The 57,671-nt window shown below is 58.8% G+C and carries 51 protein-coding genes (2 of these 51 only partly in view); 18 read left to right on the plus strand and 33 right to left on the minus strand.

Features of this window, described 5'->3' with window-relative positions; translation table 11 throughout:
* The 6 genes from HU731_RS01145 to dctM all read left to right on the plus strand — a co-directional run.
* On the plus strand, window positions 1-676 hold the 3' portion of the coding sequence (locus tag HU731_RS01145) for an MmgE/PrpD family protein (protein WP_186606673.1). Its footprint begins 674 nt before the window's first position; only the last 676 of its 1,350 coding nucleotides appear in the window; its start codon lies off the left edge, out of view; it ends in the stop codon at window positions 674-676.
* 10 nt (window positions 677-686) lie between these two features.
* Entirely contained in the window at window positions 687-1,880 is a 1,194-nt protein-coding gene (locus HU731_RS01150) for a CaiB/BaiF CoA transferase family protein (protein WP_186606674.1), read from the plus strand.
* A gap of 14 nt (window positions 1,881-1,894) precedes the next feature.
* Entirely contained in the window at window positions 1,895-2,710 is an 816-nt protein-coding gene (locus HU731_RS01155) for an HpcH/HpaI aldolase/citrate lyase family protein (protein WP_186606675.1), read from the plus strand.
* A gap of 219 nt (window positions 2,711-2,929) precedes the next feature.
* Window positions 2,930-3,913, plus strand: a complete 984-nt coding sequence (locus HU731_RS01160; RefSeq protein ID WP_186606676.1) for a TRAP transporter substrate-binding protein — start codon at window positions 2,930-2,932, stop codon at window positions 3,911-3,913.
* A gap of 134 nt (window positions 3,914-4,047) precedes the next feature.
* Window positions 4,048-4,680 (plus strand): TRAP transporter small permease, encoded by a 633-nt coding sequence (locus tag HU731_RS01165; protein WP_186606677.1) that lies wholly within the window; start codon window positions 4,048-4,050, stop codon window positions 4,678-4,680.
* On the plus strand, window positions 4,680-5,960 hold the full coding sequence (dctM, locus tag HU731_RS01170; RefSeq protein WP_186606678.1) for a C4-dicarboxylate TRAP transporter large permease protein DctM: 1,281 nt from the start codon (window positions 4,680-4,682) through the stop codon (window positions 5,958-5,960). Before HU731_RS01165 ends, dctM begins: the two co-directional genes overlap by 1 nt.
* A 47-nt stretch (window positions 5,961-6,007) precedes the next feature.
* On the opposite strand, the gene HU731_RS01175 is transcribed toward dctM, so the two are convergent.
* Window positions 6,008-7,642, minus strand: a complete 1,635-nt coding sequence (locus HU731_RS01175) for a methyl-accepting chemotaxis protein (protein WP_003191044.1) — start codon at window positions 7,640-7,642, stop codon at window positions 6,008-6,010.
* A gap of 226 nt (window positions 7,643-7,868) precedes the next feature.
* On the opposite strand from HU731_RS01175, the gene HU731_RS01180 reads away from it, so the two are divergent.
* Entirely contained in the window at window positions 7,869-8,699 is an 831-nt protein-coding gene (locus HU731_RS01180) for an undecaprenyl-diphosphate phosphatase (RefSeq protein ID WP_034127341.1), read from the plus strand.
* Complete coding sequence (locus tag HU731_RS01185) at window positions 8,696-9,079, plus strand: DUF1294 domain-containing protein (protein ID WP_186606679.1); 384 nt, start codon at window positions 8,696-8,698, stop codon at window positions 9,077-9,079. Before HU731_RS01180 ends, HU731_RS01185 begins: the two co-directional genes overlap by 4 nt.
* Here HU731_RS01185 and HU731_RS01190 read toward each other — a convergent pair.
* Together HU731_RS01190 and HU731_RS01195 are read right to left on the minus strand one after the other, a co-directional pair.
* On the minus strand, window positions 9,068-9,424 hold the full coding sequence (locus HU731_RS01190) for an MmcQ/YjbR family DNA-binding protein (protein ID WP_003191047.1): 357 nt from the start codon (window positions 9,422-9,424) through the stop codon (window positions 9,068-9,070). The two genes, HU731_RS01185 and HU731_RS01190, sit on opposite strands and share 12 nt — an antisense overlap.
* On the minus strand, window positions 9,421-10,329 hold the full coding sequence (locus HU731_RS01195; protein WP_186606680.1) for a LysR substrate-binding domain-containing protein: 909 nt from the start codon (window positions 10,327-10,329) through the stop codon (window positions 9,421-9,423). The genes HU731_RS01190 and HU731_RS01195 overlap by 4 nt, the downstream gene beginning before the upstream one ends.
* Before the next feature lie 125 nt (window positions 10,330-10,454).
* On the opposite strand from HU731_RS01195, the gene HU731_RS01200 reads away from it, so the two are divergent.
* Together HU731_RS01200 and HU731_RS01205 are read left to right on the plus strand one after the other, a co-directional pair.
* Window positions 10,455-11,066, plus strand: coding sequence for an FMN-dependent NADH-azoreductase (locus HU731_RS01200; RefSeq protein ID WP_003191051.1), 612 nt, complete (start codon window positions 10,455-10,457; stop codon window positions 11,064-11,066).
* Window positions 11,067-11,257: 191 nt separating this feature from the next.
* Window positions 11,258-12,295, plus strand: a complete 1,038-nt coding sequence (locus HU731_RS01205) for an alpha/beta hydrolase family protein (RefSeq protein WP_044273645.1) — start codon at window positions 11,258-11,260, stop codon at window positions 12,293-12,295.
* Here HU731_RS01205 and HU731_RS01210 read toward each other — a convergent pair.
* The 3 genes from HU731_RS01210 to HU731_RS01220 form a co-directional block, all read right to left on the minus strand.
* A complete protein-coding gene (locus HU731_RS01210; protein WP_186606681.1) occupies window positions 12,289-13,461 on the minus strand; it encodes an MFS transporter in 1,173 nt (390 codons plus the stop codon). The two genes, HU731_RS01205 and HU731_RS01210, sit on opposite strands and share 7 nt — an antisense overlap.
* A gap of 220 nt (window positions 13,462-13,681) precedes the next feature.
* Window positions 13,682-15,268, minus strand: coding sequence for an ABC-F family ATPase (locus HU731_RS01215; RefSeq protein ID WP_003191057.1), 1,587 nt, complete (start codon window positions 15,266-15,268; stop codon window positions 13,682-13,684).
* A gap of 142 nt (window positions 15,269-15,410) precedes the next feature.
* Window positions 15,411-16,649 carry an MFS transporter gene (locus tag HU731_RS01220; RefSeq protein ID WP_186606682.1) on the minus strand — a complete coding sequence of 413 codons (1,239 nt, stop codon included), beginning with the start codon at window positions 16,647-16,649 and terminating at the stop codon, window positions 15,411-15,413.
* A gap of 154 nt (window positions 16,650-16,803) precedes the next feature.
* Between HU731_RS01220 and HU731_RS01225 the strand changes: the two genes are divergently transcribed.
* Window positions 16,804-17,616, plus strand: a complete 813-nt coding sequence (locus HU731_RS01225) for a class I SAM-dependent methyltransferase (RefSeq protein ID WP_186606683.1) — start codon at window positions 16,804-16,806, stop codon at window positions 17,614-17,616.
* Between the two features lie 259 nt (window positions 17,617-17,875).
* On the opposite strand, the gene HU731_RS01230 is transcribed toward HU731_RS01225, so the two are convergent.
* The gene (locus HU731_RS01230) at window positions 17,876-18,262 is read right to left on the minus strand and encodes a TIGR03067 domain-containing protein (RefSeq protein WP_186606684.1); all 387 of its coding nucleotides are present in this window, start codon (window positions 18,260-18,262) and stop codon (window positions 17,876-17,878) included.
* Between the two features lie 340 nt (window positions 18,263-18,602).
* Here HU731_RS01230 and HU731_RS01235 point away from each other — a divergent pair, with 340 nt between their 5' ends.
* Both HU731_RS01235 and lpxO read left to right on the plus strand, forming a co-directional pair.
* On the plus strand, window positions 18,603-19,928 hold the full coding sequence (locus HU731_RS01235; protein ID WP_186606685.1) for a Wzz/FepE/Etk N-terminal domain-containing protein: 1,326 nt from the start codon (window positions 18,603-18,605) through the stop codon (window positions 19,926-19,928).
* A gap of 264 nt (window positions 19,929-20,192) precedes the next feature.
* Entirely contained in the window at window positions 20,193-21,092 is a 900-nt protein-coding gene (gene lpxO, locus HU731_RS01240) for a lipid A hydroxylase LpxO (RefSeq protein WP_003191066.1), read from the plus strand.
* Between the two features lie 18 nt (window positions 21,093-21,110).
* Here the strand turns inward: lpxO and ligD are convergent, their stop codons facing one another.
* Complete coding sequence (gene ligD, locus HU731_RS01245) at window positions 21,111-23,621, minus strand: DNA ligase D (RefSeq protein WP_186606686.1); 2,511 nt, start codon at window positions 23,619-23,621, stop codon at window positions 21,111-21,113.
* 24 nt (window positions 23,622-23,645) lie between these two features.
* Window positions 23,646-24,485: a non-homologous end joining protein Ku gene (gene ku / locus HU731_RS01250; protein WP_047710785.1), complete on the minus strand. Its 840-nt coding sequence runs from the start codon at window positions 24,483-24,485 to the stop codon at window positions 23,646-23,648.
* A gap of 185 nt (window positions 24,486-24,670) precedes the next feature.
* On the opposite strand from ku, the gene HU731_RS01255 reads away from it, so the two are divergent.
* Both HU731_RS01255 and HU731_RS01260 read left to right on the plus strand, forming a co-directional pair.
* The gene (locus tag HU731_RS01255; RefSeq protein ID WP_044273653.1) at window positions 24,671-24,982 is read left to right on the plus strand and encodes a hypothetical protein; all 312 of its coding nucleotides are present in this window, start codon (window positions 24,671-24,673) and stop codon (window positions 24,980-24,982) included.
* Between the two features lie 12 nt (window positions 24,983-24,994).
* A complete protein-coding gene (locus HU731_RS01260; protein WP_186606687.1) occupies window positions 24,995-26,152 on the plus strand; it encodes a PQQ-dependent sugar dehydrogenase in 1,158 nt (385 codons plus the stop codon).
* Window positions 26,153-26,260: 108 nt separating this feature from the next.
* Here HU731_RS01260 and HU731_RS01265 read toward each other — a convergent pair whose 3' ends face one another.
* Both HU731_RS01265 and HU731_RS01270 read right to left on the minus strand, forming a co-directional pair.
* Window positions 26,261-26,740, minus strand: a complete 480-nt coding sequence (locus HU731_RS01265; protein WP_186606688.1) for a nuclear transport factor 2 family protein — start codon at window positions 26,738-26,740, stop codon at window positions 26,261-26,263.
* Window positions 26,741-26,794: 54 nt separating this feature from the next.
* On the minus strand, window positions 26,795-27,358 hold the full coding sequence (locus HU731_RS01270) for a TetR/AcrR family transcriptional regulator (protein WP_186606689.1): 564 nt from the start codon (window positions 27,356-27,358) through the stop codon (window positions 26,795-26,797).
* A gap of 125 nt (window positions 27,359-27,483) precedes the next feature.
* On the opposite strand from HU731_RS01270, the gene pssA reads away from it, so the two are divergent.
* Entirely contained in the window at window positions 27,484-28,827 is a 1,344-nt protein-coding gene (gene pssA, locus HU731_RS01275; RefSeq protein WP_186606690.1) for a CDP-diacylglycerol--serine O-phosphatidyltransferase, read from the plus strand.
* Window positions 28,828-28,898: 71 nt separating this feature from the next.
* Here pssA and efeO (HU731_RS01280) read toward each other — a convergent pair whose 3' ends face one another.
* The 4 genes from efeO (HU731_RS01280) to efeU are packed head-to-tail and all read right to left on the minus strand — an operon-like array spanning window position 28,899 to window position 33,117.
* On the minus strand, window positions 28,899-29,714 hold the full coding sequence (efeO, locus tag HU731_RS01280) for an iron uptake system protein EfeO (protein ID WP_034135556.1): 816 nt from the start codon (window positions 29,712-29,714) through the stop codon (window positions 28,899-28,901).
* 25 nt (window positions 29,715-29,739) lie between these two features.
* Window positions 29,740-31,044, minus strand: a complete 1,305-nt coding sequence (gene efeB / locus HU731_RS01285) for an iron uptake transporter deferrochelatase/peroxidase subunit (protein WP_186606691.1) — start codon at window positions 31,042-31,044, stop codon at window positions 29,740-29,742.
* Between the two features lie 14 nt (window positions 31,045-31,058).
* Window positions 31,059-32,261 (minus strand): iron uptake system protein EfeO, encoded by a 1,203-nt coding sequence (gene efeO / locus HU731_RS01290; RefSeq protein WP_186606692.1) that lies wholly within the window; start codon window positions 32,259-32,261, stop codon window positions 31,059-31,061.
* Between the two features lie 10 nt (window positions 32,262-32,271).
* Complete coding sequence (efeU, locus tag HU731_RS01295) at window positions 32,272-33,117, minus strand: iron uptake transporter permease EfeU (protein ID WP_186606693.1); 846 nt, start codon at window positions 33,115-33,117, stop codon at window positions 32,272-32,274.
* 168 nt (window positions 33,118-33,285) lie between these two features.
* Here efeU and HU731_RS01300 point away from each other — a divergent pair, with 168 nt between their 5' ends.
* The gene (locus tag HU731_RS01300; RefSeq protein ID WP_186606694.1) at window positions 33,286-34,314 is read left to right on the plus strand and encodes an AraC family transcriptional regulator; all 1,029 of its coding nucleotides are present in this window, start codon (window positions 33,286-33,288) and stop codon (window positions 34,312-34,314) included.
* 166 nt (window positions 34,315-34,480) lie between these two features.
* On the opposite strand, the gene HU731_RS01305 is transcribed toward HU731_RS01300, so the two are convergent.
* The 10 genes from HU731_RS01305 to HU731_RS01350 form a co-directional block, all read right to left on the minus strand.
* The gene (locus HU731_RS01305; RefSeq protein WP_044273662.1) at window positions 34,481-35,710 is read right to left on the minus strand and encodes an MFS transporter; all 1,230 of its coding nucleotides are present in this window, start codon (window positions 35,708-35,710) and stop codon (window positions 34,481-34,483) included.
* 1 nt (window position 35,711) lies between these two features.
* Complete coding sequence (locus HU731_RS01310; protein ID WP_186606695.1) at window positions 35,712-36,446, minus strand: HesA/MoeB/ThiF family protein; 735 nt, start codon at window positions 36,444-36,446, stop codon at window positions 35,712-35,714.
* Window positions 36,447-36,811: 365 nt separating this feature from the next.
* Window positions 36,812-38,011, minus strand: coding sequence for a hypothetical protein (locus HU731_RS01315; protein WP_186606696.1), 1,200 nt, complete (start codon window positions 38,009-38,011; stop codon window positions 36,812-36,814).
* Between the two features lie 124 nt (window positions 38,012-38,135).
* Window positions 38,136-39,368, minus strand: a complete 1,233-nt coding sequence (locus HU731_RS01320) for a hypothetical protein (protein ID WP_143480622.1) — start codon at window positions 39,366-39,368, stop codon at window positions 38,136-38,138.
* Between the two features lie 125 nt (window positions 39,369-39,493).
* A complete protein-coding gene (locus HU731_RS01325; RefSeq protein ID WP_186606697.1) occupies window positions 39,494-40,477 on the minus strand; it encodes a cupin-like domain-containing protein in 984 nt (327 codons plus the stop codon).
* Window positions 40,478-40,561: 84 nt separating this feature from the next.
* Window positions 40,562-40,702, minus strand: a complete 141-nt coding sequence (locus HU731_RS01330; RefSeq protein ID WP_161794322.1) for a hypothetical protein — start codon at window positions 40,700-40,702, stop codon at window positions 40,562-40,564.
* 430 nt (window positions 40,703-41,132) lie between these two features.
* On the minus strand, window positions 41,133-42,548 hold the full coding sequence (locus tag HU731_RS01335) for an efflux transporter outer membrane subunit (RefSeq protein ID WP_069558350.1): 1,416 nt from the start codon (window positions 42,546-42,548) through the stop codon (window positions 41,133-41,135).
* Window positions 42,545-45,724, minus strand: a complete 3,180-nt coding sequence (locus HU731_RS01340; protein WP_044273664.1) for an efflux RND transporter permease subunit — start codon at window positions 45,722-45,724, stop codon at window positions 42,545-42,547. The genes HU731_RS01335 and HU731_RS01340 overlap by 4 nt, the downstream gene beginning before the upstream one ends.
* Window positions 45,725-45,736: 12 nt before the next feature.
* Window positions 45,737-46,978, minus strand: a complete 1,242-nt coding sequence (gene mexE, locus HU731_RS01345; protein WP_186606698.1) for a multidrug efflux RND transporter periplasmic adaptor subunit MexE — start codon at window positions 46,976-46,978, stop codon at window positions 45,737-45,739.
* A 217-nt stretch (window positions 46,979-47,195) separates the two neighbouring features.
* Entirely contained in the window at window positions 47,196-48,092 is an 897-nt protein-coding gene (locus tag HU731_RS01350) for a LysR substrate-binding domain-containing protein (protein WP_186606699.1), read from the minus strand.
* Window positions 48,093-48,195: 103 nt separating this feature from the next.
* Between HU731_RS01350 and HU731_RS01355 the strand changes: the two genes are divergently transcribed.
* Entirely contained in the window at window positions 48,196-49,473 is a 1,278-nt protein-coding gene (locus HU731_RS01355; protein ID WP_072448588.1) for a DUF2254 domain-containing protein, read from the plus strand.
* A 99-nt stretch (window positions 49,474-49,572) separates the two neighbouring features.
* On the opposite strand, the gene HU731_RS01360 is transcribed toward HU731_RS01355, so the two are convergent.
* The 8 genes from HU731_RS01360 to HU731_RS01395 form a co-directional block, all read right to left on the minus strand.
* Window positions 49,573-50,154 (minus strand): TetR/AcrR family transcriptional regulator, encoded by a 582-nt coding sequence (locus HU731_RS01360; protein WP_186606700.1) that lies wholly within the window; start codon window positions 50,152-50,154, stop codon window positions 49,573-49,575.
* Window positions 50,151-51,791 carry an AMP-binding protein gene (locus HU731_RS01365; RefSeq protein ID WP_186606701.1) on the minus strand — a complete coding sequence of 547 codons (1,641 nt, stop codon included), beginning with the start codon at window positions 51,789-51,791 and terminating at the stop codon, window positions 50,151-50,153. Before HU731_RS01365 ends, HU731_RS01360 begins: the two co-directional genes overlap by 4 nt.
* A 69-nt stretch (window positions 51,792-51,860) precedes the next feature.
* Window positions 51,861-53,153 carry a methyl-accepting chemotaxis protein gene (locus HU731_RS28780; RefSeq protein WP_186606702.1) on the minus strand — a complete coding sequence of 431 codons (1,293 nt, stop codon included), beginning with the start codon at window positions 53,151-53,153 and terminating at the stop codon, window positions 51,861-51,863.
* An 18-nt stretch (window positions 53,154-53,171) separates the two neighbouring features.
* Complete coding sequence (locus tag HU731_RS01375) at window positions 53,172-54,416, minus strand: GTP-binding protein (protein WP_186606703.1); 1,245 nt, start codon at window positions 54,414-54,416, stop codon at window positions 53,172-53,174.
* Complete coding sequence (gene nthB, locus HU731_RS01380; RefSeq protein ID WP_186606704.1) at window positions 54,413-55,069, minus strand: nitrile hydratase subunit beta; 657 nt, start codon at window positions 55,067-55,069, stop codon at window positions 54,413-54,415. Before nthB ends, HU731_RS01375 begins: the two co-directional genes overlap by 4 nt.
* 41 nt (window positions 55,070-55,110) lie before the next feature.
* Window positions 55,111-55,704, minus strand: a complete 594-nt coding sequence (gene nthA / locus HU731_RS01385; protein ID WP_186606705.1) for a nitrile hydratase subunit alpha — start codon at window positions 55,702-55,704, stop codon at window positions 55,111-55,113.
* Between the two features lie 75 nt (window positions 55,705-55,779).
* Window positions 55,780-57,294 (minus strand): amidase, encoded by a 1,515-nt coding sequence (locus HU731_RS01390; RefSeq protein WP_186606706.1) that lies wholly within the window; start codon window positions 57,292-57,294, stop codon window positions 55,780-55,782.
* Between the two features lie 169 nt (window positions 57,295-57,463).
* Window positions 57,464-57,671 carry the end of a transporter gene (locus tag HU731_RS01395; RefSeq protein ID WP_186606707.1) on the minus strand. It continues 659 nt past the right edge of the window, so 208 of the gene's 867 nt are visible here — the last part of the coding sequence; its start codon lies off the right edge, out of view; it ends in the stop codon at window positions 57,464-57,466.

The following is a 57,671-nucleotide window of genomic DNA, read 5'->3' on the forward strand; positions in this document are numbered from 1 at the left end:
CGCGCGCAATATCCTTGAAGGTGACCAGGGTTTGGCGGCCGGTATGTCCAGTGATGCCGAGCCGGGCAAATTGTCTGCCGGCCTGGGCAGGCGTTGGGCGCTGGTGGAAACCTCGTTCAAATTCCACGCCTCCTGCCGTCACACCCATCCCGCTGCTGATGCGTTATTGGACGTGATGCAGCGCGAGGGTTTGAGCGCTGCGCAGATCTCCCAGGTGCAAACCCACGTGCACCAAGGCGCCATTGACGTACTCGGCCGAGTGACGGTGCCGGCCACCGTGCACCAGGCCAAATTTTCCATGGGCACGGTGCTCGGCCTGATCGCCGTGCATGGCAAGGCCGGGTTGCCTGAATTCCATGACCTGGCGTTGACCGATCCTGCGGTCGCGGCGTTTCGCGACAAGGTCAGCATGAGCCTGGACCCCGAAGTCGACAGCGCCTACCCGCAACGCTGGCTGGGCCGCGTCACCGTCACCACCACCGATGGCCGCACGCTGCACGGTGCGATTGATGAACCCAAGGGCGACCCGGGTAACACCCTGAGCCGCGCCGAGCTGGCGGACAAGTTCCAGCGCCTGGCCCACTTCAGCGGCGCCCGCACCCCAGCCCAGGCCAACCGCCTGATCGAGCAGGTATGGAACCTGCGCACTACCGCGTCCATGGCCCATTGGCTTTGAGGAATTTGTGATGACTGAACAACGACCGCTGGACGGCATCACCGTCGTCAGCCTGGAACACGCGATTGCGGCGCCATTTTGCACACGCCAACTGGCTGACCTGGGTGCCCGGGTCATCAAGGTGGAGCGCCCCGGCACCGGCGACTTCGCCCGTGGCTATGACGAGCGGGTGCGGGGCCTGGCGTCGCATTTCGTCTGGACCAACCGCTCCAAGGAAAGCCTGACCCTGGACCTCAAGCAGGACGAGGCGGGCGCCATTCTGGATGCGCTGCTGGCCGACGCCGATGTGCTGGTGCAGAACCTTGCCCCCGGCGCGGCGGCGCGCATGGGCTTGTCGTTCGAGGCGCTGCACGCGCGCTTTCCACGGCTGATCGTCTGCGATATTTCCGGCTACGGCGAAGGCGGGCCCTACGAGAAAAAGAAAGCCTACGACCTGTTGATCCAGAGCGAAGGCGGCTTCCTCTCGGTGACCGGCGGCCCAGGTGAAGAACAGATGGCCAAGGCCGGTTGCTCCATCGCGGATATCTCCGCCGGCATGTACGCCTACAGCGGCATTCTGTCGGCGCTGCTGCTGCGCGGCAAAACCGGCCAGGGCAGCCGCATCGATGTGAGCATGCTCGAAAGCCTGGTGGAGTGGATGGGCTACCCGATGTACTACGCCTTCGACGGTGCGCCACCGCCACCGCGTGCGGGTGCCGCGCATTCGACGATTTACCCCTACGGGCCGTTTCCCACCGGGGGCGGCGGCACCGTGATGCTCGGCTTGCAGAACGAGCGCGAATGGGCGGCGTTCTGCGACAAGGTGCTGCTCACCCCAGCGCTGGCCACGGACGAGCGCTTCAGCGCCAACTTCAAGCGCTCGGCCAACCGCGAGGTGCTGCGCCAGATCATCGTCGAGCGCTTTGCCCCACTGGACGTCGAGGCGGTGATCCAGCGCCTGGAAGACGCGCAGATTGCCAGTGCCCGGGTCAACGACATGCAAGGCGTGTGGGACCACCCGCAACTCAAGGCCCGCGACCGCTGGCGCGAAGTCGACAGCCCGGCGGGGCCGTTGCCGTCGCTGCTGCCACCGGCGCGTAACGCCGCGTTTACCCCGCGCATGGACGGCGTGCCGGCGCTGGGGCAACACAGCCAAGGCATCCTCGACCAGTTGGGTTACTCCGTTGAGGCCATTAACAGCCTGCGCGAGCGCGGCGTTATCTAATCAGGAATCAAACGATGCGAAAGCCTTTAGTACGTTCTGCGCTGTTTGTGCCGGGCAGCCGCCCGGAGCGGTTTGCCAAGGCCCTGGCCAGCGGCGCCGACGCAGTGATTGTGGATTTTGAAGACGCGGTGGAAGAACCGCTCAAACGTCAGGCCCGGGATCATCTGGGGGCATTCCTGCACGCCCATCCCGAGGCTCACGTGTGGGTGCGCATCAACGCCCCGCAACATGCCGAGCATTTTGAGGACGTGGCGTTCTGCAAGGCCCATGCAAATGTGGCGGGGGTGTTGCTGCCCAAGGTCGAAAGTGCGGCCCAGGTGGCGGTGGTGGCCGCGACCGGCAAAGGTATCTGGCCGATTATCGAAAGCGCACGGGGTTTGCTGGCACTGGCAGAGATTGCCCAGGCGCCCCAGGTGGAGCGCCTGTCGTTCGGCGGCTTGGACCTGGCGCTGGACCTGAACCTGAGCAGTCACTCCCGTGCCGCCGAATTGGCCCTCGACCAGGCGCGCCTGGCGCTGATCGTGCATTCGCGCGCCGCGGGCCTGGCGGCGCCGCTGGACGGCGTGCACCCGGCCATCGACGACCCCGAGGGCTTGCACCGCTCGATCCGGCATGCTTATGAAATGGGCTTTGCCGGGGCGTTGTGCATTCATCCCAAGCAAGTGGCGGTGATCCACGCCGCGCTGGCGCCGAGCGCCGAAGAGCTGGCCTGGGCCAGGCGCGTGGTGGAGGCGGGCGCCCACGGGGCAGGGGCTTATCAGATTGACGGGCAGATGGTGGATGCGCCGGTACTGCTGCGCGCGCAACGGCTGCTGGCCGCGCAACTGTAACTGACAAAACCGGGAACAAAAGGTGGGAGCTGGCTTGCCTGCGATAGCGGTAGAACAGTCAATGTTTGTGTTGCCTGACACACCGCTATCGCAGGCAAGCCAGCTCCCACACTGGACGCGTTCGTCCTGGCCGAACGCAGGTATCTAAAATTCGAAATTCACGACACGCGTTACATCAGGCACCTTGCCTTACAACACAACAATAAGAAGGTGATTCCCATGCTCAAGCTTTCCCGGGCGCTGCTGTGCGCCGCCACCTTGTTTACCGCTGGCCTGGCCCAGGCGGCAGACCCGATTGTGATCAAGTTCGCCCACGTGGTTGCCGAAAACACCCCTAAAGGCCAGGGCGCATTGTTGTTCAAAAAACTCGCGCAAGAGCGCCTGCCTGGCAAGGTCAAGGTCGAGGTGTACCCCAACTCCTCGCTGTTTGGCGATGGCAAGGAAATGGAAGCGCTGCTGCTGGGCGACGTGCAAATGCTCGCGCCGTCCCTGGCCAAGTTCGAGCATTACACTAAGCAAGTGCAGATCTACGACTTGCCGTTCCTGTTCAACGACCTGGCCGCCGTCGACCGTTTCCAGGCCGCTGAGGGCAAGCAACTGCTGACCTCGATGCAAGATAAGAACATCCTCGGCCTGGCCTATTGGCACAACGGTCTCAAGCAACTGTCTGCCAACAAGGCCCTGCATGAACCCAAGGACGCCCGTGGCCTGAAGTTCCGCGTGCAGGCTTCCAGTGTGCTCGAAGAACAGTTCAAGGCGATCCGCGCCAACCCACGCAAGATGAGCTTTGCCGAGGTTTACCAGGGCCTGCAGACCGGCACCGTGAATGGCACCGAGAACACCTGGTCGAATTATGAAAGCCAGAAGGTCAACGAAGTGCAGAAGTACTTCACCGAGTCCAACCATGGCCTGATCGACTACATGGTGATCACCAACGCAAAATTCTGGAACGGCCTGGCGCCGGATGTGCGCAGCACCCTGGAGCAGATCATGGCCGAGGTCACCGTGGAGGTGAACAAGCAGGCCGAGGCGCTGAACCAGTCGGCCAAGCAAAAGATCGTCGACGCCAAGACCAGCGAAATCATCGAACTGACCCCCGCGCAACGTGCGCTGTGGCGCGAAGCCATGCGCCCGGTGTGGCAGAAGTTCGAGGGCGAGATTGGGGCTGACCTGATCAAGGCGGCGGACGCTTCCAACCAGTAATCCTGTTCACTCCTCTGTAGGAGCGAGCTTGCTCGCGAAAAACGCGTAGGCAACGCGTTTACTCAGGATGCCAGCGTTATCGTTGACGTCCTTCGCGAGCGAGCTCGCTCCTACACAGTTCGCGAGGTTTTGCCATGCAAACGCTAAGGCGCGTCTGGGAGCATCTGGAGGAAGGCTTCATTGCGTTCCTGCTGGCCGCCATGACCCTGGTGACATTCGTCTACGTCATGCTCAACAACGTCTACACCCTGTTTTTTACCCTGGCCGACAAATGGGCCTGGAGCAGCCCCTTCTTCAATGCCCTGGGCGACGGCACCATGACCTGGGCCCAAGAGATGACCTGGAGCGTGGCGCTGACCAAGGCCATGTTCGGCTGGTTGATTTTCTTCGGCATTTCCTACGGCGTGCGCACCGCAGGCCACCTGGGCGTGGACGCGCTGGTGCGGCTCACCCGGCGCCCGGTGCAACGCCTGCTCGGCATGCTCGCATGCCTGTGCTGCCTGGCCTATGCCGGGCTGTTCATGGTGGCCAGCTACAAGTGGGTGAGTGCGGTGATGACCGCGCATATCGGCGCCGAAGACCTCGACCAGTTCGGCATCGATGTCGGCGACATCGTGGTGATCGTGCCCATTGGTTTTGCCTTGGTCTTGATCCGTTACCTGGAAATTTTCTACCGCATCTTTACCCACCGCCAGGTCGGGTTGGGGTTGGCCGACGAGGCCGGTGAGGCCAGCAAGTTGGCCGGCAGCCATGAGGAGCGTCACTGATGGCCGTGCTCTGTCTGTTTCTGCTGTTGTTCGTGTTCATGTTCCTGGGCGTGCCGATTGCGATTGCCCTGGGGCTCTCCGGTGCGGTGTCGATCCTGATGTTCAGCCAGGACTCGGTGAGTTCCCTGGCGATCAAGCTGTTTGAAACCAGCGACGCCTACACCTTCCTGGCGATTCCGTTTTTCCTGTTGTCCGGTGCCTTTATGACCACCGGCGGCGTGGCCCAGCGGCTGATCGACTTTGCCAACGCCTGTGTCGGGCATATCCGCGGTGGCCTGGCGATTGCGGCGGTGCTGGCGTGCATGCTGTTTGCGGCGCTGTCCGGCTCGTCACCCGCCACGGTGGCGGCGGTGGGCTCGATTGCCGTGGCGGGCATGGTGCGTTCCGGTTACCCCAAGGAATTTGGTGCGGGCATCATCTGCAACGCCGGGACCTTGGGCATCCTGATCCCGCCGTCGATCGTGATGGTGGTGTATTCGGCGGCGACCGAAACCTCGGTGGGCAAGCTGTTTATGGCCGGGGTGATTCCAGGCTTGTTACTGGGCCTGATGTTGATGATTGCGATCTACATCGTCGCCCGCATCAAGAAGCTGCCGGCGCAACCCCGGGCGACGTTCCGTGAGTGGCTGGGCTGTGCACGCAGGGCGTTCTGGGGGCTGTTGCTGCTGGTGATCATCCTTGGGGGCATTTACAGCGGCATGTTCACCCCGACCGAAGCGGCGGCGGTGGCGGCGGTGTATTCGGCGTTTGTCGCGCTGTTCGTCTACAAGGACATGAAGCTGCGCGACTGCCCCAAAGTGCTGCTGGAATCCGGGCGGTTGTCGATCATGCTGATGTTTATCATCGCCAACGCCATGTTGTTTGCCCACGTGCTGACCACCGAGCAGATCCCCCAGCAAATTACTGCCTGGGTGATCTCCGAAGGGCTGACGCCGATTGGCTTTTTGATCATGGTCAACGTGGTGTTGCTGATTGCCGGCAGCTTTATGGAGCCTTCGGCCATTGTGCTGATCCTGGCGCCGATCTTTTTCCCGATTGCGATGAAGCTCGGGATTGACCCGATTCATCTGGGGATCGTGATGGTGGTGAACATGGAAATCGGCCTAGTGCACCCACCGGTGGGGCTGAACCTGTTCGTGACCTCGGCGGTGACGGGGCTGACCCTGGGGCAGACTATTCGCGCCGCGATGCCGTGGCTGATGATTCTGTTGGTGTTCCTGATCATGGTCACCTACCTGCCGTTCATTTCCCTCGCGTTGCCGCAGTGGCTGGGGATGTGAGGCCGCTGGACGGTGGGAGAGGGCAGCCCTCCCACCGTTGAGGGGCGTCAGACCTTGAACTGACGCAAAAGCCCATCCAGCTGTTCACTCAAGCCACGCAACTGCGCACTCGCCACGCTCGATTGCTCCGCCGCCAGCGCGGTGCTGTGGGACAGCCCGGCGGCTTGGGTGACGTTCTGGTTGATGTCTTCCACCACATGGGCCTGTTGCAGGGTGGCGCTGGCAATCGAGGCGTTCAGGCCGTTGAGGTTGTGCAGCGCCTGGCCGATGGCGGTGAGGCTTGCGCCCGCCTGGCCGGCTTGTTCAATAGTCAGTTGCGAGGCGCTGTGGCTGTCGCTGATCACCTTGACCGCCGCTTCCGAGTGGCCTTGCAGGCGCTCGATCATTACCTGGATCTCGGCGGTGGATTTCTGCGTGCGCTGGGCCAGCAGGCGCACCTCATCGGCGACCACCGCAAACCCACGGCCTTGCTCACCGGCGCGGGCGGCTTCGATGGCGGCGTTGAGGGCGAGCAGGTTGGTCTGGTCGGCGATGGAGCGGATCACTTCCAATACGCCGCCGATCTGCGTGCTTTCGCTGGAGAGCGTGCGGATCACCTCAACAGCCTGGCTGATGGTGGTGGAGAGCTGGTCGATCTGCTGCAAGCTGCCGTCGATATTGACCTGGCCTTGCTGTGCCTGGGCCTGGGCATCGCGCATTTCGCTGGCGGCGTGCTCGGCATTCTTGGCCACGTCTTGCACGCCGTAGGTGACTTCGTTGATGGCGGTGGCCACCAGTTCCATCTGCTGCGACTGCTGCTGGCTGCGGTCATGGGCCTGGCTGGCGTTGTGGCCCAGCTCGGTGGACGACTGGCCCAGGGCGTTCGCGCACACCTGCAACTGGCCGACCACCTGGCGCAGCTTGGCGGTGAAGCTGTTGAAGTGCTGGGCCAGTTGCGTTAATTCGTCACGGCCGTGGGTGTCGAGGCTGTGGGTCAGGTCGCTTTCGCCGCTGGCGATATTGCCCATGGCATTCACCGCCGCCTGCAACGGCTGCACGATGCTGCGGGCAATCAGCACCACCAGCACGGCCATCATCAACGCAATGCCCAGGCCAATGGCCGAGGCTTTCCACACCTGGCCCCTGAATTCGGCCTGCACATCGTCCACGTAGACGCCGGAGCCGATAATCCAGCCCCAGGGTTCGAACAGTTGGATGTACGAGGTTTTCTCTACCGGCGCTTCGGCGCCGGGCTTCGGCCAGCGGTAGTTGACGATGCCGGCGCCCTTGGCCTTGGCCAGGCTCACGAATTCGTTGAACACGGCAAAACCGTCCGGGTCGCGAATCGCCGAAAGGTTCTGGCCGTCGAGCTTGGGGTTGGCCGCGTGCATGATCATCACGGGGGTGAGGTCGTTGATCCAGAAGTAATCATCGTGGTCATAACGCAGGCCGCGCACCGCGCTCAAGGCCTGTTGTTGCGCGGCGTCGCGGGTCAGTACACCGGTTTTCTCCAGGTTCTGGTAATAGCTGAGTACGCCACTGGCGGTCTGTACCACATGCTGGGTTTGCTGGCGCTTGGCCTGGTAGAGGTCGCCGTGGATCTGGTTGAGCATCAACAGCCCCAAGGCCAGCAGCATCAACACGGCGACTATCAGGATCAGCCAAAGGCGGCGGCTGATCGACATGCTGCGCAAACTGTTCATCGTCCTGTCACTCCCTGCTCTTTATAATTGTGGTGCTGCTTCGAGATTTCCGGCGTGTCTGATAGGCTTTCGGCCCGGAATCGAAAAACCTGAGTACTGCCTGATTTTTCACGGATTTTTTGCAGACCGGCGTTGAGAATCAACCGCGGGCGCTTGTGTGCGCTCGTCGTCAGTGAACTTAAAAAAGACTAAGAGGCATGCCACGCGCATGACCTTTGGAGACAGCATGGATTTTTGGACCGCCATACAGGCATTGATTCTCGGCATCGTCGAGGGGCTTACGGAGTTCTTGCCGATCTCCAGCACCGGCCACCAGATCATCGTCGCCGACCTGATCAATTTTGGCGGCGAGCGTTTCGAAGCCTTCAATATCATCATCCAGCTGGGCGCGATCCTGGCGGTAGTCTGGGAGTTTCGCCGCAAGATCTTTGACGTGGTCATCGGCCTGCCGACCCAGCCCCAAGCCCGGCGCTTCACGGTCAACCTGATCATTGCCGTATTGCCGGCGGTGGTACTCGGGGTGATCTTCGCCGACTTGATCAAGCACTACCTGTTCAACCCGATCACCGTGGCCACGGCGCTGGTGGTGGGGGGCGTGATCATGTTGTGGGCTGAACGCCGCCAACATGCGGTGCGGGCTGAGACCGTCGATGACATCACCTGGAAAGACGCCCTGAAGGTCGGCCTGGCTCAGTGCCTGGCCATGATCCCCGGCACCTCGCGCTCTGGTGCGACGATCATCGGCGGGCTGTTGTTCGGCCTGTCACGCAAGACCGCCACCGAGTTCTCGTTCTTTCTGGCGATGCCGACCATGGTCGGTGCGGCGGTGTACTCGGGCTATAAATACCGTGACCTGTTCCAGCCCGCAGACCTGCCGGTGTTCGCCATTGGCTTTGTCACCTCGTTCATCTTCGCGATGATCGCGGTCAAGGCCCTGCTCAAGTTCATCGCCAGCCACAGCTATGCGGCGTTTGCCTGGTACCGGATTGCCTTCGGCCTGGTGATCCTGGCGACCTGGCAATTCGGCTGGATCGACTGGACTGCGGTCAAGCCATGAGCATCCAGCATCCACGCCTGAAGGCGCTGATCTTTGTGCTGCTGTGTGCCGCGCCGCTGCTGGGCTCGGCCTTGCTGTGGTATCGCGGCGAAACGGTCATCCCATTGATGGCTTACGGCGTGGTCAGTGTGGTGGCGTTCTTCCTGTACTGGAGCGATAAGCGCAAAGCACAGACTGAAGGCTGGCGCACCCCGGAAAACATCCTGCATGCGGTGGAGCTGGCCGGCGGTTGGCCGGGGGCGTTGATCGGCCAGCAGGTGTTCCGGCACAAGACGCGCAAGGTGTCTTACCAGGTGCTGTTCTGGGTGATTGTGCTGTTGCACCAGGTGTTCTGGCTGGACCAGTTGTTCTTGGGCGGCACCTTGCTGTCAATCCTCTAGCCGCAAGCCAATCTGCGTGCGCTTGGGCAGCTTGCTCACCACTAACTGGTGGGAGCGCTGCAACAAGCCACGCAGTTCCTCAGCGCCCAAAGGGTAGGGCGTGTTCATGATGACCCACTGCGCCCTCGCCAGGTAAGGCGCCGGGTGAATGCCCGGCCGGTCGACGTGGCCCAGGAACAGCTCCTTGTCGACCTTGAAGGCCAGCGATTCACCGCGCAGGTTCTGCAAGGCGAACATCTTGTTGCCGGCAATCGAAAACACCCGCACGCCGCCCCATTTATAGTCTTCCCGTGCGCCTGGCAGGCTCAGGCAGAAACCTGCGACTTGTTCTTCTGTCATGCTCATAACAGCCGATCTCCACAGCCTTTGAAGCCTTCTTCCAGGTAGTCGATCCAGGCCCGGATGGCCGGCAGCACGCCGCGCCGGTGCGGGTAGACCGCCTGCAGCCAGCCGCCTGGCAATGACCACTCCGGTAGCAATTGCACCAGCCGGCCGCTGGCCAGTTCTTCTTCGCAGTACATCATCGGCAGTATCGTAAAGCCCACCCCCATGATGGCGCTGGCCTTGCGCACGATGAAGTCCTCGATGCCCAGGCGCGCTTCCATCACCAACTCATGGGTATTGCCCTGGGGGTCGATGATGCGTTGATGCACCATTCGGTCTGCCTCAAGTGCGCCGAGTATGGGCAGTTGCTTGAGGTCTTCCAGGGTTTCGACCTGCCGCTCACGCATGAGCGCGGGGCTGGCCACCAGCACGGTATGCGCCCGGCGCAGGCGTTTGGTCACCAGCAACGGGTCCTCATCGCCGTGTTCGCGCACGCGCAGTGCCACGTCAATGCCTTCGGCTACCAGGTCGACGCGGCGGTTTACCAGGGTCATGTCCAACTGCACCAACGGGTGGGCGGCCAGAAAACCTGCGACCAACTCCGGCAGGATGTGTTGGGCCAGCCCCACCGGGCAACTGACCCGCAGCCGCCCACGCGGCTCGCTGGACATGCTGGCCACGGCCTCGTCAGCCATTTCCGCTTCCAGCAGCATGGCCTGGCAATGGCGCAAGTAGCGCTCGCCCACGGCGGTGAGGGTCAGTTGCCGGGTGGTGCGTTGCAGCAGGCGTGCGCCCAGGCGGTCTTCCAGTTCGGCAATGCGCCGTGACAGCCTGGATTTGGGAATCCCGAGTAGCCGGCCAGCCGCAGCAAAACCGCCGGCTTCGACGACTTTGGCGAAATAGTAGAGGTCGTTGAGGTCTTGCATGGTGGGCCTATTGTCCTGTCAGTGGGACAAACTATCGCATTTAAGCTGGCTTATCGACCATTGGTTTCATGCGTAGCATCACCACCATCTGATCGCCACTGTCGATCCCACCTCGGAGATCCATCATGAAACTGTTGCACATCGATTCCAGCATCCTCGGCGACAACTCGGCCTCCCGTCAGCTCAGCGCCGGTGTGGTCAAGGCATGGCAAGCCGCGCAGCCGGGTGTGGAAGTGACCTACCGCGACCTCGCCAGCGAAGGCATCAACCATTTCTCCGGCGCTACCTTGGGCGCATTGGGTACTGCTGCCGAACTGCGCGATGCGGCGCAAAAGCACGAGGCTGAACTGAGTGCATCGTCGCTGGCTGAATTCCTCGCCGCCGATGCTGTGGTAGTCGGTGCGCCGATGTACAACTTCACCATTCCCACCCAACTGAAAGCCTGGATCGACCGCATCGCGGTAGCCGGCCAGACCTTCCGTTACACCGAAGCCGGCCCTGAAGGCCTGTGCGGCAACAAGAAGGTCATTATTGTCTCCACTGCCGGTGGCCTGCATGCCGACCAGGCTTCGGGCGCTGCCCACGAAGGCTACTTGAAGCTGCTGTTCGGTTTCCTCGGCATCACCGACATCGAGATTGTCCGCGCCGAAGGCCTGGCCTATGGTGATGAAGTGCGCAGCAAGGCCATGAGCGACGCCAACGTGCGCATCAACGAGCAACTGTTCGCCGCTGCGTAAGGCTTATGTAAATTTGCTCTGTCCTCGGTTTCATTCTGAAACCGAGCGCCTAAACTCTGTATTCTGATCGCCTGAGCGCGAGCGGAGTACGGAGTTTTTTCGTTGTGGCCCAGGTTATGCAGACATCCATTCGATACCCTGGACTTTTTATTCGACAGGCCGGTTCTTGTGCAGCAAAGGTGGACATCCCCATGATGCGTCTTTGTGCTGTTTTGGTTCTTTCCCTGATTGGCGGCCTGGTTTCAGTGCACGCCGCGCCGGCACCGCACCCCCATTGGAGCGTGGGGTTTCATCGCATGAGTTTTCTCGACCCGCTGGATGCGCAGCCGATGAAAGCCATCGCGTTCTACCCCTCTACCGATGCCGAGCGCTCCACTGCGCTGGGCGCCTACCATGTGGCGGCCAGCGAAGATGCCAAGGTGGCGATCGGGCGATTCCCAATGCTGATGTTGTCCCATGGCAACACCGGCACGCCGCTGGCCCTGCATGACCTGGCCACCGCCTTGGCACGCAAGGGCTTTGTGGTGGTGGCGGTGCTGCATCCCGGGGACAACTACAAAGACCACAGCCGCCTGGGCACCGTGAGCAATTTGTATGGTCGGCCGATCCAGATCTCCCAGGCGATCACCGCCGCCCTGGCCGAGCCGATGCTGTCGCCCTTTGTGGATATCGATCAGATCGGCGTCATCGGTTATTCCGCCGGTGGCGAGACGGCATTGATCCTGGCCGGCGCCAAGCCTGATTTCGAACGTCTGCGCCGCTACTGCCAAGAGCGCCCCGAAGATCGCGACGCGTGCACCACCAAGGGCGAACTGGTGGTCGACCGCGACGATTTGCAACCCCAGGCGGACCCGCGCATCCATGCCTTGATGCTGATGGCGCCGCTGAGCTTGATGTTTGGCCGCCACACCCTGGCCGACGTGCATGTGCCGGTGCTGCTCTACAGTGGCGATGGCGACCAGTTGGTGGCCGTGGACAAGAACGCCGCCGCCCTGGCGCGCAAGTTGCCGCAGCCACCGGATTTCAAACTGTTGGCCGGGGCCGGGCACTTCGTGTTCATGGCGCCGTGTGACAGTGACCAACTGGCGAGCATGCCGGCCATTTGCACAGATGCCGATGGCGTCGATCGCGAAGGTATCCACCGTGATCTGGTCTCCGAGGCCGGGCGTTTTTTCAGCCATACCCTGGGTGAGGCGACCCGCGCCGGCTTGCAGACCGCTGATCAGTAGGCACGGCGTCTGAGCAGTACGGTCAGGCCGAGCGCGCTGACCGACAGCAACGCCGCGCAGAAGAAGATCCAGCCATAGCCGAGGTTCAACGCCACGGCGCCCATCAACGGCCCGGCAATCGCCAGGGCCAGGTCGAAAAACACCGCATAGGCACTCAGCCCCGCGCCGCGGCTGCTGTCTGGCACTTGCTTGATGGCTTCCACGCCGAGCGCCGGGTACACCAGTGACAAGCCAAAGCCGGTCAACCCGGCGCCGATCAAGGCCACGCCGGTAGACGGCGCCAGCCACAACAGCGTCAGGCCCAGGGTTTCGATGAGCATGCAGGCGATGGCGGCGGTGAACCCGCCAAACCGGCTGATGGCTGAGATAAACACCAGGCGCGAGAGAATAAAGCACACGCCAAACACCGTCAGGCAATACGCCGCGCCGGCCCAACCACGATTGAGGTAATACAGGGTGATAAAGGTCGTCAGCGTGCCGTAGCCAATCGAAGCCAGGCACAGGCTGGCGCCGAACGGCGCGATACGCCCGAACACCGCCCAGAACGGCAGCCGCTCGCCACGCACCACTGGCACCGAGGGTTTATTGCGGATCAGCACCAGGCCCAACGCCGCCAGCACCGCGAGGGCAATACCGAGGCTGGTGTAGCCGTAGTCAGCCACCATCACCACGCCAAGGGGCGCACCAATGGCAATGGCGCCATAGGAGGCGATGCCATTCCAGGAAATCGAGCGAGCGGTGTGCTCAGCGCCCACGGCGCCCATGCACCAACTGATGGTCCCCACGCCAATCAGGCCCTGGGCCACGCCGAGCAGCAGGCGACCGGCGATCAGAATGCCCAGGCTCACGCTCGGCAGGCTTTCGACCAGCGTGGCAATAAAGGTCAGTACACCGCTGATCAGAATGCCGGCCAGGCCCAGCACGATCGCGCGCTTGGTACCGACGTTATCCGACATCCGCCCAGCCATCGGGCGGCTGAGCAGCGTGGCCAGGTACTGCGAACCGATGGTCACCCCGGCCACCACGGCGCTGAAGCCCAGTTGTTCATGCACATAGCCTGGAATCACCGCAATCGGCAGGCCGATGCAGATGAAGGCAATGAAGGTATAGAAGACGATGGAAACGATCTGCAGGGTGATCGACAGGGAGGAGGGGGCGGCAGGCATGAATACTCAATCGCTGGCGGGCGGTAAAGCATCATTGCATATCCCGCATTACTGTAGGAGCGAGCTTGCTCGCGAAGAACGTCAACGATAACGCGGGTTGCCTGATTCTGGGCGGCGTCCTCAGGTTTTTCGCGAGCAAGCTCGCTCCTACAGTAGTAGAGCGTATGCAAAAAAGCCCTGTCACAGGGACAGGGCTTTTGCTTGCAGCTCAGTGCTGTTCTTAGAACACCACACCCTGGCTGCGCAGGTAGTCGTCATAGGTGCCGCTGAAGTCGATCACGCCGCTAGGGCTCAACTCGATAATGCGGGTGGCCAGGGACGATACGAACTCACGGTCGTGGCTGACGAAGATCAGCGTGCCCGGGTAGTTCTCCAGCGCCAGGTTCAGCGCTTCGATGGATTCCATGTCCAAGTGGTTGGTCGGTTCGTCCATGATCAGCACGTTCGGCTTTTGCAGGATCAGCTTGCCGAACAGCATGCGCCCTTGTTCACCACCGGAGATCACTTTGACCGACTTCTGGATTTCGTCGTTGGAGAACAACATACGGCCCAGGGTGCCGCGAATCATTTGCTCGCCTTGGGTCCATTGGCCCATCCAGTCGAACAGGCTCACGTCGTCTTCGAAGTCGTGGGCGTGGTCCTGGGCGTAGTAGCCCAGCTCGGCGGCGTCGGTCCACTTGATGCTGCCAGCGTCCGGGGTCAGTTCGTTGACCAGGGTGCGCAGCAGGGTGGTCTTGCCGATACCGTTCGGGCCGATGATCGCCACGCGCTCGCCGGCTTCAACCTGGAAGCTGAAGTCCTTGAACAGCGGCTTGCCGTCGAAACCCTTGGCCATCTTCTCGACCATGACCGCCTGGCGGTGCAGCTTTTTGTTCTGCTCGAAACGGATGAACGGGCTCACACGGCTCGACGGCTTGACTTCGGCCAGCTGGATCTTGTCGATCGCCTTGGCACGGGACGTGGCCTGCTTGGCTTTCGAGGCGTTGGCCGAGAAGCGGCTGACGAAGGATTGCAGTTCGGAGATCTGCGCTTTCTTCTTGGCGTTGTCCGACAGCAATTGCTCGCGGGACTGGGTCGCCACGGTCATGTACTCGTCGTAGTTGCCCGGGAACAGGCGCAGCTCGCCGTAGTCCAGGTCAGCCATGTGGGTGCACACGCTGTTCAGGAAGTGACGGTCGTGAGAGATGATGATCATCAGGCTGGAGCGCTGGGTCAGGATGTTTTCCAGCCAGCGGATGGTGTTGATGTCCAAGTGGTTGGTCGGTTCGTCGAGCAACAGCACTTCAGGATCCGAGAACAGCGCCTGGGCCAGCAATACGCGCAGCTTCCAGCCTGGGGACACTTCGCTCATCGGGCCGAAATGCTGTTCCAGGGGAATGCCCAGGCCCAGCAGCAGCTCACCGGCGCGGGATTCGGCGGTGTAGCCGTCCATCTCGGCGAACTCGGTTTCCAGCTCGGCCACGGCCATGCCGTCTTCTTCGCTCATTTCCGGCAGCGAGTAGATGCGGTCGCGCTCTGCCTTGACCTTCCACAGCTCTTCGTGGCCCATGATCACGGTGTCGAGCACGGTGAATTCTTCGTAGGCGAACTGGTCCTGGCGCAGTTTACCCAGGCGCACATTCGGCTCGAGCATGACCTGGCCGCCGGACGGGTCGAGGTCGCCACCGAGGATTTTCATGAAGGTCGACTTGCCGCAACCGTTGGCACCGATCAAACCATAGCGGTTGCCGGCGCCGAACTTGACCGAGACGTTCTCGAAGAGCGGCTTGGCGCCGAACTGCATGGTGATGTTAGCTGTGGAGATCAATTACTTTACCTATCAATGGGTTGCGAGCGTGACGGCAGGTGCCTTCAGGCATGCGTCAACAGCGACATCAAGGCGCGAAACCCGGTCGCTGAACACAAAATTTGGGATGTGTGTTGGAATTTGGCGCGCATTGTCGCATATGTCAGGCGACAGTTGTATGGCGAGCGAAGGATGGTTTTGCCAAGGTCTCCGGCATGGCCAGCCACAACAGCATCAAGGCAGCGGCTGCAACCGCCGCCAACGTCAGGAACGCCGCGTTGTAGCCAGCCTGCTGCACCACGAAACCGGCCAGGCTGCTACTGAGCGCCGCGCCGAGGCCAAATACGGTGGAGAGGGCGCCCAGGCTGACGTTGAAGCGCCCGGTGCCTTGGGTCAGGTCTTTGACGATCACCGGGAACAGAGCACCGAAAATGCCGGCGCCGATACCGTCGAGCATCTGCACGGCCACCAGCCAGTAGGGGTCGCTGGACAAGGTATAGAGCACGCCACGCAGCGGCAGTATCAGGAAACCTGCAAGCAACAGCGGCTTGCGCCCCCAGATATCGGCCTTGAGACCGACCAGCCAGGCCATCGGCACCATCACCAATTGGGCGGCGACGATGCAGGCCGAAGTCAGCGGGGTGGCCATCTGCAGATTGATTTGCGCCAGTTTCTGGCTGACCAGCGGCAACATTGCAGCGTTGGCCAAGTGAAACAGTGCGCAGCAGATGGCGAACAATAACAGCGGCTGGTTGGTCAGCAATGCTTTCAGGCCCGAGGGCTGTTCATGGTCGGTGTGATGGGCCGGATCGAAACCCCGGGCGACCTCATGATCAATCGCCTTGGCCGGCACGCAACTGACCGCAATGACACTGGCAACCGCCATAAACGCCATCAGGTAGAACACCACCACCGGCCCGAACAGGTACGCCAACCCGCCGGCCAGCAACGCGGCCACGGCATTGCCAGCGTGGTTGAAGGTCTCGTTGCGCCCGGTACGCCGGGTGAAGGCGCGCGGCCCGGTGATCCCCAGCGAGATGGCGGAAATTGCCGGGGCAAAGACAGAGGCAGCTACGGCGCTGGCGGCCTGGGTCAACGCCACCCAGCCAAATGAACTGACGAAGGGCAGCATCAGGCAACTGCCCGTCACCAGCAACGCGGCGATGGCAACCACCGCGCGTTTGCTGCGGGTGCGGTCGATCAACGCTCCGGCGGGGCCTTGGGTCAGCAAGGCAGCGATGCCTGCCAGGGTCATGACCACGCCAATGCTGGCCGGCTCCCATTGATGCACGGCCAGCAGATAGATTGCCAGGTACGGTCCGAGACCGTCGCGCACATCGGCGAGAAAGAAGTTCAGGCTGTCCAGGGATAAAGCGATGCGCAGGTCTGAATGACGGGCCACGGTGCGGACCTTCAAGAGCGGCGTTCAGGGGCTGAACGCACGTTGGGTTAGTGACCTGTGGGCTGGGTGATAAGTTCGCGGTCGGGGAGGCTTTCCTCCTGCGTGCATTTAACTTACTTTCCAGAGCCCACTGTAATGAGTTTCTGGAGAAGCAATGGACATGCCCTCAGCGCAAGAGGCGATTACCAGCAACAAAAATGCCTGGGATGAATCTGCCGGGTTGCACAAAGATACTCCGACCTGGACGGCACTGCTGGCCTCGGTCGCCGAGCCTGATTTTTCCTGCCTTGACCCGACCATCACCACCTTGCTGCAAGAAGTGGGCGTGGTGGGCAAGGACGTGGTGCAGTTGTGCTGCAACAACGGGCGCGAAAGCCTATCGCTGTATGGCTTGGGCGCGCGTTCGGTGGTGGGGGTCGATCAATCCCGGGCGTTTCTTGAACAGGCGCGGGAATTGGCCGAGGTCTCGCCGCATAGCCCAGAGTTCATTGAGACCGATATCCACCATTTGCCCGAGCGTTTGCAGGCACGGTTCGATATTGCCCTGGTGACCATTGGCGTGCTGGGCTGGATGCCGGATGTGGCGTTGTTCATGCGCCAGGTTGCCAGTGTGCTGAAGCCCGGCGGCACGCTGGTCATATACGAAACCCATCCCTTTCTCGAGGTGTTTGACCCCTGTGGGGCCAACCCGATGCTGCCTGCCAGCTCTTACTTTCAGCGCGAACCCTTTGTGCTGCAGGAGGCAATTGTCTATGAAGGGAAGGATGAACGTCCCGGGCCGACGTCCTATTGGTACGTACATACCCTGGGCAGCGTGGTCAGCGGGGCTATCGCTGCGCAGTTGCAGATCGCTCATTTGCAGGAATACCCGCATTGCAACCGGGAAGAACTCTACGATCAATATGAGCATCAGGCTGCGCAACTGCCGCTGTGTTTTACCCTGACAGCGACCAAGCGTGATGGCTGATCAAGGTTTGGGCACGCAAAAAAAAGCCCGCGAGGAGAGGGCGGGCCAAGTGATTCACTGGAGTAGGTAGGCTTCACCCTATAGATTGAAAAGTGAAGGCCTTGTGAAAATGCCGTGATCAAATCGGATGACCATGTCTAATGCCTTCCGTGTAGGAGCGAGCTTGCTCGCGAAGAACGTTAACGATTACGCGTTTTGCCTGAATGAACGCGGCGTCTGTGAGTTTTTCGCGAGCAAGCTCGCTCCTACAGAGGGGTATTCATGACCGCCGTACGAAGGTGCGCATGGTTTGCCCAGGGCCGGTGCTGAATACGGTGGGTCTGGGCATGCCTTCATCCGCTGCGATAAACACGAAATCATCGCCGTCGAGCCGGTAACTGGCGGGGAGCTGCTTGCCTGCGTCTTCGCCAATGGCATCTGTCCAGGTGATGCTTTTTGGCGTGGTACTGGCGTCCAACTCGAACCGTCCTGCCAATAATAGTTCGCCACTGACCGTGGTCACTTCAAAGCGATCCCCTGCAATTGTCGTTATCGCCCCTGGCGCGCTGTGGGCATCGGCGGGGTTGAGCACGCCACTGTCTTCAAGGGCTGTTTGTTCCCAAGTGCCTTGCAATGCGTGAAAGTCCGAGGCTGAAAGCGGTGACATGCAAACTCCTTATTGCTGTTCAAAAAAATGTTCAATTGTATTGAGGCTGACACTGTCCCACAGGTAGGCGAAATTTTTTTCTTTATAAGACAGGTATTTGACAGCTTTTTCATGTTGTATTGACTACGCTTGCAACCAGATCAGTCTGACATGGCTGTGTCATTTGTCTTACTCACCGAAATGAAACAGAAATAATCCCTAAGTCTGTGGGATATTTCAGGGGACTGAGTGGTCACATCGCCACTGGTCTGCCGTATCCAGGGCGTTGTCCCTGATTTTTGAAGTCATTCAGACTTCTGAGAATGATGGCCTTTTAGTATTATTTTAAGGTGTTCTTATTTTGAATCGTACTTCCCCGCTTCCGCCTTCCGCAGCGTCTGATGAAATTGATTTGTTTGAATTGTTTCACGCCATCTGGCGACAAAAAAAGCTGGTGGTCGGGTGTACGCTTCTGGCCGGGGTATTAGGCGCGGGTTATGCCTTCCTGGCACCCAAGACCTATGAAGTCAGTAGTGTGTTGCGGCCTGCTGCAATCAACGAGCTAGACGCCTTGAACCGTTCGGAAGTGTATAAGTTGCCGCCTGCCGATGCGTTGCTCAAAGTGGGCGCACAGCTGGACTCTTATGATGCGCGCCTGGGGTTCTTCAAGGACCATGAGGAGTTGTTCAAGGCGTTCAAGAAACCGGGGCAAACCCTTGAGCAGAGCTTTGAGGCGTTCAACCGCAATTCGGTCAATCTGATTTTGCCCGATCCGAAGAAATCCGATTCGTTGAGCAGCTATATTCGTCTGGAGCTGCAATACCCGACCGACGTCGACGGTGTTGCGATTCTCAACGGTTTTGTGGACTACGCCATTGCCGCCGAGCGTCAGCAGGTGGGTGCTGACCTGAAGGTGATCGTCAATAACCGTTTGAGCGAGCTCAAGGGCAAGATCGACGCCGCCCGCGCCAACTACGATACCGATAAAGAATCCAAGATCGCCAAGCTGCTGGAAGCCGACCGGCTCAAGCGTGCTCAACTGCAGGATGAACTGAGCGCTTTGCGCCTGCAGATGAAGATGGAGCGCACCAACCGCCTGGCCGAGTTGGCCGAAGCCATCAGCATTGCCAAGTCCATGGGCATCCGTACACCGACAACGCCGTCCTCTATGGCCGACTCCACCCGCACGGGTTCGAGCCAGGTCATGCGTACCGAGGTGAACAACCAGAAGATCCCGCTGTATTTCATGGGGACCGAGGCGTTGGAAGCCGAGCGCGCCGCATTGCAACAGCGTACCAGTGATGACTTCACCAACCCGCGCATTGCCGAGATCGGCAAAGAGCTGCAACTGCTGGAAAGCAACCGTGAGGTTGAAGTGTTGCGCAAGCGTGGCAACGAAGACATCTTCTTGCAGGACGTCGAGCCGCTTCGTGCTGAAGTCGCCAGGTTGCGTGGTTTGAACATCGACATGAGCAACCTCAAGCTGGTGACGATTGACCGTCGAGCCCAGGAGCCTCTTTCGCCGATCAAGCCGAAGAAGCCGCTGGTCATCGCGTTGAGCCTCGTCGGCGGCCTGTTGCTGGGCCTGATGATTGCGCTGATCCGCTACTTCGTTCGCAGCCGCGCTCAAGCCGTACCCTATACGGCATTAGGCGATCGCCGCGAGGGTAAAGACGCGCCGCTGTAACCCTGCAAACGCCCTCAAACAGGCAGGCTCAAGGGCCTGCCTGCTCCTACCCCCAGCACACTCAATAGACAGCTTTTCACAATTCTTAGTTAACCTTTGGTTACAAAGTGTGGCTAAATAACTGCCAATGGTGGCACGCAGACGGTTATCCCGCCGGCCGTGTCGCCTGTATGTGAATTGTGATTTCAGGTGCTGCTTATCCATCCTCGGCCGTTGTGAGCCCGCAGGAGCAGCCTGTTCTCTCCCTGACGTGTGACGAATCCCTTGAAACTCATCATTGTTGCTCTCTACGTTGCTTCCATTGCGTATGTACACCTGCGCGGTCGGGTGCGACACAAGCTGGGTCGCCAGCTTAGCGATCACTCGACGTTCCTGGCGCCGATCAACTGTTTCCTCTACCTGTTCTCCAAGCAGCCCAGCCGTCCCTATCTCTCACCCAGCGACTTTCCGGACCTGAGCCCGTTGCAGGAGCACTGGGAAGAGATCCGCGAAGAAGGCCAGAACCTGATGCGAGCGGGGGAGATCAAGCGCTCGGAGCAATACAACGACGTAGGTTTCAATTCGTTCTTCAAGACCGGCTGGAAGCGTTTCTACCTCAAGTGGTACGGCGACAGCCACCCGTCGGCGATGAAGCTGTGCCCCCGCACCACCGAACTGGTGCAGAGCATCGGCTCGATCAAGGCGGCGATGTTCGCCGAGCTGCCACCGGGCTCCAAGCTGGTGCGCCACCGTGACCCGTACGCGGGCTCGTACCGTTATCACCTGGGGCTGGATACGCCTAATGACCCAGGCTGCTATATCAACGTGGATGGTGAAAACTATTACTGGCGCGACGGCGAGCCGGTGATGTTTGACGAGACCTACATCCACTACGCGGAAAACACCACGCAACAGAACCGCATCATTCTGTTCTGCGACATCGAACGGCCGATGAAGTACCGTTGGGCGGCGGCGTTCAACCGTTGGTTCAGCCGCAATGTGATGGCGGCCGCGGGGTCGCCCAACGATGAGGGCGACAAGACCGGCGGCCTCAACCGGGCCTTCACCCGCCTTTACAAGATTCGCCTGCGTGGCAAAGAGCTCAAAAAGCGTAATCGCACGCGCTACTACCTGGAAAAGTGGGCGATCTTTGCCGGTCTGGCGCTGATCTTCATTCTTATCTGATCTGGTTCAGGGCGCGGATCACCCAGGTGGCTCCGCGCCCAGCTTGTCCCACATCTTTTTGCTGATCTTCTGCCGATTGGCATACCCCGCCCACGGGTCGTCCTTCAACGTTTGTAGCCGCTGATGCAGGTTCGCCACGGTCCACTGTTGGGCGCCGCGCAACCCTTTCAACTCCTCTCGACTCACCGGCACCGACACTGGCAAGCCTGGGCGTGCCCGCACTGAATACGCCGCCACGGTACTGGCGCCACGGGCGTTGCGCAGGTAATCGATAAAGATCTTGCCCACGCGGTTCTTGGGGCCGCTGGTGGCGGTAAAGCGTTCGGGCAGTTGCCGGGTCATGAATTGGGCAATGGCTTTGGCGAACGCCTTCACGGTGTCCCAGCCATCGCGCCGGGCTAACGGCACGATCAAATGCAAGCCCTTGCCGCCGCTGGTTTTAACGAAGGCTTGCAAGCCCAGCTCATCGAGTACTGACAGGGTCAGTTGGGCCGCTTCCAGCATGGCTTTCCAAGGCAGGGCCGGGTCCGGGTCGAGGTCGAGAACAAACAGGTCAGGCGTTTCGATCTTGTCTGCGGTGGCCCCCCAGGTGTGAAACTCGATCGTACCCATTTGCACGGCGCCGACCAGGGCATCCACGCTGTCTATTTCCATCAGGCGAGCGTGGCCTGGATCCAGCGCCGGGTCCAATTGCTTGATATGGGGAATGGCCATGCGCTCTGAGTGCTTCTGGAAGAACTGCTCACCTTCGATCCCTTCCGGCGCCCGCAGCAGTGACACCGCACGTGCGCGCAGGAAGGGCAGTATCCATTCACTGATATCGGTGTAGAACTGCGCCAATTGCTGTTTTTGCGTGCCGCTGTGCTTGTCGATAATGCGCTCGGGGTGAGTGATTTTCACGTTCTTCACCGTTGCCTGGGCTTTACCGGCTTTTGATGTCTGGGGTGTCTTGACGGACTTGGCCGCGCGCGGCTGTTCATGAATGATTTGCGAGGCTGGCTTGTCGGTACGCAGGCCCACAAAGGCGGCCTGGCGCACCACGCCTTCACGGGTCCATTCGGCAAATTGCACTTCGCCTACCAGGCTCGGCTCAACCCAGTGCACGCCACGGGCCTGGGCACTGGTCAACGGCTTTTGCAGTGGCGAGTCCTTGCGCTCAAGCGGGGTGAGCCTCGCATAGATACTTTTCAGCGCCGCCTGATCAAAGCCCGTGCCTACGCGCCCGGCATAGACCAGGCCGGTGTCATCGTTGACCGCCAGTAGCAGCGCACCAAAGCCGCTGCGCGAACCTTGGGGGCGGGTGTAGCCGACGATCACGAATTCCTGGCGCAGGCGGCATTTGAGCTTGATCCAGTTGTCACTGCGCCGCGACACGTAGGGGCTGCCAGCACGCTTGCCGATCACACCTTCGAGCGCCAGGTCACAGGCGCTTTCGAAAATATCGCGCTGGCTGGCGGCAAAGGCTTCGGAGAAGCGCAGCAGTTTGCTTCGGCTGCCGGACAATGCGGATTTGAGCGCAGCGCGACGCTCTTCGACCGGGTCTTCGCGTTGGTCGCGACCGTTCAAAAACGGGGCGTCGAACAGGTAATAGACGATGTCCAGGCTGCGGCCGATATCGAATGCGTTTTGCAACGCCTGGAAATCCGGCAACCCGTCGCCATTGAGGCTGACCACTTCGCCATCCAGCCAGCTGTCCTTGAGCTTGAGGGCCTGCAAGGCTTTGCACTGACGCGGCAGGCGCTCGGTCCAGTCGTGGCCGTTGCGGGTGAACAGGCGCACTTCACCGTCGCGAATGCGCGCCATGATGCGGTAGCCGTCGAACTTGATCTCGTAGCGCCAGTCACCTTCCGGGGCACGGTCGACCAAGGTTGCCAATTGAGGGGCGAACTCATCAGGCAGGGCCGCGCTGGGCTTGGGCGCTTTGGCTTTAGTCGCGGCCCTGGGTTTGGGTTTGGCTTTTGGCTTACCCACCACCGCATCGCTGAGCACGCTGGCGGGTTCGGCCTCGACAATATCGAATTCAGCCGCCGGGCGCGCTTGCTGATCGTTTTCTTTGATCAACAGCCATTGCTCCTTGTCGCCGCTGCCCTTGAGCCGGGTTCGTACCAGAGCCCAGTCACCGGAGAGCTTCTCACCGATCAGGGTGAATTTGAGTTTGCCCGCCGCATAGGCCTTGCGCGGGTCATCGTGGGGTTGCCAGATGCCTCGGTCCCACACGATAACATCCCCCGCACCGTATTGGCCGGCGGGAATGCTGCCCTCGAAACTGCCGTAGCTCAGTGGGTGGTCTTCCACATGCACCGCGAGGCGTTTCTGACTCGGGTCCAGGCTTGGGCCCTTGGGCACCGCCCAGCTCAACAGCACGCCATCAAGTTCCAGGCGAAAGTCGTAATGCAGGTTGCGCGCATCGTGCTTTTGAATCACAAAGCTTAGGGCCGAGGCTTTACGTTTGCTGGGTGAGCTGCCGGCGGGTTCGGCGGTGATCTTGAAATCACGCTTGCGGTTGTACTCGCTCAGGGGCTTTGCCATGTTGTTCTCCCGTCAATGGCTGGCTCAAGAGGCCTTGTTATTGGACTTTTTCGCGGGGCTCTTTTTCGCCGCAGGTTTACCCGCCAGGCTGCGTTTGAGCAGTTCGGTCAGGTCGATGACATCGGCGGACTTGCGCTCCTCGCCGCCTTCGGCCGTTTCCACGTCTTCGATCTTGCCGGCCTTGGCCTTTTTCGCCACCAGGGCCCTGATCTTGTCCTGGAAGCTGTCACGGTACTCATCGGGCTGCCAATCGGCGCTCATGTCTTCCACCAGGCGCTTGGCCATGTCTAATTCACCTTTGGCCAAGGTCGGTTTTGTCACATCGCTGCCCAGTTCCAGTTCATCCAGGCTGCGCACTTCGGCGGGCCAGCGCAGCATGACCAGCACCAGGGCCGACTCCAGCGGCATCAGCGCAGCCAGGTGTTGCTTGGTGTGCAGCACCACGTTGGCCAGGGCGACCTTGCCGGTTTTTTTCAGCGCTTCGCGCAGCAGTGCATAGACCTTGCCGCCGCGTTTATCCGGGGCGAGGAAGTAGGGCGTGTCGATGTTTTGCAGGGGGATCTGGTCGCTGGCGACGAAGGCGATGATTTCGATGGTCTGGGTGGATTTGGGGTGGGCCGAGCGAATTTCGTCTTCGCTGAGCACCACATAGCGTCCTTTTTCAAAAGCCACGCCCTTGACGATATTTTCCTTGGTGACTTCCTTGCCGGTGGTTTTGTTGATGCGCTTGTAGCCCACCGGGTCCATGCTGCGCTTGTCCAGCCAGTCAAAGTCGACGCCTTGTGAAGAGGTCGCCGAGACCAGTGATACCGGGATGTGAACCAAGCCAAAACTGATGGCGCCTTTCCAGATTGCCCGTGGCATAGGTGTGATTCCTCAACGAAGAGCCTGTGTGCTGGTGACTCGCAGCGCAGGGCAAAAGTTTCGGCGGATAGATGCTCGGACAGATCGTGTTACACCTGATGAGAAACTATTTAGTGTCACAACCCGAACCCACGGCGTAGCGTGTTATCGAAAGCACGTAGTACCTGGCATAGAGAGGTTTGGCCATGAACCGTTGTGTACGTCATCTTGCAGCATTGGCGCTGGGCCTGGCCCTTGCGCCGTTGGCCCAGGCACAAAACCTGCCGGGCCGCAGCAGCGACCACGGCCCTATCCATCGGGCCAACCCCAATAGCATGCAGGGCACCCAGCCCAATGCACCGGCGGTTCGCAGTATCCAGCCTGTCCCGGCCAACCCGCGGCCGACGCTGGAAAACGGCGGCATCGGCAACCGCTACCCCAAGCAGGAGGCGGCCCCCAGCCGCCCGGCCACCGCACCTAAAGCGCCCACCTATGATGCCAACGGCAATCGCCGCTAAGGATTTCGCCTTATGTTTGTACGTAAAACCCTGCTAGCCGCCTTGTGCGCCACCGCGTTGCTGCCGTTGAGCGCGGCGTATGCCGCCGATAGCCAACAGTTCCCCAGTGAGCAAGGCAGCATCACGGCCACGCCGGTTGCCAAGGGCCTGGATCATCCGTGGGCGCTGGCGTTTTTGCCCGATCAGCAAGGTTTCCTGGTGACCGAGTTGCCTGGGCACCTGCGCTTTGTCAGCCCCGACGGCAAGCTGTCTGCACCCTTGAAGGGCGTGCCGCAGGTATGGGCCAAAGGGCAGGGCGGGTTGCTGGATGTGGTGCTGTCGCCAGACTTCAAGCAGGACCGCCTGGTGTACCTGTCGTACGCCGAAGGCGGTGGCGAGGGCGGCAAGGCCGGCACAGCCGTAGGGCGAGGACGCTTGGCGGCTGACTTGAGCGGCTTGGAGGATTTCAAGGTGATTTTGCGCCAGGAGCCCAAGCTGTCTACCGGCAACCACTTCGGCTCGCGGCTGGCCTTTGACCGGGACGGCTACCTGTTCGTGACCCTGGGGGAGAACAACGACCGCCCCACGGCCCAGGATTTGGACAAGCTCCAGGGTAAAGTGGTGCGCATCTACCCGGATGGGCGCGTGCCGGATGACAACCCCTTTGTCGGTCAACCCGGCGTGCGTCCGGAGATCTGGTCCTACGGGCAGCGCAACCCGCAAGGCCTGGCCCTGAACCCTTGGAGCGGTACGATTTGGGAAAATGAACACGGGCCCCGTGGCGGTGATGAAGTCAACATCATCGAGCGCGGCAAGAACTACGGCTGGCCGTTGGCGACCCATGGCATCAACTACTCCCTGCTGCCGATTCCCGAAGCCAAGGGCAAAACGGCAGAGGGCACAGTGGCACCCCATCATGTGTGGGAGAAGTCGCCGGGCATCAGTGGCATGGCGTTCTATGACGGCGACCGGTTCAACGCCTGGCAGCACAACCTGTTTGTCGGTGCGCTGGTCAGCCAGGAGCTGATTCGGCTGCAGTTTGAGGGTGACAAGGTGGTCCACGAAGAACGCTTGCTGGGCGAATTGAAAGCGCGGATTCGCGATGTGCGGCAGGGGCCGGATGGGTTTCTGTATGTGCTGACGGATGAGGATGACGGCGTGTTGTATCGAGTGGGGCTGAATCAGGATTAATGGTAGGAGCGAGCTTGCTCGCGAAAAACGTCAACGATAGCGCGGGCTTCCTGAATCAACGCGGCGCCTGCGAGTTTTTCGCGAGCAAGCTCGCTCCTACAAATAGGGTTATAGCCCCAGTTCTGACAGGCCCGGATGCTCATCCGGCCGCCGCCCCAGCGGCCAATGGAACTTGCGGTCGCTTTCCTTGATCGGCATATCGTTGATGCAGGCAAAGCGGTTGGCCATCAAGCCGTGCTCATCGAACTCCCAGTTCTCATTGCCGTACGAGCGGAACCAGTTACCCGAATCATCGTGCCATTCATAGGCGTAGCGCACGGCAATACGGTTATCGGTAAAAGCCCACAGTTCTTTGATCAGTCGATAATCCAGCTCCTTGGCCCATTTACGGGTCAGGAACTGCTTGGCTTCTTCGCGGTTATGGGCAAATTCGGCGCGGTTACGCCAGTTCGTATCCAGGGTGTAGGCCAGGGACACGCGCTGCGGGTCGCGGGAGTTCCAGCCGTCTTCGGCCAGGCGAACTTTTTCGATGGCAGACGTGCGAGTAAACGGCGGCAGGGGCGGGCGGACTTCTTCTTGGGCTGACATGGGCGACTCCTCAATGCAATAAAGGTTAGGTCGAAAGTTGCCTGGGCTGTGGGTTCACAGTTGCAGTAAGGTCCGCGCCATGCATTGCGCATTATCGGCAGCTGTTGAATCACCCATGACCAGGGCAACGGTAATGGCGCCATCGATCAGGATCAGCAGTTGCGCGGCCTGCTGCTCCGGGTCGGGGGTGCCATGTGCTTGGCACAGTTCAAGTGCGTACTCGAACAGTTTGCGTTTATGGGCCTTGGCCAACAGGCGCACCGGGTCTTGGGCGTCGCCGGTTTCACCACTGGTGTTGATAAAGGCGCAGCCGCGAAAGTCTGCCGAGCCGAACCAGCGCTTGAGCGCGCTGAACACCCCCAGCAGGCGTTCGCCGCTGTCGTCGCTGCGTTCCACTTCGTTGCGCAGCCACTGCATCCAGCGTTCGTCGCGGCGTTGCAGGGCGGCCACCACCAACTCATCCTTGTTGGCGAAGTAGCGGTAGATACTTTTTCTCGACACACCGGCGGTTTTCACCAGTAAGTCCATGCCGGTGGCAGCGATGCCGTGGCGATAGATCAACTTTTCGGTGACGTCGAGGATGATGTCGCGGGTTTCATTCTGGGTTATATCGTTCATGTCGAGTACAGTAGAACGATCGTTCTTCATGGTCAACAGGCTTTTTTAAATTACCCACCGCGAGACCTGGGCAGCCTCATGGTGTAAGCTTTGGGCCTCTTCGGATTCGACCCATTGCGAGCCCTATGCCGTCGTTCTTCAAACGCTCCCTGTTGCCCAAGCTGCGCGGTTTTCCGTTGTCCAACGAGGCCATTGAGGTGCTGCCCAGCGCCGACGCCTATCGTCGCTGCCTGCTGGAGAAAATCGCCCAGGCCACGCGGCGTATCTACATCGTTGCCTTGTACTTGCAGCAGGACGAGGCGGGGCAGGAAATCTACGACGCGCTACACGGCGCCAAGGCCGCACGGCCTGAACTGGAGATCGTGGTGATGGTGGATTGGCTGCGCGCCCAGCGCGGGTTGATCGGCGCGGGCAAGCAACCGGGCAACAGCGCCTGGTACCAGGCGATGACCCAGCGCCACGCCACCGAAGTGCCGGTGTACGGCGTGCCGGTGCAAACCCGCGAGCTGTTCGGCGTGTTGCACCTCAAGGGTTTCGTGATTGATGACAGCGTGCTGTACAGCGGCGCCAGCCTGAACAATGTGTACCTGCACAAGTTCGACAAATACCGCTTCGACCGCTACCACCTGATCCATAGCCAACCCTTGGCCGATTCGATGCAGCACCTGGTGGAGCACGGCCTGGTGGCGTCCAAGGCTGTGCATCGCCTGGACCTGCCGAACCCGCCCACCACCCGCAGCCTGCGTAACGACATCGGCGACCTGCGCAGCCGTCTCAAGCATGCGACCTACGACACCACGGCCGGGCAGTTGCCCAATGGTCATCTGTCGGTCAGCCCCTTGCTGGGCGTCGGCAAGAACAACCCGTTGAGCCGGGTGATCCTTGAGCTGATCGCCAGCGCCCAGCAACAACTGACTATTTGCACGCCGTATTTCAACCTGCCATTGCCGGTGACCCGTGAGATCAACCGCGCCCTGGCACGCGGCGTGAAGATCGACATCGTGGTGGGCGACAAGACCGCCAACGACTTCTACATTCCGCCCACCGAGCCTTTTAAGGTAATTGCGGCGTTGCCGTACCTGTACGAGATCAGCCTGCGACGCTTTGCCAAGCGGCACCAGCCGATGATCAACAGCGGCCAGTTGAACCTGCACTTATGGCGCGATGGCGATAACACCTATCACCTAAAGGGCATGTGGGTGGATGAGCGCTACACCTTGCTCACCGGCAACAACCTCAACCCTCGGGCGTTTCGCCTCGACCTGGAAAACGGCTTGCTGATCGACGACCCTCAAGGCCAGTGGCTGGAGCCGCGAAGCGCCGAGCTTGCGAATATTTTCCAGCACACCACGCGTATCCAGGGTTACCAGCAATTGCAGACGCTGGTGGATTACCCGCCCGCCGTCGGCAAATTCCTGCGGCGTGTCAGCCGGGTGCGGATCGAGCGCTTGCTGTATCGCATTCTCTAACTGAGCAACGTGCCGGCAAAAAAACACCCAGGCCCTTCGACAGGGACTGGGTGTTTTTTTGTGCGCAGCAGTTAGTTCAAACCCAGCTTGCCGCGCAGGGTTGAGAGGTCTTCGGCCAGGGTATTGACCGGGCCGACCAAGGCCTTGCGGTCGTTGTCCTTGACCTTGTCATAGGTCTGGAAGCCGCCATCCTTGGTTTTGTACTTGGCCAGGATCTTGTCGACGCTGGCAAAGTTTTTGTCGACCTTGGCCAGGAAGGCTTGGTCTTGCTGCCCGATCTGGCCACGGAACAGGTCGACGATTTTTTTCGCACCGTCGATGTTGCCCTGGAAGTCATACAGGTCGGTATGGCTGTAGCGGTCTTCTTCACCGGAAATCTTGGTGGCCGCGACTTCTTCCAGCAACGCAGCGGCACCACCCACGACTTTCTCCGGCGGGAAAGTCAGGCCATCGACGCGGGTCTTGAGGTCATTCACATCCGCGTTGAGCTTGGCGGTCAGCGCTTGCAGGCCCTGGGTCGAGTTCTGCGAGAACAGCGCGTATTCAATGCGGTGAAAGCCCGTGAAGTCTTCGGCCGTCACGCCTTTTTCATGATCGTCCACACGCGAGTCGATGGACGCGTCGAGGTCGCTGAACAGCTCGGCGATTGGCTCAATGGACTCATAATGTACGCGGGTCGGCGCATAGAGCTTCTTGGCGGTGGCCAGGTCGCCTTTATTGATGGCGTCGGTGAACGCCTGGGTCTGGGTGACCAGTTCGCCGATTTCTTCGGTGACGTAGATCTTGTAATCCGACACCGGGCCCACCAGGTCCAACGGCGCAGTAGCGGCGAAGCTTGCCAGTGGCGAAAGGCTGAGTAACAACAACGCGATAGACGACTTCTTCATGGGAGACATTCCGCTCTGGTGTGTTTTAGGTCTTGGCAGGATTTTGAGAGTGCGTTGCCGCGAGCAGCGTTCGCCCGATGAAGTCCTGGGGCCCGGTGACCCCGGGCAACGTGAAGAAATACCCGCCACCCACGGGCTTGAGGTACTCCTCCAGCGGCTCGCCGTTGAGCCGGGTTTGCACGCTGATAAAGCCTTTCTCCAGGTCAGCCTGGTAGCAGATGAACAACAAGCCCATGTCCAGTTGACCGTTTTTGTTGACGCCGTTGGAGTAGTTGAACGGCCGCCGCAGGATCAAGTTGGCCTGGGTCTGCGGGGTGCGCGGGTTGGCCAGGCGGATGTGGGCATCGAGCTTGGTCAACTTGCCTTCTGGGTCCTTGCTGTAGTCCGGGACCTGGGTTTCATGCTGGCCGTCCATGGGCGCGCCCGTGGGTTTGACACGGCCGATGATGCTTTCCTGTTCTTGCAGCGGGGTGCGATCCCAGCGCTCGACAAAGTTACGGATGATGCGCACGGCCTGGTAACTGCCATGGGCGGCCCAGGCCGGTTCGTCGCTGGTAGGCTGTACCCAGACGATCTGGTCCATGGCCTTGTCATCATTGGAATTGGGGTTGGCCGAGCCATCGCGAAAGCCCAGGAAATTGCGCGCACTCTGCGCCGGCTCACCGGGTTTGGTCGGTGCCTGGGGCGGCACGCTGCCTTCTTGCTTCCAGCGCACCAGCAGCAGGTCGGGCAGGTTTTTGACGATGTCGCGCAGGGCGTGGATATTGGTGTCCGGCGTGTTGGAGCTGAACTGCAGGCTCAGGTCGCCATGGCACTGCGCGGGCTCCAGCGCATCGTTGGGGAAACCGACCATGCGGCTCAGGCGCTTGGGTTTGGCCGCGGCAAGCCCGAAGCGTTCGTCGAACAATGACTCGCCGACCGACACGGTGATGGTCAGGTTATCGGGTGTGACCACCGGGCCAAGGATGCCGGAATCGGTAGGCGGTAATTTCGGGTCGACCTGGGGCACGGTGCCGCCGGTCATCAGGAACGCGATGCGCTCGTTGAGGGTGCGGAACAGACGTTCCAGGTCTTCGCGGTCGCTGGCCAGCACATCGAACGCCACGACCATGCCGCAGGCTGGGCGCGGGGTGACGATGCCGCTTTGGTGCTTGCCGAAAAACACCTGGTGGTCCTGGGTCTTGTCACTGCGCGGTGCGGTGGTGACTTGCTCAGCCGCTGCCGCCATGGCCGGGCAGCTCAGGCTGCTGCCGGCAATCGCAACGCCGGTGGCCGCCATGCCCAACAGGACGCGGCGACGTTGGAGGTCAAACTGTTCTGTATCACTCATGTATGCGGTCGTCTTCACTGCAGGCCGGAAAGGCCAAGGGCGGGGTCGATTCCATCGAGTGCAACGGCCAGTGCCTTGGCCTTGTCGGCGATCTGCTTGCGCTGATCGGCTGTAACCTTGTCGTAGGTTGGGTAGCGGTCATTCACCTTGAGCCCGTCGAGTTCGGTGTCTAAGGCGCTGAGCGCGCTGTCGATAGTGGGCAACAGGTCGGCGGCGGACTTGCCCAGCAACGGGCGCATCAGGTCGACCACTTTGTGCGCGACCTGCAGGTTGGCGGCAAAGCCGTTCAAGTCGATGTGGCTGTAGCGTTCTTCTTCACCGCTCGCCGCCCGCACGTCCGTCAGGCTATTGAGGTTGCGCACCACAATGCTCACCAGTTGCTCCGGTGGCAGGGACTGGGCCAGTAACTGCTGCTTGAGCGTGGTGACGTCAGTAACCAGGCGTTGGGCGACCGGCGCCAGGTCATCGAGGCTGTGTTGTTGGAACAGGCCGTATTCGAGGCGGTGGAAGCCGCTGAAGGCGGGGTCTTGCTCGCGCTTTTCAAAGTAATCGGCGCGGGCGTTGATCGCGTTATCCAATTCGGCCAGGCGCTGGGACGCCGGCGCCAGGCGCTGATACGCCTCGCGGGCCGGTACATACAGCGCCTGGGCCTGGGCCAGGTCACCGGCGGCGATGGCCTGTTGCAGGGCCGTCACGGCCTTGACCAGCGCACCGCCTTGGCCGCTCAGGTACACGCGAAACTCCGACAGTGGGCCGATAAACGCCACCATCGACGGCTTGGCCTTGGCCTGGGCGTCAGACTCTGCCGTGGGCGTGACATGCAAGGTGCCGCGCGGGTTGCTCAGCAGGCCACAGGTAATGGCGTAGTCGCCGGGCAGCAGGTTGGCGTTGATCACCTGGCTAAGGCCCGGGGCAATGTTTTCCCGCTCTTCGACCACCAGCACGCCGTCGAGGATTTCCCACTCCACTGCGCGGTCGGAGCGGTTGATGATGCGAAAGCTGGCATGCCCGGCGGGTACCGTCAGGGCGTTGGGTTCGCAGGCGTGGCTGTGGATGGTCACCGCGATTTCATTGTGGTTGGCCTGGCGTTTGCCGGCGGCCAATTGCGAGGCGTAGTAAAACAGGCCACCGGCGGCGATCATCACCACCACCGAGCCGGCCACGCCCCAGCGCAGGGCGCGTGACGGCGGGGCCGATTGAGGGGTTGGGTTGGGCAAGAGACAATCCTTACTGGCTGGAAACGGAAGAAGTGTTGGCAACAGGCTGGGGCGGGGCCGAGGGCAGGAAGAACATCACCAGGGCCACCACCAGGTAAATCAGATAGGCGCCCAGGGTGCTGACGGTCGGTGCTTCCTGGTAACCGAACATGCCGGCCAGTACCGAGCCGAGGGGACTGTCCATGGGCAATGCGGCGCTGAAGTCGAACAGCACGGTCTGCCAGTGATTCCACACCCCGGCTTCATGCAGGGCTTGCACCGAGTTGGCGAGAATGCCGGCGGCGACCACCAGGATGAACAGGCCGGTCCAGCGGAAAAACGCGCCGAGGTTCAGGCGCATGCTGCCGGAATAAATTAGCAAGCCCACGATGATGGCCAGGATCAGGCCGAGCAGGGCGCCCACCGGAGCGCCTGGGCCTTCGCTCTGCTGAAACACGGCCAACAGGAAGAACACCGTCTCCAGCCCTTCGCGGGCCACGGCGAAAAACACCATGGCGATCAGGGCGAACACCTGGTGCCTGGAGCCGGCCAACGCATGGTCGAGGGATTCATGCAGCGAGTGCTTAATCGAGCGCGCCACCTTGCGCATCCAGAACACCATGGAACTGAGGATGCCCACGGCGACCAACCCGACGACACCTTCAAACAGTTCCTGCTGCTTTTGCGGGAATTCTGCACTCACCAACTCCAGGCCGCCGCCCACCAGCAGCGCCAGCGCCGCCGCAAGGAACACCCCGATCCACACTGCGGGCATCCACTGGCCACGCCCGGTCTGTTGCAGGTAACTGGCGATAATGCCAACGATCAATGCCGCTTCAATGCCTTCGCGCAGCATGATTAAAAAAGGAACGAGCATCGGGCACCCGGGCGCAACTAGTTAGGGAGCTAAGTTGTAACATAATGATACTCATTGCTAAACAAGAAATATTGACCTTTGCTGAACGTGGGCTGAACAGTGGTGGCGAAGCGCAACCGCCCTTATGATGCAGGCCAACCACACCGCAGCCGGACAGCTCAACGCCCCATGTCGGAAAAAGACACCATCTCCATCCACCTCGTGCGCGAAGCGCTGTTGCAGAGTTGCGCGCCGGGAGCGGCCACCGTTGAGGTATTGAGTAAAGTCGGGATTGACCCGGCGTTGCTTGAGCAGCCCGACGCTCGCGTGGCGGCCACCGCCTATGCACGCCTGTGGCGTTTGCTAGCGCGGCGCAGGGATGATGAATTCTTTGGCATGGACCCGCGCAAACTCAAATCCGGCAGCCTGGCGTTCCTGTGTCGCGCCTCCATGGCGCAACCCAGCCTGGCGGCAGGCCTGGAAACCGGCTTGGGGTTTCTCTCGCTGATGCTGGAGCACCTGCCAGCCCAGCTGGTGCGCCAACAGAGCCTGGCGGAAATTGTCCTGCTCGAGCCTGATGAGCCCAAGCGAGCGTTTACCTACTTCACCTACTGGATGATCGTCCACGGTGTCGCCTGCTGGCTGGCGGGGCGGCGTATTCCGATCCTCGCCATTGAGCTGCGCTGCGCGCAGCCGGACTTCTGTGACGATTATCGGGTGATGTTTTCTGACAACCTGCGCTTTGATCGGCCACGCACCCGCATGATCTTTTCTGCCGAATGCCTGGACTTGCCGATCAAGCGCAGCCCGCAGGAGCTCCAACGGTTCCTGGCTCATGCACCGGCTAACATCCTGGTCAAATACCGCGACCCCGAAAGCCTCGCCACGCGCATCAAGCACGACTTGCGGCAGATGCCCCCCGACACCTGGCCGGAAACCGAGGGGCTTGCCGCCAGGTTGTGTATTTCTGCGTCCACCCTGCGCCGCCGCCTGGCGGAAGAGGGGCAGACCTATCAAGGCCTCAAGGACAGCGTGCGCAAGGAACTGGCGATTGTGTGGCTGGCTGAACCGCAGATCAGCTTTGCCGAGATCGCCACGCGGTTGGGGTTTGCCGATGCGAGTTCGTTCTACAAGGCGTTTCGTAAGTGGGTGGGGTCGAATCCGGGGCATTATCGGAGTTTGATTCTTAACGATGCTACGACGGAGGAAGGGGCATAAGACTTGGGCGGCGATAGATTTGTATGAGGTTTCAATATCCCGCCCTGCTTTTTAAGTGAGTCCTTCTTTAAATCCATTAATATCAGATCATAGCGAGTTTGACAGGCATTACGCGGCGAGTCTGGAGAGGGTCGATACGCTGAGTTGGTTCAAATGTTTGGTCGTTCTAAGTGCTTTTTTGCTCGCCTAAAAGCAAGGTCACGCTTACACCAAGCAGGCCGAAAAAACAGATACCAGAAATTATAATCAAAGTTAACGAGAAGCCATATACATCTAGCAGTCCGCCGAAAACAGTATAAGAAATCCCGATGATTACTGAGTTTATTAAGTTTGCGACAGAGAGACAAGAAGCTCGGATATGTGACTCAACTTTATCATGAATATACGCTTCATATGAAGTTTCATATATGGCAGGAAGCGACATGATTATAAGAAAAATTATAATTGAGGTGATTGTGCCGGTGTTTAGCGACAAAATAAAAAGAAGAAAGGTAACGACGCTGGTAGTAGTAAGGGCAATTGCTCCAAGAGAGAATCTGGAACAAATAAATCCTGCAGCTATGAACATCGCTGCTGATGCGGCTTCAATGGCCGCATAAATGGCAGCAATCATGGTTACATTTAACCCTTGTGTTGCAAAAAACGGCTGCCCATAGATAAATAAAGGAACTGTTGACAACTCGAATAAAGCAAAGCCAATAAATAAAGGTATAAGGAGGGCGCCTTTTTTTGAGCGAAAAAAATCAATTAGTAAGGTGAAGCGCCCGAGTGTTGCTTTATTGTCGCTGCAACTTGTTTTATGAGGGGGCAGCGAGGAAGAAAGGAGCTTCATTTCTGGGGTTAGTGCGGCCACAATAGCCCCGATGAGTTTTGATATAGCAAAAAATATATATACGCTGTTCCAAGACCAAGTTTCTTGTAATACCCCACCCAGAAGCATAGACAAGCCTAATGATACCGCTCCGATAGCGCGGGCACGTGATAATATTTTAGGGTACTCATCAGCTCGATGTTCAGCCAGTAAATTGTCATAGAGTAATGCTCTATCTGAACCCGAGCCCATAGCAATACTGGCACCAAACAAGCAAAATATAATTGCAAAAGGAATGAAAGAGGAAAATAGCATGAAGCCAATACCGCTTATAAACAGCCCTAAGAAACCGATGATAAGAGAAAATTTACGTCCATAGCGATCTGCAAGTAAGCCAGATGGAATCTCTAAGGCGACGGCAGAAAAAAACAAAAAAGACTGAAGAATCCCTATCTCTCCCTGCGTGATACCAATCTGCAGCAGGTATAGCACAAACAAACTTCTCTGAACATCCAAATTCATAAATATTGATAGGGAGTAATAAAAGTTATCATTTTTTTGCTTTAAGGGATTTGATATGCCCATTCTATTTGAACGCCTGTTTTTTTGTAAGTTCAAGGGATTTGAAGTTCAAGCTTAAGGTGCATGCATCAACTTTTGAAGGGCAAATGTTTGCCAAATATTGAAAAGCTTCCCACGCTATAAAATTTGCAATAATTGAATTTGTTATACCGTTTGACGGAAAGCGCGCAGGAATAATTATTTGTTTACAAACGTGGTTTACCTCTTTGATCCAGCGTAGATAGGCCTGGAGTGAAGATCTATCTTTGAGGAGCGGTCCAAGTGTACCGTTGTTAATGCCAACGGCACCGAACAGCGCTGGTGTGCTTGTTATAAGCGCTGCATTAGCTACGTAACTCTGAATCGCTCCTTTAGGTTCATCAGCACAACAGATTATTAAATCTGCACCCTTGGATAATTTCGCTAATTGCCTGCTAGAGGTTATTTCAGATTTGATAGATTTAGCTTCGACTATTTGCTGGTTCTCCATTAATCGCTGAGCAAGTACATCTGTCTTGTATTGACCCACATCGTGTATGCTATAAGCAAACTGACGATTAAGATTGCTTGGATTCACTTTGTCGAAATCAATCAAAGTGAAAAAACCAACACCTGAACCTGCAAGGCTTTGCGCAACTAACGATCCTGTACCGCCGCATCCGACGACTACAATAGAAGAGTTTTTTATGGTGCGACTAATTTCTTGGTTTGGTGCAACAGCTTCATTCCACGACCACTGCATTGCTTGTAATGAAATCATTCCATCAGGTGGGGCGGCATGAATGAAATTAGCTTCTTTAAGTTTTCGAAGAAGGCTTCCCGCCGGCTCATTATCAAACTCTAATACTGCTCCTGTCGTACGAAGCAGATGAAGTAGCGTGGCAGTATCGGAGTTAGGGGGGTGAAGCTTTTCACTCCATCCTCCGCAACCAGTTTAAGCTGGTTATTCTCGTTAAGAATCACAATATCGCCACGTAACATCCATGGGTCGTGTTTTTTAAACAATGAAGGAGTCCTCAGTCAAGTTTTTAGAATCTAAGTGCTTTCCAAACATGGCCATAGGTCTATAAACTGTTTCGGCCAATAGCATGGGTAAGGCGTTATAACTAGACTTGGAGTACAGCTTTAAAAAATATTTTTAATAAGATTTATGGACTTTGTGGACGTGTCTAGACCGGATATTTTTCGTTGGAAAAGAGTTAGACGTAAGCTTTTCTCACTTGCTGCATTTACAATTAGCGTCTTCAATAGTTTTTGGTCTGTGCTTGTAAGCTCTTGCCAGAGCTGGTGGCATTCTGTAAATAGGTGAAGTGGTTTTCCTTTGTTCTTTTGTCGAGGCTCGACAAATGCTTGAAGCAGGGTTTCCGCGTGGCTCATTATTTCAAATGGACTATTTAACCGCTGATAGTTTGCAAGAATAGGGAAGGAGTAATATGAAGAAAACGCTGACCATGATAGTAGTGTTTTTGTATTTGGACCAGGGATGATATCAAGTGCCTTAGTTAGCCCGATGCCACGGTATTGTGGGTGTACAATAACTCGAAATGATTGCAATACATATTTATTGATTTCCAAGAATTCAGGGAATATCTCAAATGCTTTAGGCCATGGACGTATACACAAATTAACACCGATCACCTCTCCGTTAGAATATGCAGCGACAACATGGTCAACTAGAGGTTTTAACATGTCTATGTCATTTGGGTTGTCATTTTCATAATGATAGCGGGAAAGTTTTTTGTAATCCTCTATAGTGCTTTTTTTAATTACGATTTTCAGGTCTCTTAGTATGTTTGTATTTTTTGCTTTTATAATGTTAATGCGATGATTGCCATTTGGGCAAAGCTCGATATGGGTATCAGGTTTTAAAAAATTGACAATGTCGTCGTGACAGCTTGCAATAAAAGCGTTCTGTTTATTGGTGCGAAGCATTTTTCCTAAATTTATCGCAATAATATGGGCTGTACGTCTGTCCAATCGTGTAGTGAACTCGTCTAGGAGCAGTGGCCCTTCTCCCCGGAGCAAAGCTAACGCAATAAGGAAACGTTCTTTTTGTCCATCGGATAGATGAGAGAAAGGACTAATTAAAATGCGAGGTTCTCCTAAGCCGAATTTTGAAAGATAACGTATGACTCCACCTGCATCATCATAAGGGATGATCTCAGCGATTGGCTTCTCTAGATCAATATCATGTGGAATCTTTCTTATGGCTGAAAAATTCCGAGAAATTTCTTTAATAATAAGCTCTTTCCGACACCGCTTGCCCCTGTTATTAAAATGATCCCCTCTGTAGGAATGTCTAGATTTGATAGTGACTCTTGCCACCCTTCCTCAGATAGACCAAAAGTTTTTATTATGTTTCGGCAGACTGTACTTGAGCGTTTCATTGGCTGGATATTCAAATCCACTTTTGTATGTATGGTGTTCATGATGTGCCTTTCTATGTGTGTCAGCGTTGAAAATTGACGTTGCTCAAACAAATGCTTGGAATAGCGCCAATTATCACGCTCGGGCATAGGTCGCTTAGTAAATCATCAAGCGATTGTCTATGTGTGCTGCTAAATGTTGATGATTTTAATATGTCGATATATAGTTTTAGGGCTTTTGGCTCACTTCGCCAAGCAGGGCATAGTATTAATGACGCGTATCTACCCCAAGCATCATATGTTGGGCCAGATACGATCATTAATCGCATGGCCGCTTTGATTTTAGGATTTGAATAGCTATCAGAAACGGGAGTGCAAGAGATACCATGTCTATGAAGTGTTGTCGCAATAGACCAAGCGACTATGGCGTTAGGGTAATAGTCAGAAAAGGCTAGAGTAAGACCGTTTTTTGAGGCTGTAGCTGACCAGTCTAGAGTTGTAAGATTCTGCAGCGGGGCTGGATCATCAGACAGTGTAGAGGCGCTAGCCCAACCAATATGCTCTCCACAATTATTTTTTATTAGTATGTTTTTAATTTCTTTTCGAAGTAATTTTTTGTCATCTCCGACAAGCTCGTCTGAAAATACAATAATACCTCTTAGAGAAGTTTTCTTAACAATCCGCTGACCGTTTGCTGCCGGCCTTGAATTGAATGGAGTAGCAGTGTCTGCTGTCTGGTTAATAATTCCGTTTTCGTAAAGTATGATGTTTTCTTCGGGGTTGCGAACAACTTCTACAAGGATAGAGGGGATGCTATTAACGGGGCAAGAAGCTTCCCAGCGGTTAGGCGCAATTTCACAGATTTGTCGTGCCCCAGGCCATTTATCAGTACGAAATGGTATCCAGGCAGGGGAGGAAAGCAATCCTTCAAAGGCGGGAACTTTTTCAGCAAAATTGATAATGGCGCTGCCATCTTGTGTCAACCCTAACGTTGCTTTACTCATAATTAGATGGCGGACAATGATGTCGTGACTGGCCAAGTGATTAAGCCCGTTCAAATAATCTTGTCCTGAAATATTATTCAATTTGCAGCTGTCATTGGCTTTGGGGGAAAGAATGTATGTATGCCCCTCATTCTCAATATTTATATCGCAACCGCCCTCTATACTTACGTTTGGAAGTGGCGGAAACAATGGTGCTCGTGGGGGAAGCGCTCCCAGGCTTGCCAACTGTAGAGCACTATAATTACGAGGGGATTTCAATAATCCAGGAGGTGCATCCAAAGCGATCCTGATAGGTGTGTTGCCCTCTGCCATGCTGTCTCCTTACGTCTGAGGTATCAGTCTGTGAAGAGTTTTTGCCGTTGATTTGTATTGCAAGGCTGTAAAAGAAGCGCAATTAATTATTTGTTAATGCTCTGCGGATTCAAATGTATTGATCATTAATTGTTATTCTTTTTCGCGTAGTAGCTATCCAGGTAGGCTTCGGACTTATTTATGGACTCTTTAAGAAAGCGTATATAGTTTCTTTCATGCTCAATAAAGTTACCAGTTTTATGAGATAAGGGTGGGCTTAGTGACTTCTCGGCTTTCAATAATTCTTGTCTGGCCTCTCTTCCTAAATCTTCAATCTTTCTTAGGATTGGTAAAACGAATCCACGAATTTGCTGCTCAAAGAGTGGGAATCTATAAGTATCTACATGTAAATTTTGAACGGCGATTGTAAAGCCGCAATTAATTACGTTATGCCACCAGCCAGGGGGGATGTAGAATGCATCACCCGCCGATATAATACCTTCAAAAATGTCAGCTCCTTGCTGGAGTACTTCATTGGCAATTAAAGGATTAAATAGGTTTTGCCCACTCGAAACCGCATATGTGTGGAGGGGGGACACTATACGAGCTTTTTTTTCACCCACAATCATTGTTAGGATGGAGTTCACAAAGAAAGAGTCTGTATGTAGAGGGCTTGATACATGTTGATAGCCAATGATTAAGTTTGTTGGCGGTATTGAAATCGAAGGCGGTAATTTGTATAGCCAGTTGTCCGGAAAACAAGGTGGCGCCATATCTATGTCGTCTAGAAGCTCCGGGAATTCTTTGTGATAAATCCATCCGCCCAAGTAGGGTGGCTCTGTATTGTTTTCGGGAGATTTGTTTGTTTCTGCTAGGTCTATATAATTTTTAAGCGTTATTTTAACTTGATCATTATAGTGTTCTTGTTTTTTTGACTCGTAACAGACAGGTACTTTTACATGGCCGTACGTATTTCTGAAAAAATCTGCTGACCACCGATTAATTGCCGGCCAGTCCTTCCCCATTCCTTTTAAAATTACGGGGGTTTCATTTGCAAGGTATTTTTCTTGAAATAGTGTTGTGTTGCCAGCATCAATACTGTCAACAAGCAATATGTTTTTATTTGACAAGGGGGGCTCCTTGTTTTATTTGTGGCTGCTTTATAAAAAGGTCAATCAAATGAATGACCTTTTTATCCTAGCGCTAACGGACCATTAGCAACGACTAAAAACAGCTTGAAGCATCAATTCATCATCTGCTAGGTCAATGAAGAATGAGACATCTTCATTTTCATTGATGGCAGCAAATGTATTGTCCGACTCCAATGTGTGCTCAATGATTTCTTCGTTTTTCATCTTTTATTCTCATTGTGAATGGTGAGAGAGTTGCAAGTTTGATTAAGCAATCACTGCTTAATTTGACGTTGTTCGATACAGTGCAACGAGGTAGCCCCTGCTTTAGGCGGGGAGAACTGCGTAATCTCTGTACCCATCAACGCCTCCATGATTAAAGACCACGTTGCTGTTAGTTCGCAACTGCGTGCTTTGTGGTTTTGTGCATCAGTGCACTCGTACAGTGAGGAATGACTATTGCGAGAAAAAACAATGAAGTCAGGGAGCCCCATGCAGAGCGGTATTAGGACATTACTTACGAGCGCCTTCTTCTTTGCCTTACAGAAATAACTTTCAACATTTTAGGAAGTCCTGGCAAAAAAAAGCCCCACGACCGAATGGACCGCAGGGCTAAAAATTGGCTGGATGCGACCAACCAAAGGAGCTCTTTACCTCACTTGTTGCTGGCGACCACCGTATCCGGCTGCCAGCCACCACCCAACGCCTTGTAGATCGCTACAATGCCGCGATACAGATCTACTTCGGCTTGGGCCTGGGAATCTTCGGCGGCCAGGCGTTCGCGCTGGGCGTCGAGCAATACCAGGAAGTCCACGGTACCTTCGCGGTAGCGGATCGCCGCGAGGTCGGCGGCGGCGCGGCTGGATTCGCTTTGGCGGATCAGCGAGACCAGGCGTTGCTGGCGCTTGCCGTAATCGCTGAAGGCGTTCTCGGACTCTTCCAATGCCAGCAACACTTGCTGTTCATAGGTCGCCAAGGCGCCATCGGCTTCGGCATTCGCGCCACGCAAACGCGCGCGCACGCTGCCCAGGTCAAATGCGGCCCAGGTGATGCTCGGGCCCAGGGACCAGGCATTCGCCGCGGCCGAGCCGATCTGCGAACCGCGCCCGGCGGTGAAGCCGAGGAAACCGCTGAGGCTCACCCGTGGGAACAGGTCGGCCTTGGCCACGCCGATACGTGCGGTGGCGGCGGCCAGTTTGCGTTCGGCGCTGAGGATGTCCGGGCGTCGTTGCAGCAGTTGCCCCGGGTCGCCAATTGGCAACGCCTTGGCAATCGCTGGCAGGTCTTTGGGGCTCAGGTCCACGCTCAGCTTGTCGGGGCGCTGGCCGAGGAGGGTGGCGATGCGGTTGCGCTCGCGCACTTGTTCGGCCTGCAGTTGCGGCACGCTGGCTTCTACCGCTGCCAGGCGCGCGTCGGCGCGTTCAACGTCGAGTTGATCACCCACGCCGGCATCGCGCAGGCTGACGGTGATGGTGCGCGACTCCTGCTGGTTCTTCAGGTTGTCCAGGGCAATGCGTTCACGCAGTTGCGCACCGCGCAGTTGGCCGTAGGCATCCACCAGTTCGGCAATCATGGTGACTTGCAGCTGGTACAGGTCGGCTTCGGCCACTTGTTGGTCGGCGTCGCTGGCTTCCAGGTTGCGGCGGATACGCCCGAACAAATCCACTTCCCAGGCCATGTCCAGGCCCAGGTCGTAGCGCTCACTGTTGACACGCTTGGTGGTCTGGCCGGGAATCTGGCCCTTGCCCACATCGCTGCTGGCGCGGGAGGTGACCACCGGCATGATGTCGTTGGCCGCATCATCACGGATGGCCCGTGCCGCCCGCAGACGGGCAAAGGCCACGCGCAAATCACGGTTGCCGCTCAGGGACTGGGTCACCAACTGGTTGAGGGTCGGGTCGTCGAACTGCTGCCACCAGATGCCTTCGTATTTGGCGTGGTCGTAGCTCTTGGTGTCGGCGGCGGCCGTGATGTTGGCCGCCTCCAGTGGCTGGGTCTTGTAGTCCGGGCCTACGGCACAGGCGGCGAGCGCCAGCACCAGCAGGCTCGGCAGGAATATTTTCACACTCATTGCTGCGTCTCCAGCTTCAAGGCCTTGGCCGCTTTGCGCGCTTCACTGCGCTCGACATAGCGACGGATCAGTACGTAGAACACTGGCGTCAGCAACAGACCGAAGAAGGTCACACCGATCATCCCGGAGAACACCGCCACGCCCATGGCATGGCGCATCTCGGCACCGGCACCGCTGGAGAGTACCAATGGCACCACACCCATGATGAACGCGAACGAGGTCATCAGGATCGGCCGCAGACGCAGGCGGCAGGCTTCCAGTACCGCGGCGAGCGGGTCGAGGCCTTCCTGCTGTTTATCCTTGGCGAACTCGACGATCAGGATCGCGTTCTTGCACGCCAGGCCCACCAGTACGATCAGGCCTATCTGGGTAAAGATGTTGTTGTCGCCGCCCGAGATAATTACCCCGGTGATGGCCGACAGCAGTGTCATCGGTACGATCAGGATCACCGCCAGCGGCAGGCTCCAGCTTTCGTATTGGGCCGCGAGCACCAGGAACGCCAGCAGTACGCAGAGCGGGAACACGAACAGCGCGGTATTGCCCGAGAGGATTTGCTGATAGGTCAGGTCGGTCCACTCGTAGGTCATGCCGTTGGGCAGTTCATCTTTGAGCAGTTTTTCAATCGCGGCCTGGGCCTGGCCAGAGCTGTAGCCCGGCGCGGCGTTGCCGTTGATTTCTGCGGTGATGAAGCCGTTGTAGTGCATCACGCGGTCCGGGCCCGAGGTATCGCTGACCTTGATAAAGGTCGCCAGGGGGATCATCTCGCCTCTGTTATTGCGCACTTTCAGTTGGCCAATCTGGTCGGCGTCCTGGCGGAACTGTTGCTCGGCCTGCACGTTGACCTGATAAGTGCGCCCGAAGCGGTTGAAGTCGTTGGCATACAACGAGCCCAGGTAGACCTGCAGGGTGTCGAAGATGTCGCTGATCGCCACGCCGTGAGTCTTGGCCTTTTCGCGGTCGATGGCCGCGTCCACTTGCGGCACGTTCACCGTGTAGCTGGTAAACAGGCCGAACAGCTCAGGCACGCCGTGGCTCTTGGCGATGACGTTCTGCACTTCTTTGTACAGCTCGTCATAGCCGAGGTTGCCACGGTCTTCGATCTGCAGGCGGAAGCCACCGATGGTGCCCAGCCCTTGTACTGGCGGCGGTGGGAAGATCGCCATGTAGGCTTCTTCGATATTGGCGTATTGGCCGTTCAGTGCACCGGCAATCGCACCGGCAGACATGCTCGGGTCTTTACGCTCATCGAAGGGCTTCAAGGTCACGAACACGATGCCGCTGTTCGGGCTGTTGGTGAACCCGTTGATCGACAGGCCCGGGAAGGCAATTGCAGCTTCCACGCCGGGTTGTTTCAGGGCGATCTCCGACATGCGCTTCATCACGTTTTCGGTGCGGTCCAGGCTTGCGGCGTCGGGCAGTTGGGCGAAGGCCACCAGGTATTGCTTGTCCTGGGCCGGTACGAAACCGGTCGGCGTGTGGGCAAACCCGAAGAACGTCAGCACCATCAAGCCTGCGTAGACGAACAAGGCAATACCGCTGCCGCGAATCACTCGGCGCACGGTGCCTACGTAGCCATGGCTGGCCTTTTCGAAAAAGCGGTTGAAGGGACGGAACAACCAGCCACCGAACACCTTATCGAGGAACTTGGAGAAACGGTCCTTCGGCGCGTCGTGACCGCGCAGCAACACCGCGGCCAGTGCAGGGGACAGGGTCAGGGAGTTGAACGCCGAGATCACGGTTGAGATCGCGATGGTCAAGGCGAACTGCTTGTAGAACTGCCCGGTCAAGCCACTGATAAAGGCGGCCGGAATGAACACCGCACACAGCACGAGCGCCGTGGCGATGATGGGGCCGGTTACTTCACTCATGGCTTTTTCGGTCGCTGGGAAGGGCTCCAGGCCCAGCTCGATATTGCGCTCGACGTTCTCCACCACCACGATGGCGTCGTCCACCACGATACCGATGGCCAGTACCAGGCCGAACAACGACAGTGCGTTGAGTGAGAACCCGAACAGGTGCATCACCGCAAACGTACCGATCAAGGATACCGGCACCGCCACCAAGGGGATGATCGAGGCGCGCCACGTCTGCAGGAACAGGATCACCACCAGCACCACGAGGATCAGTGCTTCAAACAGGGTATGCACCACCGCTTCGATGGAACCGCGTACAAAGATGGTCGGGTCATAGGCAATGCGATAATCCATCCCCGCCGGAAAGCTCTTTTTCAGCTCGGCCATCTTGCTGCGCACATCGTTGGAGATGTCGATGGCATTGGAGCCGGGACGCTGGAAAATCGGAATCGCGACGGCGGGCTGGTTATCGATCAGCGAGCGCAGCGCGTATTGGCTGGAGCCCAGCTCGACCCTGGCGATGTCTTTGAGACGCGTGATTTCACCGTTGGCGCCGGCGCGAATCACGATGTTCTCGAACTCTTCTTCAGTGACCAGACGGCCCTGGGTATTGACCGACAACTGGAAGCTGGTGTCACTCGGCGCGGGCTGGGCGCCCAGGGCGCCGGCTGCCACCTGGCGGTTCTGCTCGCGGATCGCCGTGACCACATCGGTGGCGGTCAGGTTACGCGACGCGGTTTTGTTTGGGTCGAGCCACACGCGCAAGGAGTAATCGCCCATGCCGAACAACTGCACGTCACCGACGCCGCCCAGGCGGGCCAGTTCATCCTTGATATTGAGGATCGCGTAGTTGGACAGGTACAACATGTCGTAGCGCTGATCCGGGGAGGTCAAGTGCACCACCATGGTCAGGTCGGGGGAGGCCTTGTCCACGGTAATACCGATGCGCGTCACTTCCTCTGGCAGCTTGGGCTGGGTGCGCGTCACACGGTTTTGCACCTGCACCTGCGCGTTGTCCAGGTCGGTGCCCAGGGCGAAGGTGATGGTCAGGGTCAGCTTGCCGTCGGCGGTGGATTGTGAGGACATGTAGAGCATGTTCTCGACGCCAGTGATGGCTTGCTCCAACGGCGCGGCCACGGTTTCACCGATGACTTTGGGGTTGGCGCCCGGGAAGTTGGCGCGCACCACCACGGTCGGCGGCACCACTTCCGGGTATTCGCTGATCGGCAGTTGGAACAGCGAGATCGCACCGGCGATCAGGATCAACAGCGACAGCACCGCTGCGAAGATCGGCCGCGAAATGAAGAACTTGGAAAAATTCATCTTGAGTATCCCTTAACCGCGTGGAGTCGCGACGCTTGCGAGCTTGGGCGCGGGTTTTTCTGGCGCCACTTGCTCCAGGTTGCTGGCTTCAAGCGCTTGTCGTTGTTGGGCCAAGGCGGCGAGGGTTTCCTTGCTGGCCATCGGGATGGTTTCCGGCGCGACCGGCGAGCCTGGGCGCACACGTTGCAGGCCCTTGACGATCACGGTGTCGTCCTTGGTCAGGCCGCTGCGCACGATGCGCAAACCTTCGATTTTCGGCCCCAGTTCCACCGCGCGATAAGCCGGCTTGTCGCCGTCCATCACCAGCACGAACTTCTTGCCCAGGTCGGTGCCGACCGCTTCGTCATTGATCAACACGGCCGAATAGGTGCCGCTGCCGACCAGCTTCAAGCGCGCATACAGGCCCGGGGTGTATTCGCCCTTGCTGTTGTCGAACACCGCACGGCCACGGATGGTGCCGGTGGCCGGGTTGACCTGGTTGTCGACGAAGTTCATCTGGCCCAAGTGCGGGTTGCCGGTTTCGTTGGACAGGCCCAGGTACACCGGGGTGGTTGCGCCACGCCGGCCTTCACGGGCCAGCTCGGTGTACTTGAGGAACACGCGCTCATCGGCGTCGAAGTAGGCGTAGACCTTGTCGGTGGACACCACGCTGGTGAGCGCAGTGGTATCGGCGGTGACCAGGTTGCCGGCGGTGATTTCGGCACGGCTGACGCGGCCACTGATGGGCGAGGTCACGCGGGTGAAGCTCAGGTTCAGCTTGGCCAGGTCCAACTGCGCCTGGATCCCGGCCATGGCGGCGCGGGCTTCCTGGGCGGCGGTGGTGCGTGAGTCGGCCAGTTCGGCGGAGATCGCATTGCTCTGACGCAGGCGCTCGCCACGTTGTGCTTCGTTTTCACTGCGGGTGGCGGCGGCTTTGGTCTGCGCTAGCTGGGCTTCGAGACGGCGCACTTCGGCCTGGAACGGGCGAGGGTCGATCTGGAACAGCAGGTCGCCTTTCTTCACCAGCGCGCCTTCGGTGAATGCCACCTGGTCAATCTGGCCGGACACTCGTGGACGAATCTGCACGGTTTCCGGCGCTTCAAGGCGCCCGGTGAACTCGTCCCACTCGTTGACCGGCTGCTCCAGCACCTTGGCCACGCTGACCTTGGCTGGGGGCATGGCGGCCGCTTGTTCGGAAGACTTGCCGCACGCGCTCATCACCACCACGGCCAGAATCGCCAGGGGGAAGCGCAAAAGTTTGAGTGACTGTTCCATGAGGTGCATCCGCCAATGTATTTGAGATGGGCGGATCATGCGCGGGGAGGTGCGAGGTCACGAATCGAATGAAGCAAAGGTAACTATCATTCGGAATGATATAAGCGCGGAGTTAGCCCTCTAGCATGGGGGTTTTGTTAGGGAGCTATCAATGTGATTGATGACAAAAGACTGTTGCCGAGGGTGCAAGGAACTTTCGCAGCAAGGCGTGGGCGCATCACGGCGCGTCGAACGCATCACCCAGAAAGTCGATCAATGATCGCACTGAGGGCATCAGCCCACGCCTTGAGGGGAACACGGCGGTGATCACGCCTTCAGCGGGTTGCCATTCAGGCAATACGGCAATCAGGCGGCCATCGGCCAGTTCGTCTTTCACGACGACGTGCGGCAGGTTGGCGATGCCCACGCCCGCCAGTGCCGCGTTTTTCAGGGTAGACATGTCATCACTGACCAGGCGTGGCGTGTGCACTACCTGCGCCGTGGCGCCGTCCGGTCCGGTCAGTTCCCACAGGTATTGAAGCAACGGGTTGCCCCAATGGATAGTCGCCTGCCCGGCAAGGTCAGCTGGTAGCGAGGGCAGGGGAGCGCCCTGCAAAAAAGTCGCGCTCGCCACCAGCACCTGAGGACTTTTAGCCAATACCTTCATGACCAGCTCACTGCTTTCCAGCGGCGGGAAACACAGGTTCAAGGCCATGTCATAGCCTTCGCTGATGATGTCGACCTTGCGGTTGAAGCTCTTCACATTCAGTTCGACGCTGGCGCATTGCGCCATGAATTGGGCCAGCATCGGCGCCACCCAATAGTTGAGCAGTGCGGTGGTGCAGCTCAAGCGGATCACGCCCCGCGGCTCTGATTTGTTGAAGGCAATCACATCTTCGGCCGACTCGGCCTCGCTAATCATCGCTACGCAATGGCGATAGTAGGCCTGGCCGATATCGGTGACCTGGAACTGGCGCGTCGAACGTTGTATCAGCCGCGCCCCCAGCCTGGCTTCAAGCTGGCTGACTCTGCGGCTCAAGGTCGATTTGGGCAGGTTCAGCGCACGGCCTGCCGCCGCAAAGCCACCGTGCTCGACCACCTTGGCGTAGAGGAAGAGTTCGTTGAGGTCGAACATGGGCAGTGTTCCATTTTTGAGATGGCCAAGATTAATTCAACTTAGCCAGTATCGACAGCCATGTACACTCCGTTCAAATCGACGCAGTCACCGAGGGCACCACATGATCGACCGTTTGCGCTGGGCAACCCATCGTCTCACCAAGCGATTGTGGTTCAGAGCCTCCTTGTTCTCGCTCCTAGGGGTCGCTACGGCACTGCTTGCCGTTGTGTTCAAAGACTTCGTTCCCGAGTCCCTGCCCACGCGCATCGGTGCAGATGCGGTGGACAAGATTCTGGGCATCATTGCGTCGAGCATGCTGGCCGTCACGACCTTTTCGTTGAGTACGATGGTCACCGCGTACGGTGCCGCAAGTAGTGGTGTGACCCCGCGAGCCACCACTTTGGTGATGGAAGACACTACGACGCAAAACGCCCTCGCTACGTTTATTGGCTCATTTCTTTTCAGCCTGGTAGGCATCATTGCCCTGAGCACCGGCGCCTACGGCGCGCAGGGTCGCGTGCTGCTGTTCGCGGTGACTATCGCCGTGGTTGTACTGGTGGTCTACACCCTGCTGCGGTGGATCGACCATTTGTCCAAGCTCGGCAGGGTAGGAGAAACCATCGACCGCGTCGAAAAAGCGGCCATGGCGGCCATCAGCCAACGCGCCCAATGGCCCTGCCTCGGCGCTGCGGCCTACCCGACCGATCACGCTCTGGCCCCCGGCGCAATGACCATCGAAAGTGAGCAGACGGGCTATGTGCAGCATATCGACGTGTTGGCCTTGGGCGCTATCGCGCAGCATGACTGCACGCATATTTACCTGGAGGTGGTGCCGGGAACCTTCGTACACGAAGGTATGCCACTGTTGCACGTGGTCAGCCTGGGCACCAGGCAAGACGATGGCACACAGGCCACCAGGGAAAAGATCCTGTCTACGCTGACCATCGGTAACCGTCGCACATTCGAACACGATCCCCGTTTCGGGCTCTGCGTCCTCTCTGAAATCGCTTCGCGCGCGTTGTCACCTGCCGTCAACGATCCAGGTACCGCTATTGATGTGATTGGCCGGGGAGTGAGAACGTTGACATGCTGGGGTAAGCCCGGCGGGTCTGGCCGACAGACAGATCAGCAGTGTGAGCAGGTATTTGTTCGAGGGCTGAACGTCGATGATCTGTTTGAGGATTTCTTCGCCCCGATCAGCAGAGACGGTGCAGGTGTGTTCGAAGTGGATGCTCGCCTGTTGAAAGCCCTTATCAGCCTTGCCGAAATAAACCCTGTTCTGTTCAAAACGGCGTGCCTTAGGCAGGCGGACCAACTCATCACACGCGCGCATGCAACACTGACACTGCAGCATGAGAAGGAGCGACTAAGCGCCTTGGCCAAGGCGATAGGCGTGTAGGAGGCTATTGGGCCTGCAAGGGCCGTTTAGAGGCTATACGGATCCCCAAAATACCTGGCTTTGCATTGCTGTTGCCATTTCAGAGCTGGGCTGCGGTGCTCAAGGTAGGGAATTAATGGCCTTTATGACCGCATCGGCGATGGTCTTTGTAATAAGCCGACGCTGACGGTGATCAATCGTCGGGCTCAGCCATGTGGGCAGACTGTTCAGCACGGGCAAAATCGCCGTGAGCGCGCCCTCCCGCAATGGCCCACCGGGCTGATGGCCCAGTTGGCCCACCAACTTCATGAGTTCCGACTCGTAGGCTAGCCTCAATCGCTCAACGTTCGCCTGCATCGGCGCGCCCAGGCATTTGGCGTCCATGACCGCCAACTTGAAGTGCCCGGTCATCTGTTCATGCAATTGAAGGTGGCCTTCAATCAGTTTTGCCAGGCGTTGCGCAGGCGTCAATCTACGGGTGTTGATCCGGTCGACGTGCGACAACAGCGCCTGATACAGCTCTGTCAGCCACTCAAACAGCATGGCTTCCTTGCTCTCTATGTGGTGATAAATCGCGCCCGGGCTGATGCCAACATGCGCCGCCAATTCGCGCATGCTGACCTGGCTGAAACTACGCTCCTTGAACAGCTCCAGGGCTCTGCGCTGGAACTCAGAGCGGCTGAGCGCGGGAGCCGTCCTCATGTGTCGAGTGCCTGCTGCTTGGCAATTTCCTGGTTGCGCAGGATGAACCGCTGCAACTTGCCACTGGGGGTCTTGGGCAGTTGCTCGACGAACTCGATTTCCCGTGGGTACGCATGCGCAGCCAGGCGCTGTCGGACATGCAGGCGCAAGACTTCCGCCAACTCGACACTGGGCAGGTACTCACGGTTGAGCACGACAAACGCCTTGATCAGCTCGGTACGTTGCGGGTCGGGCTTGCCGATCACCGCGGTTTCGACCACCGCCGGATGTTCGATAAGCGCGCTCTCCACATCGAAAGGCCCCACGCGGTAGCCGGACGTGGTGATCACATCGTCGTTACGGCCGACAAAGCTGATACTGCCGTCCTCATTGAGCTCCACGATATCGCCGCTCAAGTAGTAACGGCCCACGAACGCCTTGGTGGGCATGTGAAGGTAGCCATTGAACCAGCACAGGGGCGAGCGCTCGCGATCCACCGCCAGGACGCCCGGCTGGCCTGTCGGTAATTCCCGCTGCGCATCGTCCAGTACGACAATCCGGTACCCCGGCACCGCATAACCGGCAGAACCCTCACGTACCTGATGGCGTAACCCATGGTGATTGCACAGCACCATGCCGATTTCGGTTTGGCCGTAATGGTCGTGAATGACCACGCCGAGCTGTTCGGCGAACCAACGGATGACTTGCGGGTTGAGCGGTTCGCCGGCGCTGCTGACGATACGCAGTTGGCCACGCACGGCGTCGGCGAACTCGGCCCCGGCATCGATCAGCAGGCGAAAGGCCGTAGGCGAGCCGGCCAGGTTGCTGATCCCGTACTTGGCGATAATCCGGCTGGTGCTTTGCACGGTGAAAGGGCCGTCATGGAACAGCGTGGCCCGGCCGCACGCCAGTGGCCCGGTCACTGCGTAATACAAGCCATAGGCCCAGCCGGGGTCGGCGAGGTTCCAGAAACGGTCGTCTTCGCGCAGGTCGATTGAATCGCGCATATAACGTTTGAAGGCCAGGATGGCGCTCAAAGGCACCTCCAGCGGCTTGGCCGGCCCCGTGGTACCCGAGGTGCACATCAGCAGGAACGGCGCACGGGCGTCCAGCAGCTCAGGTGTGCAGTCGGGTGGTTGATGCTCCAGCACATCCCAAAACGCGTAGTCGCTGGGGCGCTGTGTGGTGGCGTCGGTCACGATGACGTGGGGGCAGTCGAGGAGCTCGTCCAGCTTGGGACGGTTGTGGGCGTCGGTCACGATCCAGCGTGCGTTGGAACAGTCCAGTCGCTGTTCAATGGCCTTGGGGCCGAACGCGGTAAAGAGCGGTTGGTAGACAGCCCCGATACGCCAGGTTCCCAGGGTGGCGATCACCAGTTCAACCGTGCGTGGCATCAGGCCGGCGACCCGATCCCCCGGCTGCACGCCATGGGCTCGCAGGAAGTTGCCGAAGCGCGCCGCGTGCGCCTGCAGTTCGCTGAAAGTGTGCTGCGTGGCGCGGCCATCGCGCGTTTCGCAATACAACGCCACGGCATTGCCATGGGCGTGCCGGTCGCAGCATTCAATGCAGGCATTCAAGGCGCCGAGTTCGCCGTGCAAGTCCTGGGCAGCCAGGTGTAGATAATCGAAGGAAGAGACTGCTGAGTCGTAATCGCGCATAACGTACCTGATTATTATTGTTGGAATTTGTGCTGTGCCCACGCAGGCTGCGCGGGTGCCTGGTTGTCGCTAGTGGTCCATCATCTGGGCCGCTTGCTGGGTCGCGTGGCTGGTCCGCGTGGCCAGCTTACGCACTTCATCGGCAACCACCGCAAACCCGCGACCGGCTTCGCCAGCTCGCGCCGCTTCAATGGCGGCATTCAACGCCAACAGGTTGGTCTGGCTGGCAATGCCCTGGATCGTGGCGACAATCTGCGTCAGCTTGGTGAGGGTTTCCTGCATCACCTGGTGTTGTTGCGCCTGCGCCTCGCGCATCGCACTTTCTTCATGGTGGGCATGGATATCGGTGATGGCACCCACCACCCGTTGCGGCGAGCCGTCCGGCGCGCGGCGGGTTTGCCCCCGGCCGCGAAACCAACGGTAAGTGCCATTGGTGTGTTTGAGTCGATACTCCACATCGAATGGGGTCTTGCCGCTGCGGTCGTCCACATGGGCGACGAACGCGCCGATGGCCCGTGCGCTATCTTCGGGATGCAAGCGCGAGGTCCAGCTTTCCAGGGTGTTGGGGAACTCCTCCACCGTGTTGCACCCCAGCAGCCGGCGCATCTGCGAAGACCACCAAATGGTATTGTTCGGGTTCGCCGGGTCGCCGGCCGCCACCTCGATATCCCAGAGCCCGTCGTGCAGCATTTCTCGGGAAATGTCGAAACGTGTGGCCGCCAGTTCGAGCGCCTCGTGGTGCAGGTACTGTTCATGAATGTCACGCGCGGTTCCCCCCATGGCAAGCGCTGTGCCCTGCGCATCGCGTCGGGCGGCTCCGCTGATCCGGCACCAGCGATAGTCATTGCCGAGTGCCGACTTCATCCGCACGTCGAGCGCAAAGGCCGTACGCCCGCTGCGATCGGCAAGGTGCCGGGCGAGCGCCGCCCGATGCACTGGCTGGTCATCCGGGTGCAGTTGTTCGCTCCAGCCGCCAAACTGGTCAATCGCCTGGGCCAGGTTCGACGCAGACCCCGTCCACGTCATCGCAGCACCCGGTGCGGGGGCGGCGGCGCCATCCAGTTCCAGCTCCCAGAACCGTTCACCTGCACCCTGTGTGATCAGGGTCCAGCGCGCCTCCCACTGCCGCACCAGCTGGTCACGGCGGGCCAGGCGCTCTTCCAGTTGGCGGATCTCCAACGTCTGTGCGCGGGCCTGCTCCTTGAGGGTTCGTCGTTCTTGCAGCAGTTGTTCGACGCTTGCCAGGATGCGGCGCAACAACGGGTGGCTTGACGACAGCGGTGTGCCTGGCTGGTCAGGCTGCTCCAGTCGGTCGGCGAGCGGCGCCAATACGCAGCGGGTGGTTCGGCTGAAAAAGAGCATGGGGCACCTCTACCTCGGTCAAATAGGGTCAGCCTGCACGGACGACATCGGCGCCGATAAGGCCTGGGAGTCAAAGATTGCTGCCCCCGGCAGGGCTCGCCAGGCCGAGGGGCCGGCGGCGATTTCCTGAGCGCTCAGCAGGCAATTGTCGAGTGCGCGCTGCAGCGCTTGGGTGTCCAGGTCCTGGCCGATAAAGACCAGCTCCTGCCGGCAATCGCCGACAATGCTGTCCCACTTGGCCATGATGCTCTGCAACCGATATTCATCCTGCGGCCATTGCGCCTGCTCGATGAAGTTCCACCAGTGCCCGACGTAGTCCCACTGGAACTGCCTGCCGCTTTGCACCAGCAGGCCGGTTTCCAAGTGCCTGCTGGCGAGCCAGAAGTAACCTTTGCTGCGCAACAGGCGCCCGTTTTGCCAGGGCTGCTGGAGAAAATCGAGTAATCGCTGTGGGTGAAACGGGGCACGCTCGCGGTACACCCAGGAGGTCACGCCATAGGTGTCCGATTCAGAGGCCGGCGCGTCGTCGGCCTGCATTTTTTTCATCCAGCCGGGCGAGGCCACAAGGCTCGGCAAATCAAACAGGTGGGTACCGAGAATGGCGGATAACTCCACGTTACCCTGAGCCATCGGGATGATCCGCGCGCTCGGGTTAAGGCCGGCGAGGATCGCGTGCACGGCCTGGTAGCCGGGCTCGTCGATCAGATCCAGTTTGTTGACGAGAATGACGTTGGCGTATTCCACTTGCTCGATCAGCAGGTCGGTCAGGTGGCGCGTGGGTGCGTCGTCGCGGTCCACGATGTCCGGCGATTCGAGCAATGCCTCAAAGCGACTGCCATCGACCACCGTCACCAAAGTATCGAGCCGCGCCAGTTCGCTTAGGCTGAAGCCCTGCGCGTCGAGGAAGGCGAACGTCTCGGCAACCGGCATCGGCTCGGAAATCCCCGTGGACTCGATCAGCAAGTAGTCGAAACGTTGCTGGCGTGCCAGGGCGCTGATCTGCTCGAGCAAATCGGCGCGCAGCGTGCAGCAGATGCAGCCATTGCTCATCTCGATCAACTCATCGCGGCCCCGGTGCAGCGCCACGTCACGCTGCACCTGCTCGGCATCGATGTTGACCTCGCTCATATCATTGACGATGACCGCCACGCGCAGGCCGTCGCGATTGCGCAGGATATGGTTGAGCAGGGTGGTTTTGCCGGCGCCGAGGAAGCCGGAAAGCACCGTCACCGGCAGTCGGCCTGTCAGGGCGCCGCCCATCATGCGTTCACCGTGCTATCGGCGCGGTCCAGGTAGCTTTCGAACAGGTCGACCACCACGAAACCCTCATCTGCTGCGTCGCCCCAGAGATCTTTCACGCGAAACTCGACGTGGTAGGTCGGCTGATGCGCCGCGCTCAGATCACCGTGGCCGATCGCGTCAGGGAACGGCCACTTTTGCGCGGTGCGGTGCACAACCACGCCTTCTTTGCCGCGCACGTAGGCCGGCATGCGGGTATGCCCGGCCACATACTCGTCTCGCACCACCACCCGGTCGCCCACCTCAAAGGGCGCGCGGTCGGTGATCGCTGGGCGCCCACTGGCATGCGCGGGGTTCGCCAGCTTGAAGTGCGACCCCAAGGCCTGATCGAGTTCCGCCTGGGTGATTACACCGGTTTCGACCAGCAGTGTGGCGGTCGCGATGACATAGCGTTCGTAGTATTGGGTGCCGACATGTTGGCGCACATCCAGGCGCTCCACGGCGTGGCGCACTTCGTCCACGCTGAACTTTTTCAAGTGATCGGCGCCGACAAACATCAGGCTGTAGGCCAGGTGCTCCCAGTCCTGTTTGAACACGGGTTGGTAGCTCAGGCTGTTGATGGTGTGAGGGACTTTGCCAAAGCCTTGAAACCCACCGAGATCGTGAAAGCCATCCATTGTGAATACCTCTGAAAAATGCAAAAAACAAAGGGCACCGGTTACGCCACGTAAGGCAGCGCCACGCCGATAAGGACATCCTTGGTGATCAGTTTTCGCAGCGCCTCTTCATCCATCGATTCGCTGCCCTTGGGCCGTTCAGGCAGCACCAGATAGCGGGTTTCGGCGCTGGTGTCCCAGACCTTGACGATGACGTCGGCCGGCAGCTCGGTGCCCAGCTCCCGCAGTACGGTGCGCCCTTCGCGCACCAGCCGGGCGCGGAACTCGAAGCCCTTGTACCACTCCGGCGGCAAGCCCAGCACAGGCCAATTGGTGCAGGAGCACAGGCTGCACACAATCACGTTTTTCACGCTGGGCGTGTCTGGCAGCGCAACAATGTATTCACCCTGCGGGCCGGTATAGCCAAATTGGGCGCACGCCGCGGTGCCGTCTATGAGCAGCAGTTCGCGAAACTGCGGGTCCACCCAGGCCTTGGCCACCACCCGAGCCCCGTTCTCCGGGCTCCATTGGTGTGCCATTAGCTGTGTCATGTGTTCGATGTAACCGTCGGGGATCAGATCCTTCTGCTTGAGCACTTGCAGTAACGCTTGCGCGCGTTCGCCCGGTGTAGATGTGCTTGCTTCGTGTGCGCTCATAAGTTGACTCCTCATCGTTGAGCTTCTGGGCAGCGCCTGGCGGCTTGTTCTTTTTGCGCTGCGCGGGACTACCGGCTAACAGTTTTTCCAGTCAACCGACGCCTCGAACGCTGCGGCGGCCTGGTAAATCGTGCCTTCGGCATAGTGCTTGCCGACCAGCATCAGCCCGACAGGTAGACCGTCTACCAGGCCGCAGGGAATCGACATGGCCGGATGGCCGGTGATGTCCTGGGCGGAGGCATTGCCGATCATTTCCAGTGCGCGGGCCACATATTCGGTAACCGAGCAACCCGGCTGCGGGTGGGGCTGGGCGATGATCGGCACGGTGGGCATCACCAGCAGGTCATAGCGCGCCAACGCGGCGTCATACCCGGCGCGCGCCACGCGCCTGAGGTTTTGTGCCTTGGCGTAGAACCGGCCGTTGTAGCGCTCCAGACCGTATTGCCCGACGAACATGCACAGCTTGAGAGAGGCGGACAGCTCATTGGCCTGATCGCGCCACCCGGCTTGCTGGTCCAGCAAACCGAGGTCATACAGCCCTTGCCAGTTAAAACCGGCCCCATTGCCGTGCATCATCTGCATCATCAAGCCTTCGCAGCCGATGGGGTGCCACAGCGAACCGGCAATGCTGTGCTCAGGCACCGACACCTCCTCGACCTGCGCGCCCAGCCGCGCAAACGCTGCAATGGCCTGGCGTACGCACGAGGCCACACGCGGGTCCTGGTTGGCCAGTTCAAAACCTTCGCGCAGGATGCCGATCCTCAGCCCACTGACACCGCGCTCCAGGTAATCGCTGTAAGCGTCGATCTGCGGCGCGGCTTGTCGCGGATCAAGCCCATCGGCGCCGGCCATGACCTCCAGCATCAAGGCGTTGTCACGTACGTTTGCGGTGATGGGGCCGGCGTGATCGATAGTCGCCTCGATGGCCATGATGCCGGTGTAGGGCACCAGGCCGTGGGTCGGCTTCATGCCGTAAGTGCCGCAGAAGGCGGAAGGGATGCGGATTGAGCCGCCCTGGTCACCGCCGACGGCCAGGTCGACCTCGCCGGCGGCAACCAGTGCTGCGCTGCCGGAAGACGAGCCTCCCGAGGCAAACCCCTGGCGATAGGGGTTGTGCACCGGTGCAGGATCGGAGGTGTGGCTGCCGCCGGACAGGCAGTAGTGTTCGCACGTTGCCTTGCCGAGAATGGTCGCGCCGGCATCCAGCAAGCGGGTGACGACGGTGGCATCGAAGGCGGGGACGAAGCCTTCAAGCGGCTTGGCACCATTCATCATGGGCACGCCAGCCAGTGAAATATTGTCCTTGAGGGCGACCGTTTTACCCGCCAGCTTGCCTTCGCGCGCACCGTTGACTTCGGTGCGGAAGTACCAGGCGTTGAGGGGGTTGTGTGCGGCCGAGGGACGGTAGCCTGAGCTGCGTTCATAACGCACCGGCGGGATGAAGTCCGGCAGCTCGTCAACCAGGTCATAGGCGTCGAAGCTTGCCTGCATAAGCGCCAGGTATTCATCGGCTTGCTGCGCATCGAGCTGCATGTGCAGGCTGCTCGAAATAGCCAATAGCTGTTCAAGGGTGGGGCGAGCGATTGCCATGGTTGGCTGTCCTTATCGTAAATGGCCGAAGAGCATTGCGTGCTCACTGTCAGCGGGCCTGGGGCTCAAGATAGTCCGCGCATCCAGCCGGTGGCTTGGTTGAGAAAGACATCGACTTGGCTGAGCGGGACACCCTGGCGCCAGGGGCGTGCGGTCGCAGTTTCTGGCGTTAAAAAATGTGCGCGTAACGCAGGTTCATGCGGAAGTCTTCGCGGGTGCCGTTGTCCACCGAGAGGTCTTTGCCCAATTGCAGTTGCACCTGGTCTGTGGGGGTGACGAATTTGGTGGCGGTAAGGCGCACGTTGGTGGTGCCCAACTCGTTGTCCTGATTGACATGCTCGATGTTTGTCTCGCCTCCCCAGGTGCGCCCAAAGCCG

Source organism: Pseudomonas salmasensis, assembly GCF_014268375.2.
In the GTDB taxonomy this organism is placed as follows: domain Bacteria; phylum Pseudomonadota; class Gammaproteobacteria; order Pseudomonadales; family Pseudomonadaceae; genus Aquipseudomonas; species Aquipseudomonas salmasensis.

What these genes read in the sequence shown, in the direction of transcription:
- HU731_RS01150 (WP_186606674.1), top strand. Translation starts at nt 687, where the DNA reads ATGACTGAACAACGACCGCTGGACGGCATCACCGTCGTCAGCCTGGAA.
- HU731_RS28780 (WP_186606702.1), bottom strand. Translation starts at nt 53,153, where the DNA reads ATGCTCTTTTTCAGCCGAACCACCCGCTGCGTATTGGCGCCGCTCGCC.
- HU731_RS01165 (WP_186606677.1), top strand. Translation starts at nt 4,048, where the DNA reads ATGCAAACGCTAAGGCGCGTCTGGGAGCATCTGGAGGAAGGCTTCATT.
- HU731_RS01360 (WP_186606700.1), bottom strand. Translation starts at nt 50,154, where the DNA reads ATGAGGACGGCTCCCGCGCTCAGCCGCTCTGAGTTCCAGCGCAGAGCC.
- HU731_RS01255 (WP_044273653.1), top strand. Translation starts at nt 24,671, where the DNA reads ATGAACCGTTGTGTACGTCATCTTGCAGCATTGGCGCTGGGCCTGGCC.
- HU731_RS01310 (WP_186606695.1), bottom strand. Translation starts at nt 36,446, where the DNA reads ATGATTTCATTACAAGCAATGCAGTGGTCGTGGAATGAAGCTGTTGCA.
- HU731_RS01390 (WP_186606706.1), bottom strand. Translation starts at nt 57,294, where the DNA reads ATGGCAATCGCTCGCCCCACCCTTGAACAGCTATTGGCTATTTCGAGC.
- ligD (WP_186606686.1), bottom strand. Translation starts at nt 23,621, where the DNA reads ATGGCAAAGCCCCTGAGCGAGTACAACCGCAAGCGTGATTTCAAGATC.
- HU731_RS01340 (WP_044273664.1), bottom strand. Translation starts at nt 45,724, where the DNA reads ATGAATTTTTCCAAGTTCTTCATTTCGCGGCCGATCTTCGCAGCGGTG.
- HU731_RS01195 (WP_186606680.1), bottom strand. Translation starts at nt 10,329, where the DNA reads ATGCAAGACCTCAACGACCTCTACTATTTCGCCAAAGTCGTCGAAGCC.
- HU731_RS01230 (WP_186606684.1), bottom strand. Translation starts at nt 18,262, where the DNA reads ATGTCACCGCTTTCAGCCTCGGACTTTCACGCATTGCAAGGCACTTGG.
- HU731_RS01265 (WP_186606688.1), bottom strand. Translation starts at nt 26,740, where the DNA reads ATGTCAGCCCAAGAAGAAGTCCGCCCGCCCCTGCCGCCGTTTACTCGC.
- ku (WP_047710785.1), bottom strand. Translation starts at nt 24,485, where the DNA reads ATGCCACGGGCAATCTGGAAAGGCGCCATCAGTTTTGGCTTGGTTCAC.
- HU731_RS01225 (WP_186606683.1), top strand. Translation starts at nt 16,804, where the DNA reads ATGGACATGCCCTCAGCGCAAGAGGCGATTACCAGCAACAAAAATGCC.
- HU731_RS01185 (WP_186606679.1), top strand. Translation starts at nt 8,696, where the DNA reads ATGAGCATCCAGCATCCACGCCTGAAGGCGCTGATCTTTGTGCTGCTG.
- HU731_RS01190 (WP_003191047.1), bottom strand. Translation starts at nt 9,424, where the DNA reads ATGAGCATGACAGAAGAACAAGTCGCAGGTTTCTGCCTGAGCCTGCCA.
- HU731_RS01200 (WP_003191051.1), top strand. Translation starts at nt 10,455, where the DNA reads ATGAAACTGTTGCACATCGATTCCAGCATCCTCGGCGACAACTCGGCC.
- HU731_RS01270 (WP_186606689.1), bottom strand. Translation starts at nt 27,358, where the DNA reads ATGAACGATATAACCCAGAATGAAACCCGCGACATCATCCTCGACGTC.
- efeU (WP_186606693.1), bottom strand. Translation starts at nt 33,117, where the DNA reads ATGCTCGTTCCTTTTTTAATCATGCTGCGCGAAGGCATTGAAGCGGCA.
- HU731_RS01180 (WP_034127341.1), top strand. Translation starts at nt 7,869, where the DNA reads ATGGATTTTTGGACCGCCATACAGGCATTGATTCTCGGCATCGTCGAG.
- nthB (WP_186606704.1), bottom strand. Translation starts at nt 55,069, where the DNA reads ATGGATGGCTTTCACGATCTCGGTGGGTTTCAAGGCTTTGGCAAAGTC.
- dctM (WP_186606678.1), top strand. Translation starts at nt 4,680, where the DNA reads ATGGCCGTGCTCTGTCTGTTTCTGCTGTTGTTCGTGTTCATGTTCCTG.
- HU731_RS01300 (WP_186606694.1), top strand. Translation starts at nt 33,286, where the DNA reads ATGTCGGAAAAAGACACCATCTCCATCCACCTCGTGCGCGAAGCGCTG.
- HU731_RS01335 (WP_069558350.1), bottom strand. Translation starts at nt 42,548, where the DNA reads ATGAGTGTGAAAATATTCCTGCCGAGCCTGCTGGTGCTGGCGCTCGCC.
- HU731_RS01320 (WP_143480622.1), bottom strand. Translation starts at nt 39,368, where the DNA reads ATGGCAGAGGGCAACACACCTATCAGGATCGCTTTGGATGCACCTCCT.
- HU731_RS01350 (WP_186606699.1), bottom strand. Translation starts at nt 48,092, where the DNA reads ATGTTCGACCTCAACGAACTCTTCCTCTACGCCAAGGTGGTCGAGCAC.
- HU731_RS01355 (WP_072448588.1), top strand. Translation starts at nt 48,196, where the DNA reads ATGATCGACCGTTTGCGCTGGGCAACCCATCGTCTCACCAAGCGATTG.
- HU731_RS01160 (WP_186606676.1), top strand. Translation starts at nt 2,930, where the DNA reads ATGCTCAAGCTTTCCCGGGCGCTGCTGTGCGCCGCCACCTTGTTTACC.
- HU731_RS01210 (WP_186606681.1), bottom strand. Translation starts at nt 13,461, where the DNA reads ATGCCTGCCGCCCCCTCCTCCCTGTCGATCACCCTGCAGATCGTTTCC.
- HU731_RS01305 (WP_044273662.1), bottom strand. Translation starts at nt 35,710, where the DNA reads ATGGGCATATCAAATCCCTTAAAGCAAAAAAATGATAACTTTTATTAC.
- HU731_RS01330 (WP_161794322.1), bottom strand. Translation starts at nt 40,702, where the DNA reads ATGAAAAACGAAGAAATCATTGAGCACACATTGGAGTCGGACAATACA.
- efeO (WP_034135556.1), bottom strand. Translation starts at nt 29,714, where the DNA reads ATGAAGAAGTCGTCTATCGCGTTGTTGTTACTCAGCCTTTCGCCACTG.
- HU731_RS01175 (WP_003191044.1), bottom strand. Translation starts at nt 7,642, where the DNA reads ATGAACAGTTTGCGCAGCATGTCGATCAGCCGCCGCCTTTGGCTGATC.
- HU731_RS01375 (WP_186606703.1), bottom strand. Translation starts at nt 54,416, where the DNA reads ATGATGGGCGGCGCCCTGACAGGCCGACTGCCGGTGACGGTGCTTTCC.
- HU731_RS01205 (WP_044273645.1), top strand. Translation starts at nt 11,258, where the DNA reads ATGATGCGTCTTTGTGCTGTTTTGGTTCTTTCCCTGATTGGCGGCCTG.
- mexE (WP_186606698.1), bottom strand. Translation starts at nt 46,978, where the DNA reads ATGGAACAGTCACTCAAACTTTTGCGCTTCCCCCTGGCGATTCTGGCC.
- nthA (WP_186606705.1), bottom strand. Translation starts at nt 55,704, where the DNA reads ATGAGCGCACACGAAGCAAGCACATCTACACCGGGCGAACGCGCGCAA.
- HU731_RS01365 (WP_186606701.1), bottom strand. Translation starts at nt 51,791, where the DNA reads ATGCGCGATTACGACTCAGCAGTCTCTTCCTTCGATTATCTACACCTG.
- efeB (WP_186606691.1), bottom strand. Translation starts at nt 31,044, where the DNA reads ATGAGTGATACAGAACAGTTTGACCTCCAACGTCGCCGCGTCCTGTTG.
- HU731_RS01155 (WP_186606675.1), top strand. Translation starts at nt 1,895, where the DNA reads ATGCGAAAGCCTTTAGTACGTTCTGCGCTGTTTGTGCCGGGCAGCCGC.
- pssA (WP_186606690.1), top strand. Translation starts at nt 27,484, where the DNA reads ATGCCGTCGTTCTTCAAACGCTCCCTGTTGCCCAAGCTGCGCGGTTTT.
- HU731_RS01260 (WP_186606687.1), top strand. Translation starts at nt 24,995, where the DNA reads ATGTTTGTACGTAAAACCCTGCTAGCCGCCTTGTGCGCCACCGCGTTG.